Source organism: Lysinibacillus sp. NPDC093210 (assembly GCF_044753985.1).
GTDB lineage: Bacteria > Bacillota > Bacilli > Bacillales_A > Planococcaceae > Lysinibacillus.
Genome location: NZ_JBIVOE010000011.1, coordinates 1 through 52,229 on the forward strand (window position 1 = coordinate 1; position 52,229 = coordinate 52,229).

The following is a 52,229-nucleotide window of genomic DNA, read 5'->3' on the forward strand; positions in this document are numbered from 1 at the left end:
CACACCCGTTCCCATACCGAACACGGAAGTTAAGCTCTTTAGCGCCGATGGTAGTTGGGGGCTTCCCCCTGTGAGAGTAGGACGTCGCTAGGCAAATAAAAACCTGAGAATATATTCTCAGGTTTTTTTGTATTTAAAGCATTCTGTCTGAATAAGCCCCGCTGAAATCATATTGAGGCTATTCGACAGACTAGAAAATTGTCTAGTAATCATTCGTTGACAATCTGGAGCAGCTGTTTATGCAGCTGTTTTTATTTTGTCTATTAAAATTCAAGGGCGTTTCGCAAGTTATTAAGATAGGATTGGCTGACTGGTAGTTCTGTCCCGTCTTTTAACGTAACGATAAAATTGGAAGTGAGATCACGCGCCATCTTTTTTATGAAGTGAATATTAACAATATAAGATCGATGAATGCGAATAAAAAATGGTGGTAGTCGCATTTGTAGCTCCTTGAGAGTAATACTTGTTTTAAACTGTTCCTTTTCTACATAGAACCATGTTTTTTTCTGCAGGCTTTCGATATAGGATATTTTTTCAATGGCAACAGGGTTCCATTCTTCCTCTCGCTTACCAGTTAAGAATTGATACGGTTCTAATTTCTGTGCAGTAAAAGTTGAAGGTAAAATAACTACTAATGCAGCTAGGGTGTCCTGTATATGTATTGGATAGCCAATACCGTAATACGGTGTTCCGAATAAGGTATTATCTAAGATTGCGTCTGTGCGTTTTTTTGTTTGTAATACTTGCTCTGCGATGCTGCCTAGCTCGACTTGCCGCCCTGCTTCTAAGTGAATACTGTGCGATCCAGAGTGAAAATAGATATAGGAGTTTTGAACAGCAATGGCGATGGACGAATTTGTTGGAATCCAGTCTTGTAACATCGTAATAAATTGTTGTGAAATATCTTTTTGTAAAGAATCTAATTCATTATTCATTGTGATTATCCCCCTTGTTTGTAAACAGTTTACCAAATTTTGTCGCTAAAAAAGGTAGTTTTATCATTAAAATTCGGCATTTTATCTAAAAATAATGAAAATTCAGATGTACTGTTATATATTAATTTACAACAAATAAACCTGTTATGGAACAGATTTTAAAAAGTTTTTTAACAGAGTATATTTTATACAAAGGGGAAGGTGGAATTTCAATATGTCAACACGTCAAGAAAAAATCCAAGCTTTAGAAAAACAATGGGCAGAAAACCCGCGTTGGGCTGGTATTGAGCGCGCATATACAGCTGAAGAAGTAGTTAAATTACAGGGGTCTGTTGTAATTGAGCAAACTTTAGCAACTAAAGGTGCTACACGACTTTGGAAATCCCTACATGAAGAGCCATTCATTAATGCATTAGGTGCACTAACAGGTAATCAAGCGGTACAACAAGTAAAAGCAGGATTACAAGCAATCTACTTATCAGGCTGGCAAGTAGCTGCCGATGCTAACCTTTCAGGACAAATGTATCCTGACCAATCATTATACCCAGCTAACTCTGTACCAGCTGTAGTAAAACGTATTAATCAAGCACTACAACGCGCTGATCAAATCGATCATGCTGAAGGTCGTGTAGATGACTTTGATTGGTTTGCTCCTATCGTTGCAGATGCTGAAGCTGGTTTCGGTGGTCCTCTAAATGTATTTGAACTTGTAAAAGGAATGATTGAGGCTGGAGCTGCAGGTGTTCATTTAGAAGACCAATTAGCTTCTGAGAAAAAATGCGGGCATTTAGGAGGGAAAGTATTACTTCCTACACAAAATGCTGTTCGTAACTTAATTGCAGCTCGTCTAGCAACAGATGTAATGGGCGTAGATACAATTCTAATCGCACGTACGGATGCTGATGCAGCAGATATGGTAACTTCAGATATCGATCCACGTGATGCAGAATTTATAACTGGTGAACGTACACCTGAAGGCTTCTTCCGTACAAAACCAGGCATCAAACAAGCAATTGCACGCGGTTTAGCATATGCACCATACGCGGATTTAATCTGGTGTGAAACGTCTAAGCCATCACTTGAAGAAGCACGCGAATTTGCAGCAGCGATTCATGCTGAATTCCCAGGTAAAATGCTTGCTTACAACTGCTCACCTTCATTTAACTGGAAAGCAAACCTTTCAGAAGAAGAAATCGCAGAATACCAACGTGAGCTCGGAAAATTAGGATACAAATTCCAATTCGTAACATTAGCAGGCTTCCATGCATTAAACCACTCTATGTTTGAGCTAGCTCATGACTATAAAGATAACGGAATGGCGGCATACTCTAAACTACAACAAGCTGAGTTTGCTTCTGAATCTAAGGGCTATACGGCAACTCGCCACCAACGTGAAGTAGGTACAGGTTACTTCGATGATGTGTCACAAGTTATTTCAGGTGGTACTTCTTCAACAACAGCAATGGCAGGATCTACAGAAACTGAACAATTCGTTTAATTCAATTACGTTAATTCCTAAATTCATAATCATAGATAAGTTTCCCTCGCACCTCCTAAGCGGGGGGAACTTAAATCACGAGAGTGGGGGAACTACTAATGGAACAGGTAACTACAGGTAAGCTTAATATTGTTGGGGAACAAAACGAGCAAACAAAAGAAATTTTAACACCGGAAGCCCTTGAGTTTGTTCTTGCCCTGCATGAAAAGTTCGATGCTCGTCGTAAAGAGCTTTTAGAGGCTCGTCAAGAACGTCAAAAACGTCTTGATGCTGGTGAGAAACTCGACTTCCTACCAGATACAAAGCATATTCGTGAGGGAGATTGGACGATAGCGCCACTGCCAGCAGATTTACAAGATCGACGAGTAGAAATTACTGGACCAGTAGACCGCAAAATGGTTATTAATGCGTTGAACTCTGGTGCGAAAATGTTCATGGCTTGTTTTGAGGATGCATCTGCTCCGACATGGGAAAACATGATTGCTGGTCAAATCAATATGCGTGATGCCATTAATAAGACTATTGAATTTACACAAGCGTCAAATGGTAAAACATATAAATTAAACAATGAAACAGCTGTATTATTAGTACGTCCACGTGGTCTTCATTTACTGGAAAAGCATGTACTAGTGGATGGAGAACCTATATCAGGTAGTTTCTTTGATTTTGCTCTATATTTATTCCACAATGCTAAAAATGCACTAGCAAAAGGTACAGGTCCATACTTCTACCTGCCAAAGTTAGAAAGCCATTTAGAGGCTCGATTATGGAATGATGTTTTTGTCTTTGCACAGGATTACATTGGTATTCCACAAGGTACAATTAGAGCTACAGTTTTAATTGAAACAATATTGGCTGCTTTTGAAATGGATGAAATTTTATATGAGCTTCGCGACCATTCAGCAGGTCTGAACTGTGGCCGTTGGGATTATATTTTCAGCTATATTAAACGCCTGCGCAATCAACCTGACGTGATTTTACCTGATCGTGGTCAAGTAACGATGACAGTTCCATTTATGAAGGCTTATACATCTTTATGTATTCAAACATGTCATAAACGTAACGCACCAGCTATGGGCGGTATGGCGGCGCAAATTCCTGTTAAAGGGGATGACGAAGCGAATGCAGTAGCATTTGCAAAGGTTGCTGAAGACAAACGTCGGGAGGCAACTGATGGTCATGATGGAACTTGGGTAGCACACCCTGGTATGGTCGCAACGGCTATGGAGCAGTTTGATGCAATTATGGAGACACCAAATCAAATTCATAAAAAACGCGAAGATGTGAATGTTAAGGCTGAAGATTTAGTGGCTGTTCCAGAAGGTACAATTACACTTGAAGGTCTTCAAATTAACTGTAGTGTTGGAGTTCAGTACATTGCTTCTTGGTTACGAGGCAACGGTGCTGCACCAATTAACAACTTGATGGAGGATGCTGCAACAGCAGAAATCTCCCGTACACAAGTATGGCAATGGATTCGTCATCCAAAGGGTATTTTAGATGATGGAAGAGGTATTACATTAGCATTCGTGCTAGAAATTTTGGAAGAAGAGCTTGTGAAAATTAAAGAGGCTGTTGGGGAACAGGCTTATAACAGCGGTCGCTACGATGAAGCTGCTGAGCTGTTTAAATCTTTAATTGAACAAGATGAGTTCGTGGAATTCTTGACACTTCCAGGCTATGAAAAATTAAGTTAATTGATAGGAATCTACTAACGAACATATCCTACTTTTCTAAAATACAGTGGGCTGAACTCGAATGCAGCTCACGAATTCTACTAATGTAACGAGCGGGGTCTGTTCCCCTGTTCTTTACTTATACACAATGAGCATTGTTTAATAAAAGGGGTCTACTTATATTAATAGTAAGTAATGAGATTTAAAAATGGGGTGCAAGATGTCTTACGAGCTTAGATGGGGGGCTTGTAAGGCATTTTTCTATACACGGGAAGATATATTAAAGGGGGAAAAGAAATGGGTAATAAGGAAATGCTATTAATTCCTGGTCCTACACCAGTAGTTGATGAGATATATGATGCTTTGGCGAGCGAGACGCGTGGGCATACAGATCCACGATTTGTTGCGATTTATAAAAATGCATTAGCACAGACAAAAGAACTGCTCCAAACGGATGGCGAGGTGTTTGTACTAGCAGGCTCAGGAACGCTAGCAATGGAAATGGCGATTGTCAATACAGTGGGCAAGGGAGAAAAAATACTTGTCATTAGTCATGGGTATTTTGGGGATCGTTTTACACCTTTAGCAACCGCCTATGGTATTAAGGTAGAAGTGCTACAGGCAGAGTGGGGTAAACAAGTTGAACTAGCTGCTGTAAAGGCAAAATTAGCTGGGGGTAATTTTAAAGCAGTCACTATTACTCATGCAGATACATCTACAGGTGTTGTCTCAGATTTAGATGCATTAGTTCCAATTATTAAAAAAGCGGGGGCTCTTGTAATTTTAGACGGAGTTGTTGCAACAGCCGCATTGGATGAAAATATGAATAAAGTATATGGGCACTCTGACTATAAATTAGATGTTGTATTAACTGGTTCACAAAAGGCTATTGGCGTACCACCAGGATTAGCAATTATTGCGTTTAATCAATCTGCTTTAAAGGCCCGCGAAGCACTTGGAACGATACCAGCATACTACTGCGATATTGAAAACTGGATACCAGTTATGAATGATCCAGGAAAATATTTTGCAACACCACCTGTGAATTTAATTTATGCCTATGATGTTGCTATGAAGATGGTTTTAGATGAAGGGATTGCAAAGCGTGAGGCCCGCCATAACGCATATGGGCGTGCTGTGCGTTTCGCATTATCTACGTATGGCATGGTGGCACTTGCAGATGAGACTGTAGCAGCACCAACTTTAAGCTGTATGCTCTATCCTGAAGGGGTAGAGGATGCCAAGTTCCGAGCAAAGCTTGCAGAAAAAGGCGTCATAGTTGCCGGTTCTTTGGCACATTTAGCAGGTAAAGCATTCCGCATTGGACATATGGGTAATACAACACCTGCTATGCTCGAACAAGCAGTGAAACTAATCGGTGAATCACTCATTGAATTAGGACAAGTAGTTGCAGTAGAAGAAGCGGTCGCACGTTTGAGAGAAGAACTAGCGGTAGTGACTATGTAATAGTAGAGGGAGATGTCTCATGAATACATGAGACATCTCTTTTTCGTTATTTAACGATCGCTAGCACGAAACCGTCATATCCTTTAATTCCAACGGTTTGAATGGCTGTAGATTCGATACGTGGTTCTTGTTCTAATAAATCTATAAATCGACGCACACCTTGTACTCGTTCATCTTCGTTTTTATCATCGATGACTTCACCGTTTCGCACTACATTATCAGCAATGATAAGTGCTCCACTATTCGCTAATTCTAAAGCCCATTTTAAATACTGAGGATTATTTGGTTTATCTGCATCAATGAAAATAAGGTCGAATAAATGTCCTGAATTTTTAATTGTAGGCAATGAATGCAATGCATTTCCTACAATCACTTCTACTTTGCTGCTACAGCCTGCTTTTAGGATGTTTTGCTTCGCCACTTCTGCATACGTTGGTTCAATCTCTAGTGTGTAAACCTTTCCTGATTCAGGGAGCGCACGAGCAAGCCATATACTACTGTAGCCACCAAGAGTACCGATTTCTAAAATGTTTTGAGCACCTTTTATTTTTGCTAGCAGGTAAAGTAATTTCCCTTGTGTGGGTGATACATCAATTTCAGGAATGCCAGCATTTTTATTTGTTTGTAGGACATTCTCCATTGTTTCATCAAATGGAATTAGCTTATTTATAAAATATTCATCCACGTCATGCCAAACATTGTTTGTTAACATAGTATAATTCCTCGTTTCTATAGTGATTTAAACTGCAAATAAAGTGTATGATAAAATGAACTATAATAAAAATATATAATAATTACTAATTCATAACTTTAAATTATGAGTGAGGAGAGGGCATGAATAGTCACGCATTAAAATTATTTTACCAAGTAGCTAAAACAGGTAGTTTTACAAAGGCTGCTGAATTATTGCATATTAGTCAGCCAGCAGTTTCTAGCCAAATTAAAAGGTTCGAGCAGGAAATAGGCGTATCATTGTTTAAACAACAAGGCAGAGGCATAGTATTGACTGAATTCGGTGAGGCGTTAGCGGAAAAGGCGCAAAATCTTATTTCTCTTGAGCAATACATTGAGTCATTTATTGAAGACTATCGCCTTGCAAGGACAGGGTCTATTCATATTGTTGCTACTTATTTACCTGCTAATTTTTTAATTCCGAAATGGGCAGCTACTTTTAAAGGCTTAAACGAAGATGTTAATTTAGTTGTTACAACGGCCAATACAAAAGAAGCATTTGAGCAGCTTATACACTATAAAGCAGATATTGCTATTTATGGAGGTGGAATATCTGAGAGACCTGAGGAAGTATTATGGGAGGAGCTCTTTGAAGATGACCTGTGGTTTGTTGTGGCACCTGAACACCCTTATGCAAATCAAACTATTTCTATAGCGGATATGATGAAGGAACCTTTTATTATGCGCGAGGAAGGGAGCTCCATGAGAGATCACCTCTTTTCACTCTGTGAAACCCATCAAGTAAATCCTCCAAAAATTGCACTGCAATTTAGTGGAATAAATGAAACAATTCGATCGGTTATGGCTGGATATGGCGCAATTTTTATTTCATCACTTGCGGTTAAAGAGTATGTTCATAATGGGCAATTGGCAAGAGTATTTGTACAGGGGATTCATAGTAAACATAAAGTTGCTATTTGTACAAGGAAAAATGAGAAGCAAAGTTTACTTGTAAATAAGTTTATTGATACGATAAAAAATTCTTTATAGAAAAATTGAAGTCCTTACGAGATACCCCAATTTCTCTATGCATAAAACTTGAATTTTGTTATACTAATTGTATAACAAATATGGAGCTGATATAGATGTTTATTCAAATAGAGCCCTTATCGGATGTGCCTATCTATGAACAGGTTACACGGCAAATTATAGAGGGTATTGCAAGGGGAGACATGGGACCAGGAGATATGTTACCATCTGTGCGTAGTTTAGCGGCTGATTTAGGTGTTAATATGCATACTGTTAATAAGAGTTACCATGAGCTTGAGGCGAAGGGAATCATCACAATTCGTGCTAAATCAGGTGCAATTATTCGTTCAACTGAGGAGCGTGCATTAACGCCAGAACAGTTACAGCAGATTGAAAAAAACTTAAAGCCTGTTGTGGCAGAAGGAATGGTGCTCGGCGCAACAGCTGATCAAATTGAGCACATGATGAAAAAGGTATTTGCAGATTTGCAACTGCCAATAGAAGGGGTGTAGCATGCTACTAGGTATTTTTACAATTCTGTATATCATGACATTAGCTATGCAAATCTTTGTCCCTTATATTGTACGTGAAACAATCGTATTTGGAGTTACCGTACCTGAACAACATGTAAAGCATTCTGCATTAGCTATTGCGAAAAAGCGTTATGCGCAAACAGTAGGTCTTTTTGGGGCGTTAATTTTAATTATTATGCTTGTGTTTTATTGGTTACTCGCTCCTTCTGAAAGTGAACAAGGTATTCTTTTGCTTAGCTGCTTATTTGGAATGCTAGCTGTCAGTATGGTGCTATACTGGTTTAACCATCAACAAATAATGAAGTTGAAAATACGTGAGCAATGGGGCATAAATATAAAACAAGTGAGAGCAGTCGATTTAACAGCCCGTAGCCGTGATGAAATACTACCTTGGCCATTTTATGTGGTACCTATAGGTGTCACTGTTTTTCTTATCCTATTTACGTTGTTGCATTATGATCAAATACCAAATGCTGTTGCGGTACATTGGGGACCAAGCGGAGCGGCAGATGCGTGGCGAGAAAAAACATATTTTTCAGCGATTGCGCTACCACTAGTCATGTTAATGATGCAATGTATGATGTGGGGCACTGCTGATTCACTAAAGCGTTCGGCGATTCGATTGTCTATTAATCGTCAGCAGGAGTCTTTGGAAAGCGAATTAAAAACACGAAAATTTATGAGCTGGAATATAGCGTTAGTCAGCTATAGTTTAACAGGATTATTAACAATACTGCAGTTAAGTAATATCTACCCTTCAATGGCTGAAGGAAAAAAACTACTTCCATTATTTCTGGCTTTTCTTATTTTAATAATAGGCTCAGTACTTGTTTATGCATGGAAAAAGCGACAGTTACGATTGAATTATAAGGATAATGTGGTGTCAGAGTTAATGGATATTGATGAGGATCGTTATTGGAAGGGCGGTCTTATTTATATGAATCGTCAAGATCCATCTGTGTTTGTGGAGAAGCGTTTTGGTGTAGGTTGGACAATGAACTTTGCAAACCCAAGAGGCTATATCGTCATTGGCTTGCCACTACTTATATTGCTGTTGGTTTCTATATTTTCATTATAAAATAAAAAGGCTGTCAAAAAGCGTAAGTGCCAGTCACTCAAACAATTACACTGCTAGCAGTGGGTGCCAAGTAAAAATTCACGAAGACTCCTGCGGGAACGCACAGAATGTTAGACGCAACAAACCGCGTGTAGCGAGGGTTGCGACTTACACTGTGCCCGCGGAAAGCGGAGTGTATTTTTGCGCAGAAAGAAGTCAATAGCAAGTGCCAGTCACTCAAACAATTTACACTGCTAGCAGTGGGTTTTTACGTAGCAAGTCATATATTATTGTTAGACTGGCTTATAGGTCAGCCTTTTTTTCATAAAGCGTAAGTTAGGAACTGAACTCCTAGTGCAATATATTGAATGGGGGGCAAGGATAAATGAAAATTTTAGTGGTCGATGATGACGTCCATATTTTACAGTTAGTCAATATTTATTTAACGCGAGAGGGCTATCAAGTATTACAGGCAGAGAATGGCGAGCAAGCTTTGCAATTGCTTGATGGAAATATGCCCGATTTGGCAGTTGTTGATGTTATGATGCCAGGAATGGATGGCTTTACTCTAACTGAAATTTTAAGTAAGGATTACGATATACCGGTGCTGTTATTAACGGCAAAAGGAGAGCTTGAAGATAAGGAGCGTGGCTTTTTAGCTGGTTCAGATGACTATGTCGTTAAGCCGTTCGAGCCAAAGGAGTTGCTATTTCGTATTGCAGCGATTTTACGTAGGCTTGATAAAAAGAATCAAGTAACAATACAGGTTGGTAAGCTCGAAATTGATCGACGTAGCTTTGAGGTTACAATTGGTGGAGAAACACTTATTTTGCCCTTAAAGGAATTCGAGCTATTGGCGCTACTTGCATCTCGTCCAAATCAAGTATTTACACGTAGCATTATTATGGAGCAAGTATGGGGCTACGATTATGAAGGGGACGAGCAAACGTTAAATACACATGTGAAGCGGATTCGCGAGCGCTTGCATCGCTATGATACAAATGTTGAGATTACAACGGTACGTGGCGTCGGTTATAAGCTTGAGGTTAGTGCGACATGAAGACGTTATATAGTAAGTTTGTTGTCACAACTATGCTCATTATGATTGGCAGTTTATGTATTGGGTTTTTAATGACGAATACGTATTATCATCAAGTGACTAAAGGAAAAAATGATGCTAAAAATGTTGCGATTGCAGAGGATATTGTCGAATATATCGAATCAGCGAAGCAAATGGATTTAGATAGCTATTTAACAACACTTGGAGAGATTGGTTATCAAATTTATGTTACAACGGGAGAGGAACATCGCTTTTTTGGCGGCGAATACCGAGATAAAAAATTGTCGGCAGATGTTATCCAGCGTGTATTAGAAGGGGAAGTTTATCATGGGATGCGTGATTTCCCAAAAGAGACCTTTATGACAGGCTTTTTTGCGAACGAACTCATTAATACCATTGGTGTACCCTTTACGTATAATAACGAACAATATGCACTGTTTATTAGACCAGATATTCGATTGTTGTTCTCTGAGGCACATACGCTATTAGGAGGTCTTATCCTTGGAATGGCTGTGCTAAGTTTACTTGCCATGCTGCTATTTGCAAAGGCACTAATTAGACCGATTACACAGTTAACAGAAGCAACACATCAACTGGCACATGAAAAGTTTGATACGTTGCTTGAAATAGATCGAGCGGATGAAATTGGACAACTGGCAGATAGCTTTAATGTGATGACAGAAAAATTACAGGAAAATGATAGAATTCGTAAACTATTTATAAGCAATGTATCCCATGACTTTCAATCGCCTTTATTGAATATTCAGGGCTATGTAGATTTACTGAAGAACCCTACGCTTTCTGAACCTGAACGACAAGAATATGCGACAATTATAGAACTAGAAACGAAGCGCCTTTCGACATTGACGAAGCAACTGTTACTCCTAACATCACTCGATCAATCGACAAGAATGCTAAAGAGAGAACCGTACAATTTAGATGAACAATTGAAGGAAACTGTGCGCAAATATCGTTGGCAGTTAGAAGAAGCTAATGTGCAATTATCGTATCAGATTGAGCCAGTAACATATAAAGGTGATGCAGGGCTACTACAAAATGTATGGGATAATTTATTAACAAACGCCATTAAATACAATGTTAATGGGGGAGAAATTCACATACATCTTCAAGAACAATCTACTTTCATAGAAGTGTTAATAGAGGATAGTGGCATTGGTATGAATGCTGAGCAATTGCAAAAGGTATATGACCGTTTTTATCGAGCTGACGAGTCAAGAACAAAACAGGGGACAGGTCTCGGCCTTGCCATTGTAAAACAAATTGTTGAATTGCACGGTGGGGAAGTGCAAATGAAAAGTGCAATGAACGAAGGGACAAGCGTTTGTATACACCTACCAAAATTGTAATATAGAGTTCATGTAAAGTTCATGTTCAATCGATAAACTTCTATGTAAGTTAAAACTTGGAGGAGTTATCGTATGGAACAAAAATGGAGTTTACGTCTTATTCGACTCGCGGCGATTTTTGCTTTAGTGGGTACGTACTTAGGTTCGCATATGTCAGGATCAGGTAGTTATGAATTTCGACCAATTCACGCGCACGTTTTACTCGTTGGCTGGTTAAGTATGTTTGCATGGGGCATTTTTTACCGCGCATTTAAAGTGAAATCACAAAAATTAGTAGCGTTACATGGCTGGACAGCGATTATTGGAGTTTTTGGCTTAACACTTGGTATGTGGTTCTACAATATTAATCCTTTTAACTTTGGTCATACATTTACTTTAATTTTCTTTATTGTAGGTGGCACCACTTTGTTAATTAGTTTTGCATTATTTATTATTGTGACATTTATGGTAAATCAAAAAGAGGAAATGAAAAATTAATATAAAACCGCGCCAGTATTAGACGCGGTCAGTGTGTAGGCAAATTCAAAGCAATTTGAGTTTGCCTATATTTTTTTTAGAGTAACCGTTGATTTCGTTCAAGAAGAGGGCTTGCCATTGCATTTAAACTAGAGTCAGTAGTCGCCTAAGCATATATCAATTTAAATGCTCTAGTGATTTTTTAAGCCAACGTGTTGCCTCATTATAATCTTGAGCTACGCCCTGTCCTTTCTTATAAAGCATGCCGAGCTGAAACTGGGCTTTTTGGTGACCCTGATTTGCAGCAAGCCGATAAAGTTGGGCTGCCCTCGCAAAATCTTTAGGGACACCTTGTCCATTGCTATGCATTTGGGCTAACTGGTATTGGGCTTTGGCATGTCCTTTAGATGCTGCTTGTTCAATCCATCTAGCTGCCTCCGTGAAATCTTGTTTCACTCCTGTGCCCTTATCAAATAAATTACCAAGTTGATATTGAGCCCCTGAATGCCCTTGAATAGCAGCAAGTCTATAGCAACGTCTAGCCTCATCTAAGTCTTGGGAGACGCCCAATCCTTGTTCATATAATAACCCTAATTGATATTCAGCTTGAATATGAGATTGGTCTGTTGCAGCTCTCCACCATTGAACTGCTTTGTCATAATTCAATGTTACACCAACACCGTTTGCATATAACAAACCAAGTTCGAATTGGGCATCAGCATAGCCTTTTTCAGCGGCAATTGTAAAATACTGTAATGCTTTGTCAAGCTGTTGAAGCTGATAGACGAAAAGAAGGCCAAGCTCATAGCCAGCACTAATATGCCCATTGTCAGCGGCAAGCTGAAACCATCTTTCCGCACGCGTGCTATCTTTTTCTTTTTCGTAAAGCAGGCCGAGACAATATTGGGCATTGGTATGCCCTTTATGTGCCGCCAGTTTAAACCACTTTATCGCTTCGATGTGATCTTGCTGTATGCCCTGTCCTGTATTGTATAGTAAGGCCAATTGAAACTCTGCATTCGTATGGTCTTGAAGTGCGGCTAGGTGGAACCATCGCGCAGCTTCCTCAACATTTTGTGAGATGCCACGGCCTTTAAGATACATATAGCCAAGGTTATACTGTGCACTTGCATCTCCAGCAAGTGCTGCCATTTCAAAATAAGCTATAGCCTCCTCAAAGCTTTGTTGTACACCAGTTCCATTATGATAGAGAAAGCCAAGATTATTTTGTGCACTTGTGTTACCTTGATTGGCTGCTGAAATATACCATTTTGCTGCCTCTTCAAAATCAATAGCAAGGCCGAGCCCTTGATTGTAAAGTACACCAAGATTATACTGTGCGTCGGCATTTCCTAAATCTGCCGCAGACTTATAATAATGGGCGGCCTCTTGATAATTTTGCTCAACACCTTGTCCTAAATGATAAAGCACCCCTAGACTATAAAGTGCATTGGCATCAAGTTGTGCGGCTGCTTTCTCATACCACAACTTCGCTAAAGCATAGTCTTTTTGAACACCTCGACCGTGATTATAAAGGAAGCCTAAATTGTATTGTGCACTTGAATTGCCCTTTTTTGCGGAAATTTCAAACCAACTAGCAGCATGTTCATAGTCTTTAGCTGAGTACTGATCGAGCATCTTCGTATCAAGTGGTGGCAATATATCTTCAAATTTAGGAAATTTTCGAGTCGAAATAGATGCTTTCAGGCTACGATCATAACGGTGAATAAACCATTCAACGATATCGCTAACATAATCGAGGACAATTTTAGCTGCCTTCGCTTCAACGATGTCATTGTTGCTAGTACTTGTCATTTTAAATACAAGCTCCATTAATAAATAAATACGACGTGGATGAATTTTTGATATAAAGTTACGATTATTTAATAGTGTTCGGATATTTTTTAGTTTAGGTTTCGCTTGCATTTCCAGCTCGTAAAAGTCATAGACTACCTCCTCAAGGACGAGGCGTGACTTTTGTAAAGAAATTGAAGGCTGTGTAATAGCGTGGCTACTAGCATCCTGTAAGCTTTGCGCTATATGTGTAAACGATAAAATATGTAATTTTTCACATTGATCGTGAAGGATATCGTATTGTATGACGATTGTACTCACCTCTTCTTAAATAACGGTAACAGTCTTTTTTTCATATATCGGGAAATTATTAGTGTTATTGATCATTTTCCACAGAATTCCTCAGTTGAATTGTCTTCGGTATGATACTATTTGATTTAAGAGTTAGTTTATAGTCTTTGGGGGGATTGATGGATGAAAAAAATTGCAGCAATTATTCCAACATTTAATCCGCAACATTCATTTATAACATTTGTACATCAATTATTAGCCACCTCAGTTACTCAAGTCGTTATAGTTAATGATGGTAGCGATAAAAAATATGAAAATATTTTTGAAGAGTTAAAGAAAATAGATAGATGTAAAGTTCTCCAACATGAACAGAATATTGGGAAGGGTGGAGCGTTAAAAACGGCCTTCTCCTATATTCGGTTTAAACGAGAGGGTTTTCAGGGTGTTCTCACAGTAGGGGCGCACGGACAACATACGTTAGAGGATATTAAATTAGTATTGACTATGACAAAAGTGTTCTCTGAAGGCATTGTCTTAGGAATACGCAATTTCCATTCCTCTGATAGTACGTTCTTTTCGTATTGGGGGAACAGAGCAACTAGTTTATTGTTTGAATTATTGTTTCATAAAAAGCTAATGGATACACAAACAGGCTTGCGTTACATAGAGGTCAAAGAATTACCATGGCTTATAGAGGTGGAAGGTGATCGTTTTGAATACGATACAAATATGCTCGTCGCGGCCCTAAAAAGAAAATGTCCAATTTTCGAAGTAGAAATTGGGCAGCTACGCATAAAAAAGAATTCGATTATTCAATACGATGAATTAACACATACAGGTACAGTAATGGCCAAGATGCTTATAAAATATTTGAAACCGTAGTAAGAGTAATGCAACACGTGTATTTCTAATAATTTGTGCTAGGATAAGAATAATAATTACTCAACTTGACGCAGCGAGTATAAAAGAAGGGGTAATGAATGTGGAATATTCAGATCAAGTGAAAAATCGTGTGAAGCGAATGGAAGGCCAACTACGCGGTATTTTAAAAATGATGGAAGAAGAAAAGGATTGCAAAGCCGTTATTACACAATTATCCGCAGTGCGCTCAGCGGTAGATCGCACAGTAGGTGTAATTGTTAGTACAAATTTGTTAGAATGTGTACAAAATGCTGAGGGTGACGGCGAGAAAATGAATGAAGTTATTCAAGAGGCGGTAAATTTAGTTGTCAAAAGCCGTTAGTATCCAAAGTTAAAACATTTTTAAGCTCTTACCTTATATAAAAGCTTGTTAAACGACAAGTCTCGCCTCTTTTAGTTTTTGTCGGAGAATCGTAAGCCTCTTTTTTGCAGAGGCTTATTTGTCTTAGTTTCCGATAGAAGCTATCATGGCGGGGCTTGTTTCGTTATTAGTGAAAGTTAATGAATTTGCAAAAAAATACTTTTAATTATTAGATTTATGATTAAGATAGGTTTAAAAACCTAAATGCTTACTTCGATAAATGTAGAAAAAGGTCATATGTAGTGAACTTGTATGATGGATTTAAAGTAATATTCTCTTTTATAATTAGGATAAAGATATTATAAAAGAGAAGGTGAGTTATTTTGAAAAAATGGATATTAAGCAGTGCGACATTGTTGATGTTAAGCCCAACAGTAGCCCATGCACAAAGTCAGCCTTTAAACATGCAAGCACCAATTGCTTACAATGTGGTGGCAAGCGCAAAGATAGAAACGTTCGATCAACTAACAAATGAAATAGCAAAGCAACTGAACAATTTTGCTACAGAAATTAAAGTTACATATAGTGGTTCAATGACAAGCTTCGATAAAAAGTTAATGGAAGCATTTGAAACGGCACAGCAAAAGGCTACTTATGCCAGTGGTCATCTTCAAGGAATAACTATGACTGCTGATTCCACAGGAAACGTGACCTATAAAGTGAAATACTTTACGACTCCAGCACAAGAATCTGCAGTTCAGAATAAAATTGATGGCATATTAAAAACAATTATTAAGCCATCCATGACACAATTTCAAAAAGTAAAGGCAGTAAATGATTATATAGTGTCAAATACTACTTATGGTACAAAAACGAAGGCGAGTCCACATAGCGCATACGCATTATTATTTGAAGGACAGGCTGTATGTCAAGGTTATGCTTTATCTGCATATAAAATGTTAGAGCAAGCAGGGATTGAAACAAAATATGTAGTAGGCTATGTGAATGGTAATGAAGCACATGCTTGGAATATGGTGAAGGTTGATGGCAAGTGGTATCACCTTGATACAACATGGAATGATCCGTTGCCAAATCGGATAGGGGCTTCTTCGTACGATTATTTCCTTGTAACTGATGCTCAGCTAAAGAAAGACCATAATTGGATTACTTCAAATTATCCTGCAGCAACAAGTACAGCATATAATTTTATGCAAAATGTACATTTTGCACACCAAATCAATAATACTTTATTCTTTAGTAACACAGCAGATAATGATAAATTGTATAAACTCGATTTGGTAAGTGGTAAGAAGACTAAGGTAATTGATACGCGAGCACTTTATATTACAGGTGTTGGAGACAATCTTTATTATAGCGATTATAGTAATAGCGGTTACTTAACAAAACTAAATTTGAAAACATTAAAATCGGGTGTAGTTGTTAAGCAATCAGTATCTGATTTAATGATTAACAGCGGATATTTAGTATATAAAGTTAATGGTAAAGAGCAAAAGCTGAAAATTAACTAATTTATAGTGTGCTAAACAGAAAGCTTCTATATCACATGTTCAATGCATATATATTTATAAGCACAAAAGGGCTCCTAATTGAGTTCTTTGTGTTTTTTTTGTATATAATGAAAGTAGTGAAACTGTGTGAGGTGAAGATTTTTGTGGAAAAAGCTAGCTATTATTGCAATACTTATCATTTTCTTGGAACCAATTTATACAGCGGGTAAAGCGACAGTAAAACAGGTCATTACTTGGGCAAATAATGATGACATTGAAACGGTGCTATTAGCAACAAAGGAGAAAATTGTTGATGTTACCACTAAATTTTCAGAAGATGCCTCAATACAAACAGCAAACCCTGAAGATGTGAAGGAACAAACGCTAGCCGTTACTTCTCCGGTCGTACAGCAGCCTGAGACAAAGCTTGTTGTTACAAATGCCAAGGAAATGGCGGATGCGATGTATGCCTATTATAGTAGCTTTTCACCAACCTATGAGATTCAATATAAGGGAAGTACAGAGCGAATCGAGAAGATTGTAGAAGAGGCCTATGACAGCGCAATAAAAAGAGATGATTTCGTGTATGGGCATATTAGTAAGCATTCCATACGCTTTGAATATGGGAGAAAAACAGCCAAAATTTTTGGGGAGCAAAGCTATTTAATGACGCCAGAGCAAGCAGCTTATGTTGAGATGAACGCTCAAGAAATAGTAGCCACAATTGAAAAAAGCGCGAAAACAGATGTGGAGAAGGTCAGAGCCGTTAATGATTATATAGTAGCAAATACGGCTTATACAGAACAAACGAAGTCAAGCCCACATAGTGCCTATACCGTGCTTGCTGAGCATGGCGGTGTTTGTCAGGGCTATGCGTTATTAGCACATACATTGTTACAAAAACTTGGCTTGGAGACTCAATATATTGTTGGATATGTCGGTAAAGAAGGGCATGCTTGGAATTTAGTGAAACTTGACGGTCAATGGTATCATCTTGATACAACGTGGAATGATCCTGTGCCTGATCGGAACGGTGCCATAAGGTATCAATATTTTTTAGTAGATGATCGCACAATGGCGCGTGATCATACATGGATAGCAAATGATTATCCAAAAGCAACAAGTACCATTTATAGCTACTATCAAGATATCGATTTTCCGGCACAAGTAGGAAATCAGTTGTTTTATAGCAGTATTTCTGATGACAATAAGTTGTACGTGCTTGATATGACTACAGGAAAAGCGCAGCGTGTCACTAAAACGCGTGCGCAATATATTGTTTATGCAGATGGATGGCTATACTTTAGTAATTATTCGCATGGCGCTTATTTAACAAAAATTCGCCCTGATGGAAGCGGTGAACAAGTGTTAAATAGAGAAGACACAAAGGATTTATTTATTAAGGACGGCTATTTATATTTCATGACAGATGAGCTAAAGAAAATGCAACTATAATTTATCGATTGAATGTAAGGGCGTATGACATTAAACATTGTCATACGCCCTTTTTGTCCGATTAATAATGTAATGTATAGGCTGCTGCTGACACAAAAAAACTTGAATTTGTGGGTACATTGAGGTCATTTTCTGGGAAAATGTTTTTAAAATTAGCGGGTTATGCTTTATAGCGCCACCATTACAATAGAAGTGAAATGGCTCGCCTTGATAACCAATTTTCTTTAATACCGCACAAGCGAGAAGCACTAACTCATGAGCAGCCTGTAAAGAAATATGAGTAGCGCAAGCATCTTTCTTAGCAACTGCATCGGCTAAAAATGCACCCATTTTTGCTAATTGTGCATTCGTATAAGATGGGCGGAATAGCCATACGGCTAGCTCCGTGACATCTTGAATACGTAAATAGTTATAGACGGCATCTTTTAATATCGTTTCCTCTCCTCGTCCATCCTCCATGCGAAAAATGGCTCGTAAAACTTCCTGCCCTAGCCAATAGCCACTACCTTCATCCCCTGCACGATGGCCCCAGCCACCAGAACGTGCGATATGGACACCATCGAATGCGTATGCAATTGCACCAGTTCCAGCTATGAGTAGTGCACCAGCCTGTCCAGCAGTGACACCTAATAAGGTGGCTTCAGCATCATTTTCGATGATAAGCGTCTGAATGTGTAGCTGTGCCGCCGTAATTGCATTATGGACAATTCCCATAACATTTTTATGATCATTTGGAGAATCAATCCCAGCCATAGCAAACGTGGCGACAGCGATTTTTGAGTTAGCTTGCGCTTGTAAAAATACACGAGCTTTTGCTAATAATGTTCGTAATATATCCGTAGCAGGCTCCACTCCTATAGCCTGGTAATTGGATCCTCCTAATGATGTTGTATATTTAATTTCACCTGACTCGGCATGTACGATTGCACATGCCGTTTTAGTTGCACCACCATCAATAATTAACAGCCATTCATTCATTGATCCCATTCCTCTATAAACAAAATTAATTGTTTTTCTGCCTCCGTAATGGCAGATTCCTTTTGTTGAACCCAGTCAAATAAGGTGTCTGCCTTTACCTTTGCTCGTTCAATTGATGCTCGCATTGTTTCAGGCGAAGGACCACCTAATAATGTTCGTACACTTACAAAAAACTCTGGTTTTAAGGTGTGATAAAAATCATCTTCAGAAATAATTAAAGGTTTGCCAGTAACCAACTTGGATTGTGTATTAGCTAGCCCCCATGTCAGACTAGCGAGCGATTCTTCACCGTGAGCAAGCAATACTTTAATGCACTTACTGACGATACTATGGGCTTGGCGGAATGAAATACCTTCGGAGCGGACTAAAGTATCAGCCAGTTCTGTTACATTTGCAAAACTGTTTTCTGCGCGGTTTCGGAGCTTCTTCTTGTTTACATCCATTGTGACAACGAGTGAGCCAAATAATTTGTAAATACCTATTAATCGATCTATAGCTCGCCATAAATATGGTTGCATATCGTCCTCTGTGTCCACGATATCACCAAACGGTGTATTATGTACCATTTGTAGAACTGTGCTAGCGTCTCCGACTACTGCAGATAGTAATGAGCGTGTATGTTCAATGGACACAGGGTTACGTTTTTGCGGCATAATCGAGCTAATTTGAACGTATGGGCTAGCTAGTGTAAATGCGTTAAATTCCTGTGTAGCCCATAATAAAAAGTCCTGAGATGTACGACCGAGGTTAAGGGCGGCAAGCTGTACAATACTTGCTGCTTCAGAGATATAGTCAGCACCAGCAACCGCATCCCAGGCATTTTCGATAATTTCATCGAAAGCTAATAAGTCTCGCATGCGCTCACGGCTAATGTTAAAGCCTGTAGTCGTTAAGGCTGCTGCTCCCATGCTACTACGATTAACTGTTTGATAGCAATGCTGCATGCGCTCAAAATCTCGATCGAGTTGATCGATTACGGCTTTTAAATAATGTGCAAAAGTGGTTGGTTGTGCTTGTTGCGTATGTGTATAGCCAATCATAATTGTATCGATATGCTCTTCAGCTGAAGCAATTAAATCACCTCGTAATTTAAGTAATTCCCCCATAAGCATTAATAACTTCTTGCGCAATGTCATTCGGTAAATGGCGATACCCATATCATTACGACTTCTACCAATATGGAGATTTCCAGCAACGTCACCAGCAAGTTCTATTAGTTTATTTTCAATGCGGAAAAATAAATCCTCGTATTGCGGGCTATAATCTTCTATTCGATAATAGTTCAAGTCTAGTTTTTTTAGCGCCATAGCAATTTGTTTCGCTTCTTCTTTTTTTACTAGTCCTTGTTCTTCTAACATTTTTAAGTGAGCAATATTAATTTGAAGCATAATCGTTAAAAAGTTTTTCTTCGCTTCGTCATAAGCTGGTTGCAAAACAATTTTCCGATAAATATTTGAAGGGAAAGTCATTCCATCCTCCTGCTGGATTTTGTTGCGGAAATCTTCAAACATATGAATGGCCTCCTATAGGATGACAGTTAGATGGCTGTGCCAGCACTGCCCTTTGATAGCTTTTCGGAAATAATGAGCACAATTAAAATTAAGAAAATCTGTAAAACGCCATAAGCACATGCAGTTCCAAATTTAAAGGCATATAATTTTTGAAATATAGCAACAGAAAGCGGGATTGTAGAAGTACTGTAAATAAGAATAGAGGCTACGAACTCACCTAAACTTTGAACAAGTGCTAGCAGAGTTCCAGCTAATATTCCCGAAAAAGTAAGCGGTAGTACGATACGTCTAAACGTATACCACCAATTTGCACCTAGACTTCGCGATGCCTCCTCGATAGACTGATCTAATTGTACGAGGGAAGCTGATGTTGAACGAAAAACGAGTGGTAAATGTCTAATAAAATAAGCTAATGGTAAAATCCAAAATGTACCGATAAGTACTTGGTTAAAGGCGAAAATATTTTCAGTACTAAAGGCTGCAATTAAATTGACAGCAACTACAGTCCCAGGCAATGCCCAAGGAACCATAATTAAAATATCAAGCAATGTTTTACCTTTAAAATTTAGGCGAACCATCGCATAGGCAGCTGCAACCCCAAAAATTACATTACCGAACGTTGCGACGATGCCCATTTGTATAGAGTTCCAAATAGGTCTCCATGTTCGTTCGTCAGTAAATAGCGCTATATAATGGTCGAGTGTGTAGTCGGTGGGGAGAATTTGAGTTTTCCAGGCACCATCTACTGAAAAGGAAATTAAAATAAGCACTAATATTGGTAAAATTAAAATAAGCGTACCGCCAAAGGAAGCAATTGTAGCAATCATTTTCATCCATTTTGAGGATACTTCAGAGCGATGAACGCTAATTCCTTTACTCAAATTTTGATAGTTTCTACGATTTTGGTACCAGCGCATAATGATTAAAAATGAAATGGACACAAAAGATAAAATCATTGACTGTGTAGCGGCCATCCCCAAATTACCATTTGTTCGTGATAAGTATATTTGCATGGTCATTGTTCGTTCTACACCAAACATTAACGGCGCAGTATAGGATGCCATAGATATCATAAATACAAGTAATGCAGATGCAATGATAGAAGGTGTTAGCATCGGTAATATAACCTTTGTCCATACACGAATACGCCCTGCGCCTAAACTAGTTGCTGCTTCCTCTAATGATGGATCCAATCCTTTAATAGCAGCCGAAGCGGTTAAATAGAAGTATGTGTACATCGTAAATGTATGTACAACGATTACACCCCATATGCCTTTTAAAGAAAAGGGTACTTGTTGTAGTCCGAATAAATGTTGGATTGCACGTGGGAAAATTCCACTTTCTCCGTAAAGAAAAGTAAATGAAAGTACGCCAACAAGCGGTGGAAGAGCCATTGGCACTAATACTAAAATGGATAGTATACGTCTCCCAGGGAAATTATAGCGTTCCAATAAAAAGGCCATTGTAACGCCAACAATTGCACAGCAAATAACACTAATAATAGATATATATAAACTAGTCCAGAGCGCCTCGAGATTCGCAGGGCTAGCAAGACTAAAAAACTTTTGATAATGAGTAAGTGCATTATCCTCTGGAAAGCTCTGAAGAAATGTTTGATAGAAAGGATAAATTACATAGGCAAACAACACTAAAAACAATGGTGAAATTAAAATATAAACAAACCATTTCGATTGTGTTAGCCGTGTCCAAGCATTATTTTGATAAGATTGTACAGGTGGTTTTTCCATATGGTATGCCTCCTATTCTCCTAAAAAATAAAGTGATTCACGGGCTATATTTAATGTAATGTCTTCGCCAATATTTTTTAACTGAGCGTTTGTATTAATTATCATGACTTTCAACGAGAAATCGATAAAATCGACAATATAATTCACGCTTATTCCTGTAAATTCAACAAAAGAAATGGTTCCTGTTAATGTGTTTTCACCAGGGCCTTGATTAACGGTCTCTGGACGAATCGAAATAAACACGTTGTCTCCAATCATATGCGTTAAATTAGGGGAGCTGTGTTGCTTTCGCCCAGTTAGAACAAGTCCGCTCTTCGTTTTTACTTGTATTTCATCATCATGAATAGCAATTGTTGTCGCTTCAATTAAATTCGTTTCCCCAATAAAATCGGCAACAAAGCGGTTTAATGGACGATTATAAATCTCCTGAGGTGTGCCAATTTGTTTCACATATCCATTATCCATCACCATAATGCGGTCCGACATAGCCATCGCCTCCATTTGATCGTGCGTTACATAAATTGTTGTGACGCCTAGCTCAGATTGAATTCTTTTGATTTCAATGCGCGTTTCCTCTCGTAATTTCGCGTCTAAATTCGACAAGGGCTCATCAAGTAATAAAATATCGGGCTCAATGACAAGTGCTCTTGCCAATGCTACGCGTTGCTGCTGACCGCCAGATAATTCATTTATTTTTCTATTTCCGTATTGTGCAAGATGCACGAGTCCTCTAATACGATCGACTTTTTGTTTTATCTCAAATTTTGAGAACTTTCGTACTTGTAAACCAAAGGCAATATTTTCATCTACTGTCATATGCGGAAAAAGGGCGTAATTTTGAAACACCATACCGATATTTCGTTTGTTTGGCTGAAGCAATGTCACATCACGATCATCGAAATAAATTTTCCCTTCAGTAGGGTAATAAAATCCTGCAATCATTCGTAATGTGGTTGTTTTCCCGCAACCACTAGGACCGAGGAAAGTGAAAAATTCACCTGTTTTAATATCGAGATTTAAATCTTTCACGCCATGTACTTTCCCAAATTGCTTAGAGACATTTTCGATTTTGACATTTTTCAAATGAAATGCTCCTTTCTATTTTGAAAAGATGGGGATGCTATTGCAATCAACTTTTCGCATAAATGTCTAAGTAGAATACTTATTAGCCTGTAATTGATACAATTCTGAAAAATATCCCTTTTCATTCAATAACTCTTGCATTGAACCTTCTTCAATTATTTGCCCATGTTGCAATACAAGGATTCGATTAACCATTTTTAAAGCAGATAATTTATGCGTTATTAATAATAATGTTTTTGTTGCTGAAAGGTCAGTTAATGTTTCAATCATATGGTGCTCACTCCTTGCATCAAGAGCTGCCGAAGGTTCATCTAAAATGAGAAATGCTGCATTTCGGAAGTAAGCTCTTGCAATAGCTACCTTTTGCCATTCACCGCCTGATAGTTCTGTGCCGTTATCAAAATTTTTACTTAAAATTTGCTCATACCCTTGCTCGAAACTTGCAACTAAATCATTAAGAGCGCTTTGCTCGGACACGCTAGCTAACCTTTCATAATCATTAGTACTTTCCGTATGACTAATCATAATATTTTCTTTAAAGGATAACTGATAACGGGAAAAGTCTTGAAACACAATACCGATTATTTGACGATAAGAATCAATATTATATTCTGCGATATCAATGCCGTTTAATTCTATTTTTCCTTCAGTTGGTTCATAAAATCTTGAAATCAGCTTAACGATGGTAGATTTCCCAGCGCCATTTTCTCCGACAAGTGCGATTTTTTCTCCCATGTTGATAGTAAAATTAACTTGATGAAGTATCAATTTAGAAGAATTGGGGTATTTAAAAGATACATTTTTAAAAACTAATGTAAAATTATTTTTTTCTAAGGACAAAATCTCTTTGCCTGATTTTATATCTGATTGTAACGATGTGAATTTAAAATATTTTTCCATATAAAGTAATGTGTCATATAGTAAGCTCGAATTTTCGATAAAACCCGCCAAACTTTGCCGTGCAAGTAAAACAGAAGAAGAGAAAATTAGTATATCTCCTGCAGTAAATGTGTTATTTAGTACGCCTTTGACTACCCACCAAAAACTTAGGCCAATCCCTGTAATTCCAATTCCTACAAATACAACAGAGAAGATAGCTTGTTTATATCTGATTTTTTTTACTTCTGTATGAATTTTATTGAATGTCACCATATATTTATTAATAAAAAAGGCGACCGTGTTATATATTTTCACTTCTTTGATGTGTTCTTTTGAAAGCATTACTGAGCTATAATATTGCATCTTTCTAGATTCTGGACTATTCATTACAAGAGTTTCAAATGCATCTTTTTGTAATTTATATGTAACGATAGCCTGTGGAACTATGGCAACAAAAATAATGAAAGCAATCAAGATATTAAAGTTCGTCAATAGCACCAACATAGAAATGCCAGTTATGACACTACTAATCATGCCAGAAGTAAAAACGATGAGGTTTACTGGCCTCCATGCAGCCTCTTGCTCAAGTATTTGTATATCATCATAAAATGCTGGATTTTCGAAGTAGAATAATCCCTTTATATCTGAAGATTTCTCCATTAAAGATTTGTTTAAGTTGGCAATTAATTTATCAGTCATTAAGCCTTGAAAAGTCATTTCAATGGGGCCTAATATAGCATTCATAAATGATACTATTATCCAAGATAGTACAAAGAAAATGATGATAGAATAAACGATAGTGTTGGTAGTAGAAATGGCATCAATTAATCCTTTTGAAAACCAAATAGTTAGAGAGGGTAGTATTGCTTGAAAAGGAATTATAATTAACAAAATAATAGAATATAACTTTGAAGCTCCCCAAAAAAGAGGGAAGGTTTTTAGGGTAAGTTTGAAATAAGAGTAGATTGTATTCATGATTCTTCACCTAATTATATAGTATATATTTTATTTATATTCCAATTTGTTTTACGCGTTTTTAATCAATTGTCAACGGACTGCAAAGAATAAACACAGGTTTCTAAAGTTACATCAATGAAATGCGTCTCATTAAAGGAGGGAGTGTATATAAAAGATAAAATAAAAAATCCCCTTTAAGAAATTATAAAAAATAATGTAATATTTACATTTATAAGTTCTAAAAGAGGATATTAAATTACTTGGTTTAGGATTCATATAATTCATTGTGATATACCTTATGAATTCCTCCTTTACTTTAAGTTAAATTATAATAATTATAAACTGAATAATCAGAAAAGACAAATTGTTATAAAATTAGACAAGGATAAAATTTTAATAATAGATAAACACTGCTGTTGATTCCCGTAGTGTGCGGCGTTTTTTGGCGGGCATACCGTAAGCCGCAATCCTCGCTATTTCACGGTTCGTTGCGGCTCACGTTGCGTGCGCTCCCGCAGGTGGTGTCGCCCTCCAATTCAATCAGCTGAAAAGGTAATAATAATCGTCTTCAAATTGTTTGAGAATTGTTTGAGTGCCTGGCACTACTTATTCCCTCTACCTTTAATATTCGTATCCCAATGCTCCATCCATTCTGCCTCTTTTTCTGACATTAGCTGCCAATCAATATCAAAAGTTTTTAAATCTAATTCCTGATACCATTCTGGCATTGTCGCGTGATCGATGTCGGAGCGTGTTGGAATTTGGTAGTAATCATTCGCTAATTTCGTCACCATTTCCTTTTCAAATAAAAACTCTACGAACAATTTTGCATTCTCCAAGTTTTTAGCATTGTTAACAACGGCAACACCATCAACTAAAATTGGTGCACCGCTCTTCGGATAAATGTAATCGAACGGATAATCAGTTGTATATTTCTTTAATAAAATATCTTGCAAATTCCATAAGGAAACACTGCCTTCTTGACGTGTGAGCTTTAAATAAAGTGCATTTGGGTCTTGTGTATATTCTTTCGTGTTGGCATCTAATTTCAATAGCCAATCGTAGCCCTTATCAGGTGTAGTGGCATCTTGACGAACAATCATTGAGGAATAAATAGTTCGCATTGTTCCCGAAGCTAATACACCGCGAATTAAAATTTGATCTTTCCACTTTGGATCTAATAAATCATCCCAATCTTGTGGGCCGGTCTCTTTTGTTAGTAAGTCGCTGTTAATCATTATTACTTCAGGTAAAAGCATTTCACCGAACCAGCGACCATCTTTATCTTTATAGTTTGCATCAATTGTCTCGATAAAGCTCGGTTGCCACGTATGCAGTAAATCTTCGTTAGCGCCAACCATTAATGCAGATTGTGTACCACCCCACCAGAAATCCGCCTGAGGATTTGCTTTTTCACCGCGTAGACGCTCTAATATTTGCTGAGCACCCATTGTTAAAAACTCCACTTCAATGTCCGGGTACTTCTCATTAAACTGATCGATTACGCCTTGCACCATTTCCTCATCACGTCCTGTGTAAATGACCAGTTTGCCCGATGGAGATGTGCTTTCATCTACTTTTTCTGAATCAGATGCTTTGTCGCCGTTTGTGGCATCTTTTGACGAATTTTTATCGTCGGTGTTGCTACAAGCAGCTAAAACGATAAGCATCAGCACAAGAAAAAATCCGAAAATACGTGTTTTTTTCATAATCATCTTCCCCTTCCTTTAGTGAGTTGCTTACATAGTGCAGTATAATACTTAAATAAAGTATTAATGTTAGAATAATTAAAATATTCTAACGTTATTATTATCATAATCCAAAAAAATGACGATTATCAACGATATATATGTGAAAAATAAAAACTCCTTAAAAATGGCTAAACCCATTTTTAAGGAGCTGTTATTTTTCGGTTAGCAAGCATATTAGGCAGCAACATGCCTAGTATAACGAGAATTATGCCAACAACTTGTAATAAAGTAAGTGATTCGTGCAATACAATAACGGAAACAGTTACAGCAACAGGTAGTTCGATGGCGCTTAATATAGACGCCAGTGCACCACCAACCTTTGGTACTGCAATTGAAAATAAATAAATCGGTAAGATAATACCGAAAAGTCCAAGTGCTAGTCCGAATTTCCATAGCCCTTCAGTGAACAATTTGCCGTTCCAAGCAATTTCAGGGCTTAAGAAAATACTGATCATAATAAGTGCAACAAAGGAAACGATTAGAACTCTTGATGTCGTTGTAATCCCTTCAACGGGGCGAGAGTTAAATTGGATAAAGCATGCAAAGGTAAATGCAGCAGCAAACCCAAATAGCCAGCCTTGTATTGCAATGCCACTTAAATCGACATTCAGTACACCAGCTGCCAAAATAGTACCAGCAAATAAAACGAAAATCGAAATTACTTCTGGTCTACTTGGCAGTCGTTTATGGAATATACAGTCTAACAATAAACCAATCCATGTAAATTGAAAGAGCATGACGACGGCAAGAGATGCAGGTAAATATTTTAATGATTCCCCGTAGACAATACCAGTAATGCCTGTGAAAATCCCTGCACTGACTAAAATAAGCAAGCCATTCTTCGAAAGTTTTGGTAGTTGTCTTTGCGTTATGATAAAGATTGTTGCAACTAGCATAAAGCCAATAATATATTGGCTTGATACTGCCTCTGATGTTGTAAAGCCATGCTGCATAGCTACTTTGACAATTGTAGATAAAATCCCATAGCTACTTGAAGCGATGACTATCAATAGAGGGTAAATTAAATTTGTTTTCATGCTTATTTATTCCACATCCTAAATCTGTTTCACCATATGATGAAAGGGTTCGTCTATGATGGACCATGGTTCAGTAATGACAAAGCCCATACGTTCATATAAGCGACGAGCATCTTCTTTCTGTGTTTCTACATTTAATGATAATTTTGTAAATCCTCGTTTTTGCGTTTGCTCGATAGCGAATTGAATTAACATTGTACCAATTCCTTTACCACGAGCCTCTGGCGAAACACAAACTGTATCGATATAGTATTCATCCTCATGAGCCTCTTTATCGATGGTAATAGAAGGGGCATTTTTCTCTTCAAGCCATTTTACGAGATTAGCATCCATTTGAATTGCCTGTGCACCATTGTAGTAAACAAGTGTGCCTAATATTTGTTCACCTTCAACCGCCACAAAAGTATTTAAATATGAGTGTCTGTTATCTTCACGTTTGAAGAGCACTGTCAGTTCCTGTTCAACCTTTGACGATGTTTGTTCTCCTGTTAAACGGTTGGCAATATCACCAATCGCATCAATAATTAGTGGAATAACGGCATAAGCATCCTGAGGTTGCGCTTGTCGAATTGTTATACTCATTGTCAAAATCCCTACCTTTCTATAGGCAAGTATAACAAAGATAGATGATGTCTCAAGCTTTTGAAATATTCACTACTTTACTTTTTTAGAATAAGTATAGAGACTATTGCGGTTAATTTCCGCTACGGGTAGTGGCCTTCTGCTCAGCACTCTGTAAGCTGCAACCACGTTAGCGCGCGTTTTGCCCCTTCTAAGCAGTAGTCGCCACCTTCCATTCCAATTAACTACACACACTTTTTTAGAAAATAATATTAGAGGACTAATGCTGTTGATTCGTAGTGTGCAGTCGCTTTCTTTGTGGCACTCCTTAGGATGACCATTTCATAAAGCGATATGAATAATAATTGTTCAACAAAATTTGGCGATTAAGGTCGAAAAATAACGCGTGTGCTAATACTTTTGTTATTTTTCCGAAAGTTTAAAACTTTATAGGAAATCAACTTTCATGTTAATCTATAATGAATAGATTTTCGGGGGGACAACAATGACAAAGGAAGATAAGGATTTTATTTTAGTCTACGGAGATGCTTTTATTGACTATATTGCTGATGATGTAACGAATACATCTTTTACTAAATATATGGGTGGCGCAACGGTAAATGTAGCTGCTGGCATTAGTCGTATTGGTGCTCCATCTGCACTAATTACGATTACTGGAGATGACGAAGGTTCGCAATTTGTTCGAGACGGTCTTGCACAAGAAGGTGTGAACCTTGACTTTGCTGTATTTGACCCTGTAAAACGGGTAAGTGGCGTTTACGTGCATTTAACGGAAGCTTGCGAGCGAATTTTCAAGGATTATGTCGATGAGACACCAGATTTACAAGTTGATGCAACTCAATTAGATGAAGCTGCCTTTAAACATGCTTCTGCATTAATTGTGTGCTCAGGTACAATGTTCCATCCAACTGCATTAGCAACTACGAGAGCTGCTGTCGAAAAGGCAAAGGAAAAAGGTGCAATTATCGCAATGGATGCCAATATTCGCCCATTACGTTGGAGCAGTGAAGAAGTTTGTAGGGAGACCATTACTTCATTTTTTGAGAATGTAGATATTTTGAAAGTAACTGATGATGAATTATTTTTCTTAACAGAGACAACTAATTTAGAAGATGGCATTGAGCAGTTAAACAGTTACTTAGTACCAATCATTTTAGTAACAGTTGGTGAAGAGGGCACATATGCCGTATTAAACGGGGAAGTTATCCATGTACCAACTGAAAAGGTTGTCCCAGTAGACACTACGGGTGCAGGAGATGCATTTATGGCCGGTGTATTACGTGATGTCCATTACAACGGTTTACCGACAACTGTAGAAGAGCTAGTACGCTGTGTGAGCTTTGGCAATCGATTAGGTGCCCTTGCAGCGACGAAGGCAGGAGCACTAACAGCGCTACCTTATTATGATGATATCAAACATTTATTAGAGAAATAAAAGTTCGGAGCGTGCATATGATGGAAAAAAACTATGATGTGTTAGTAAAAGATCGATTATTTTTTGGCGGTGCGCAAGATGCAGATGCTGCTTATGTAAATGAGCAGGTAGATGTTGTAATTGATGTACGAGTGAATGGATTAACAGCACAAGAACAGCAAGCAGCACACTATAACTACAACCATATGCCTATCGCTGATGAAGAAGCAGAAGTAGCTCTTTCTATTGACAAAGTAGTGAAAGAAATAGTCTCTGCATATGAATCAGGGCAGAAGGTTTATTTCCACTGTGGTAGTGGTGGTGGACGAGCTGGAGTAGCAGCGACTGCTGTGTTAATGGAACTTGGCTTAGCAGATTCGCTAGAGTCAGCAGAATCAGCCGTTAAAAAAGCACGCTCAAAAGTAACAATTCGTCCAAATATGGCAAGTGCTTTAAAGAAGTTGTACGAAAAGTAATGCTATTACTAACATGTTACCTCGGTATGTAAATAAGTCTTTATGAAACAATTCTATATGAAGTAAGTAGCCTGCCATGTCCTATGGCGGGCTTTTTTGAATTTATGGAAAAGAGTATGGACAGTTTCTTGGCGTTGCCTAGTACATACTATGCAGCAGCTATACAAGGTGGTTTTTGAAGAAATTGAGAACTCCTACAGGAACAGCACGAGTAAAAAGGTTGTGCCGTGACTGCTAAAAGGAGAGCGACTTGAACGAACTAAAAGATTTGTTATGACTTACCCTTTAAATTTTGTTCTATACATATTAGAACAAAATTGTTATAGTAAAGTTAGAACAAAAAGGCGAGGTGTTTTAAATGGAGGAGTTAGCAAAAATCCCTTGGGCGGTTATAGCGCCAATAATCGGAGTACAAATTATTTTAATGATTATTGCTTTAATTGATCTTCGAAAAATCCATGCAACGAATGGACCGAAAATTTTATGGGTATTTATTATATTATTTATTAATCTACTTGGACCTGTTGCATATTTTATCGCTGGGAGAAAACAATCATGACAACATTACTTCAAGTAACGGGTTTGACGAAGCGTTTTGCCGACAAAACAGTAGTGGATGCAATTGATTTTACGTTAGAAGAACACACGTCCACTGCATTAATTGGACCAAATGGTGCAGGGAAGACAACGACCTTATCGATGTTAACTGGCTTATTAAAGCCATCTTTAGGTAGCGTTAAAATGTTGGGTGGAGATTTACGAACAAATATTGGATTTTTACCACAATATCCGCAGTTTCAGCCTTGGCTAAGTGCGCTAGAGTTTACTGAAATGGCCGCAAAGTTAAGCGGTGTACCTGCTAAAAAGGCGAGACAAGAGGCTCAAAAGACATTAGAATTTGTAGGCTTAGGAAATGATCTTCATAAAAAGATTGCAACGTTTTCAGGTGGGATGAAGCAACGTCTTGGTATTTCCCAGGCAATTGTTCATAAGCCTAAATTACTGCTGTTAGATGAACCTGTATCTGCTTTAGATCCTGTTGGACGTAGAGAAGTACTTGATTTACTGAAAGGTTTACAGCAGGAGACGACAATTTTGTATTCAACACATATTTTAAATGATGCTGAGGAAATGACTGACCAGTTATTATTTTTGCGGAATGGTCAACTTGTGGAACAGGGAACATTACGAGAAGTGCGCCAACGTTTTGATGAGCCAGCTTATGTCGTAGAATTTAGCACGGTGGAAGAAGCGCAGCATTTTATTAGTCAGTCTACATTTAAGTGTACAGTTAACGGTTGCTATGTTTACGTCGCCATTCAAGATGAAGAACCGAACATGCAACAAGTACTTGAACGCCTTACTGCTTATCCATATTTAGTACGAAACGTAGCACGTCAAACCGCGTCGCTAGAGGATATTTTCATGAAGGTGGCGAAAAGAGCATGAATGGATTTAACGTACTACTTCAAAAAGAATTTCGTGACGCGTGGCGCAGTAGAAAGTTTTTATGGATTCCGCTTGTTTTCGCACTTTTAGGTATGAGTGAACCGCTAACTAATTATTATATAAAGGATATTCTAGAGGCTGTTGGCAATATGCCTGAAGGTTTTGAAATGTTGATGCCAGAATTAGTACCTGCAGATCTAATATTAGCTACAATTAGTCAGTTTCAATTAATTGGGTTACTCGTGCTTATGGCTTCTTTTGTAGGCTCTATTAGCAAGGAGCGCTCAAGTGGTTTGGCTACCTTATTGTATGTACGACCTATTTCATTTGTAGCATTTTTTATAAGTAAGTTTTTAGTTGTCAGTACAGTAGGCTTTGTAAGTATAGTAGCAGGGTTTACGGCAAGTGTTTATTATACGGTTGTGTTGTATGGAACATTTGAGGTAGGGACTCTTTTAGCAAGTATTTGTACGTATTTTATATGGGTATTATTTGTTTTAGCAGTAACTCTCATGATGAGTGCGATGTTTAAAACAGTAGTTGCAACAACATGCGCATTTATTTTAATTTTTGTAGGTCAAATTATTGATGGGCTTGTAGGTACATTTTGGACAATTTCACCGTGGAAGTTACCACTATATGGAGTTCAACTAATACGCGGGACAATGGAGATGTCTGATTATTGGTGGAGCCTAGTTATTACAGTAGTTCTTATAAGTGTTTGTATTACTATCGGCGTTTTTTCAATGAAGAAAAACGCTTCAATGGCTAAAATATAACAAGAAAAATCCACTTAGACTTCTGCGGACCCTGTGCCCACAGAAAGCGAAGTGGATTTTTCCGCTATAGGAAGCCGATATTATGCATAAGAGCGACATATAGAAATGCCCTTGTGTCCAAATGGCACAGCTAAATATCCAGTAAAAATCCACGAAGACTCCTGCGGGAACGCACGTAGTGTAAGTCTCAACAAACCGTGCGCAGGCGAGGGCTGCGGCTTACAACGTGCCCCGGAAAGCGAAATGGATTTTTACAATATAGAAAGTCAGATATTTTGAGGCAACAGCTTATTATATTTTGTATGATGAACCATTGTACGAACTTTTCTTGGAATATCCATAACTTAGGAATATAATGTAGCTATAACTTCTGATTTATCTAATAACTCAAAAAATATAAAATCTTGCTTTAAGAGTAGGTGATAAGATTGGCTACACAAAATTCCGATCGCTTTCTCACGGCCTTTAATCGAATTGACCATCGGCTAAGGGATATTATCAGTGCGAAAGATTTTATGCCTTTTTACCGTCTCGTGGACCAGGCGAAAAAAAAGGACGTTTTAGTACGTAAATATGAGGATGATTTACGCTCCTATGCAGACTTACGCAATGCGATCGTCCATCATCGTACATCTATGGAGTATGTAATTGCAGAACCACACGTAGATGTAGTAGAGCGCATTGAATATATGGACGCTACTCTTGCAAAGCCCACACTAGTGGGACAAATGTTTCGAAAAAGGGTGCTTGTATTCCAAGAAAATGATTCGTTAAAGCAAGTATTAAAGGTTATTCGTCAACGCAAGTTTACACAGTTTCCTGTTTATAATAAAGATCAATTTAAAGGTCTAGTGACGACTGTCGGTATTACAAATTGGCTTGCATCTGTAATGGGAGGCAACCATGTACCAAAAAACGTTCCTACATTGCATGATATATTATTGCACGAAAAAAATAGAGTGAATTACAAATTTGTGAGTAGATACATAACGATTTATGAGGCGGAAGAAATATTTAAACAGGGCGTGGAAAGTGGAAAGCGTTTTGAGGCGTTATTGATTACGGAGCATGGGAAAACACATCAAAAGCTGATTGGCATAATTACACCATTAGATATTATGAAAATAGAATAGGCAAGACGATACAAGCTGTTAAGGGCTTGATCGTCTTGCTTTATCTTTTAAGCTAATGTATAAGGAGCCATTCGTTTGAACTTGGGCAAAGTAGACATCTTCATAAGATTGGACATTTTGTTTTTTCAGCTTTTTCATTACCCAATCTTCAGTCAATTCAAGTTCCACAATATTTTCTTTAATAAGCTGACCATCAGATATTACTTCTGTTGGTAAATAAGTAGGAGGAGTGACATCGGCTTTTATATCTTGTTTCGTTGAGGGCTGTTCTGTTGGCTTCAGCAATACGCTTAAATTGCCGGTTGTTTCTAATAAAGCGTATTGGACATCCTGAACGGAAAATACTGATTGTTCGCGTAACATCATCGTTAACTCATCCATGTGCAAACGGTTTTTCTTTAGTCCTGATTCTAAAATAAGGCCATTCTGAATGACAATGGTTGGTTTATCGTCAATCAGTACACGTGCTTTTTTTGATTTAATGGTAATAACGGTCATGAGATACGTTAAAACGCTCCACCATATTAATGCAATAAGTCCTTCTAAAAAAGGTGTCTCAGATTGTGCTGCAATTTCTGAAGCGATAGATCCAAATGTAATACCTGTTGTATAGTGGAAAAATGTAAGCTGACCTAGCTGTTTTTTTCCTAGTAATCGTGTAACAATGAGTAATGCAAAAAAGGAAAGGGAGGCTCTAACTATCATTTCCAAAACATTGGCGTGAAAAAATTCATCTACAGTCATACAAAAATCAACTCCTTAGAACTGCTATCGAGAAATAGCTTGTGCAAAAAGAGGAATTGTATGCGACAATCATTTATAAATTAGGATTTTGAAAAAATTAAGGAAGTGTGGTGGTAGCATGAACAAACAAATAGAGAACTCTAACAACCCTGTCTTTCCAATTATGATTGCTATTGCCGTTGCCCATCTTATCAATGATACGATGCAATCTGTTATACCTGCGATGTTTCCAATATTGAAGAGTGAGCTCGGTTTGACCTTTACGCAAATCGGGCTTATTTCATTTGTATTAAACATGTTTGCCTCAGCTCTGCAACCTGTTGTAGGCTATGTCAGTGATAAAAAGCCAATGCCATATGCCTTACCTATAGGAATGATTAGCTCATTTATAGGCATTGCCATTTTAGCATTCACAACGCAATACTGGGTAATTATTATAGCCGTATTATTTTTAGGTCTTGGTTCAGCGATATTTCACCCGGAAGGTTCACGCGTTTCATTTATGGCAGCAGGTTCTAAAAGAGGGCTTTCACAATCAATTTACCAAGTTGGCGGGAACTCTGGACAAGCGCTTGCGCCATTAATCAGTGCTTACATTTTGGACATTTTTGGACAGCGTGGAGCAGCTTTTGTGCTAATTGCGACAACGATAGGAATTATATTGTTGAGTAAGATTGCCGGATGGTATAAAAAGCAATTGGAGCTAGAACGTCTATCAAAGAAAAAACGTACTTTAGTATCATCTTTGCCACCACTGACAAAGAAACAAGTGGGAATCGCTTTAACATTATTATTTACTATTATTTTTGCACGATCATTTTATACAACGAATATAACAAGTTTTTATGTTTTTTATTTAATGGATCATTATAATGTTAGTCTGCGACTTGGACAAATTTTGATTTTTACTTTTATGGCTTTTGGTGTTGTTGGCACGTTTTTTGGGGGATCATTATCAGATCGTATCGGTAGAAAAAATGTAATTTTACTTTCAGTTGTTGTGCCAATGCCATTCTGTTTAGCATTACCATATGTACCGTTATGGACAGCAGCAATATTTTTAGTGATTATCGGGACATTAATTATGATTAGCTTCTCTGTAACAGTTGTTTATGCACAAGAACTTGTACCAACTAAAATTGGTACAATGGCAGGGTTAACGACTGGCTTTGCATTTGGTATGGGGGCAATTGGAGCAATTGTAATTGGTGTATTAATGGATCATAAAGGTATTGATTTCACAATGTTGATTGTTTCATTACTGCCATTATTATTACTAGTAGCATTTTTCTTACCGAAAGATAAACCTGCATCTGCTTTATAAGAAAAAAACACGCCTCTACACTGGAGGCGTGTCAGCTAGATGTATAATTAAAAAGGGAAGAATGCTGTTTAACGGCTTCCTGCCTTCACATCAATCGAGTCACCGCTGTAATAGAATCAATATTGCTCAAAAGGTAATTAGTTATTTTAAATGCGTGATTACAAACTATTGACGTAATGGAGATGTAAATTCAGCCGGTAACTTTTCTATATCATTCACCAAGCCCTCAGTAATATGGATCTCATGCATTTTATCATTGTAAGTAAATTTAAATATCCCATTATCAAAATCAGTACCAATTTCTTTGAAGAAAATGCCTTCAATTGAAACATACCTTGGACAAGTAAAGGCTATTTTAAAATTGTCCTGGTCTTTAATCAAATAGGCACGTACACCTTTTTCGTATGTATCATAGGTGTCATCTTCAGTTGGACGTTGGACAGCTACAATGTGGAAATCCACAAAAGGAACCTCTTTTAATAGGACATTCAGGAATGATCCCTTTGTTATTTCCTCCCAACGGCTTTGTGCACTTTGACCGACGATGATTTGAGAAATGCCGTAATTTTTTGCTACTTCAGCAATGACCTTTTGGATTGGACGTTTTTCGTTATCTAGTAAAATGAATTTTTCAACATCAAGTTCTTCGGCTAGGTCTTTCCACTGTTCGATGTAACCAGATTTCTCAGCATCAAAGGCATCGAGGGGTTGTGAATCGACCGAAAGAATATAGAGTGGGCAATCGAGCATCATGGCCATTTTATGACCTCGACGAATTAAGCGTTCCCCATTTAGCCCATAGTAGACACAAACTAAAATACTTTCGTCTAATCTCCCTTTAACATGCTTCATTAAAAAAATACACCTCTTTATCCTATTGTTATTTTGTTATTTGTACTGCAAATTATGAAAAAATTATCCTAAAACAGCTAAAATGAAGGCTGTTACAGTGCATTATGCTTATTTATATTGTATACTTTAAAGTGAATAAAAGTTAATGACGATATACGGGAAACCCTTAAGGAATTCGGCTTATTGCCATGTTCTAAGATTGTTTTGTTTATGCATAATGTGCATTTAAATGGATAGCTTCCATATGCCACATTATTATGCAGTGAGTTAAATAGATAGTCAAGTGTTGATGCAATTAAACATTTATCCAGTGTCTAAGGTCCGATACATGTTCGCTATCCACATCGATTAGTACAGGTAAACATCCAAATTTAGAAGAGTTCTGATATATTCATTCAACTTTTTGTCTACTATGTACCTTCTTTAAGAAGGGGTATAGCAGGCTTGTATTTTACAGTAGTTATTCAAACGCTGCTGAATAACGTTAAAGCACCGGCGGATGTCAAAGGTTTTGTAAGGAATAATTTAGGAGATAGTTTATAGTATGCATTTATGTACTAACAGCTAACTGATCTGTATCATGCAGGCCTAAAAATACAAAATCTCGGGCGCAAATTTGCTGGACGAATTTGATTGTAGGAGGTTTTCATTTGGTTACAGTTCTCATTGCGATACTTTTACCATTTGTATGTGCCGCTCTAATCCCTTTGCTTTATAGGCGACTAAGGCGTGTTATACATTTAGGCTGGTTTGTTTTATCCGTTCCAATTATATTGTTTATTTTACTCGCACGGTACATTCCTCAAATTGCCGAGGGTAAAACATTTATTCATACATATGAGTGGATTCCCTCTTTTGATATAAACTTCACGACATATCTCGACGGGCTCAGCATCATTTTTGGTTTGCTGATTACAGGTGTAGGTAGTTTAGTTATTTTATATTCAATTTTTTATTTATCAACGAAAGAATCTCTTCATCATTTTTACTGCTACTTATTACTATTCATGGGCGCTATGCTTGGCGTCGTCTTTTCAGATAATTTAATGGTGCTGTATACATTTTGGGAATTAACAAGTGTGTCTTCATTTTTGTTAATTGCATTCTGGCATCATCGTAAAGCTTCACGTGCTGGTGCACGAAAAGCAATGACTATTACTGTTTTCGGTGGTCTTTCCATGCTTGCGGGTTTCCTAATGCTATATGTAGCTTCGGGAACATTTAGTATTCGCGACATAGTAGCGAACGTAGAGGTCATACGAGAACATTCACTATTTGTTCCAGCGCTATTGTTAATTTTAGTAGGTGCTTTTACTAAATCCGCACAATTTCCTTTTCATATTTGGTTGCCAGATGCGATGGAGGCCCCAACTCCTGTTAGTGCCTATCTCCACTCGGCTACTATGGTGAAAGCTGGGATTTATTTAGTTGCGCGTTTTTCTCCAGTATTTGGTGGTGAGGCTATTTGGTTCTGGTTAGTTAGTGGGATTGGACTATTAACATTGTTCTGGGGCTCGTTCAATGCAGTACGACAAACAGACTTAAAGGCATTACTAGCGTTTTCAACCGTTAGTCAGCTTGGGTTAATTATGAGTTTATTTGGCCTTGGCTCCGTAGGGCATTATTTTGGATATGCTGAAAGTTCAATCATATATACACAAGCGAGTTTTGCGGCATTGTTCCACCTTATTAATCACTCCACATTTAAAGGTGCGTTATTCATGATGGTAGGTATTGTTGACCATGAAGTTGGAACACGTGATATACGTCGTCTCGGTGGTTTAATGGCGTTAATGCCGGTGACATTTACGATTGCTGTAATAGGCGGATTATCAATGGCGGGATTACCTCCATTTAATGGTTTCTTAAGTAAGGAGATGTTCTTTACTGCAGTGTTACAAATTCGTGAGGTCAATATCTTTTCTATGGATAGTTGGGGTGTTTTATTCCCTATTGTGGCATGGGTCGCAAGTATTTTTACGTTTGTTTACAGCATGATTTTAATTGCTCATACATTTTTCGGTAAATTGCAACCTGCTAAGTTGGATAAAAAACCCCATGAAGCCCCGTTTGGCATGCTCATTTCGCCAATAGTACTTTGTTTATTAGTAGTGGCAATTTTCTTCTTTCCAAACGTCCTTGGCCATTATATTTTAGAGCCTGCAATGGCTAGTATTTACCCAACATTTCCATCTGCTAGTGAATTAACACCACATATTTATGCATGGCACGGTGTTAATCCTGAATTGTTAATGACCATTGGCGTAATAATTATCGGCATTATTTTATTTAAAACATTAAAAAGCTGGAAGCCACTATATCGTGTTTTTTCACAAAACTATACGTTTAATACCTACTATAATCGCCTTATAGAGTTTAGTGAAAAAGGCTCTATGAAGTTCACTAATCGTTATATGTCAGGCAATTTAACACATTATTTTGTCTATATCTATGTTTTTTTTGTCGCGCTCATTGCAGGATATTTTATATGGTCTGATGCCATGGCATTTGATTTTGCAAAGGATGCACCAGTAGAGTCCTATGAGCTCATTTTAGTGTTTGTTATGATGTTTGCTGCAATATGGATGATTTTCGCAAAGGGACGAATTACGGCTATGCTATTGAACGGCGTTCTTGGCTATTCAATCGCATTCTTCTTCGTAATTTTCCGAGCACCTGATTTGGCTCTTACCCAACTAGTTGTTGAATCCGTGACAACAGCATTGTTCCTGTTGTGTTTTAAATATTTACCGGATTTAATGCCTGAAACCTCACGCAAAAGAGTGAAGTTGTCAAATGCTGTTATTGCCATTTTTGTAGGTGCAACGGTGACATTAGTTGGTTTAGCTGTCGTGCACTATGACCGCTTTGAGACGGTCGCACTGTACTTTAATGATGCATATGACTTAGCAGGCGGATCAAATATTGTTAACACTATTTTAGGGGATTTTCGTGCGTTTGATACGATGTTAGAGGTTGTCGTTCTTTTAATTGCTGGCTTAGGCGTGTACACGCTGACAAAACTCAAGCCACGAAAGAAGGAGGCAGACCATGAAAATTAATGACGTTATTTTACGTACTATTACAAAGGCTATCGTATTCACTATTTTAACGCTTGGTATTTACTTATTTTTTGCAGGACACCATGCTCCTGGTGGAGGCTTTATAGGTGGTCTCGTGCTTGCTTCCGCCATAGTACTGCTTTATTTAGCTTACGATATTGAAACAGTGCACAAAGGGATGCCGTTTGATTTTAAAAAGGTAGCAGCACTGGGAGTATTATTAGCGACAAGTACGGCCATCGGTTCACTGTTTTTTGATGTACCATTTTTATCACAAACATATACGTATATCGATGTGCCGATTTTTGGAAAAATGGGGTTCTCGACAGTTACTATTTTTGAAGCTGGTGTGGCGTTAACAGTTGTTGGTGTTGTTGTGACAATTATATTAAGTATAAGTGAGGATGAATAGCCAATGGAGTCTTTAATTCTAATATTAGTTGGTGTGTTAGTTGCTGTAGCGACGTACCTAATCCTCTCAAAGCAATTATTACGTGTGATTCTAGGAACAGCAGTACTTTCACATGCTGCGCATTTACTTATTTTAACGATGGGGGGCCTGAAAAAAGGGGATGTGCCACTCATTGGTGAATCGCCAGGTCCATACGCAGATGCGCTTCCACAAGCATTAATTTTAACGGCTATCGTGATTAGCTTTGCAGTGACAGCATTTGTGCTAGTTCTCGGCTATCGTGCCTATAAAACAAATGGCACCGGGGAATTTGATGAATTGAGAGGTACGTCTGATGAGTAATATGATCGTTTTACCATTAATCGTGCCGGTTATTACGGCTATTTTGCTAGTGTTTTTAAGAGAAAATGTGTTGTTACAACGCATTCTGAGCCTTTGTACGTTTGGCTTCGTTGTAATCATAAGTGTCGTACTTTTGTTAGAGGTTCATCAACAAGGTGTGATGCGTATTGATTTTAGTGGCTGGTTACCGCCATTCGGAATATTATTTGTTGCCGATTCTTTTGCAGTACTACTTGTTTTAGTAGCGAATATTGTCGCAGCAATTTGTTTATTATACGCTATCTTCACAATTGGCGAGCACTACGAAAAAATGTATTTTTATCCTTTTGTGCTCTTGATGGTAGCGGGGGTAAATGGGTCGTTTCTAACAGGAGATATTTTTAATTTATTTGTATGCTTTGAAGTGATGCTACTTGCCTCTTATGCACTTATTAGCTTAGGTGGTGGGAAGATACAGCTGCGAGAAGCGCTGAAATATGTACTTATTAATATTGTTGCTTCATGGATCTTTTTAGTGGCATTAGCATTTTTATATGGAACGATTGGGACTTTAAATATGGCCCATATTTCCTTGCGTGTTATGGAAGCTGGAGCTGACCCACTTATTACAACAGTAGGACTTGTGTTCCTGATTGTTTTTAGCTTAAAAGCTGGTTTACTTCTATTCTTCTGGTTACCAGGTTCATATAGTGTGCCACCAACAGCTATTGCTGCATTATTTGCCGCTCTATTAACTAAAGTTGGTATCTATGCACTTGTTCGTACATTTACATTATTATTTACAACAAATACCGAGGTAACACATACTGTCCTCAGTGTAATGGCAGGATTAACTATAATTGCTGGTTGCATGGGTGCACTTGCTGGAAGAGATGTAAGGACAATTGCTTCATACAATGTCTTAATTGGTGTAGGTTTTATTGTTGCTGGGCTTGCTATCGGTACGGAATCTGCCCTGCAAGGTGTAACGTACTATTTAATGCATGATATGGTAGTAAAAGCTATGCTGTTTTTAGCGGTAGGGATGATGATTTACGTAACTGGTGAAACCATTATAGATAAAATGAGTGGACTTATTCGAAATTATCCCTTTTTCGGATGGCTATTCTTTATAATGATGTGTTCGCTCGCTGGAATTCCACCATTAAGTGGATTTTTAGGCAAAGTGTTAATTGGACAAGGGGCTATTGAAGGAGGGAATTTTGTGCTACTAGGATTAGGTTTCCTATCTAGCTTAATAGTTCTCTACTCTCTACTACGCATTTTCCTTTCTTCCTTTTTTGGTGAAACCATTATTAGTATTGAGGATGAAAAACCACTACCGAAGCGGGTAGTGTTACCATTGACTTTACTAACTGTTTGCACACTCGTTTTAGGCATTGGTGCTGAGTGGATGGCACCGTATGTTAAGGATGCGGCTGAAACGCTTCACACACCCTCTATTTATATTGACGCAGTGTTGAACGGCGAACAATGGCAAGGAGAGGTGAATAAGTAATGGCTATGCAGTTTATATTAAATTTATTTATTGCCGCTTTATGGTTATTGCTTCAGGATGAAATCACGCCCCAGTTTTCCACATTTTTAATGGGCTTTATCGTTGGTATTGGAATTTTGTATGCAATGCATCGTTTTTACGGTACTCAATTTTATTTGCGCCGTGTTTTCTCTATTATTAAACTACTATGGCTTTTTAACTGGGAGCTATTACTCTCGAGCTACAATGTGTTAAAACAAATAACAACACCTAAGTTGAATATTACACCAGGCATTTTCACATATAAAACGGAACTTAATGGAGATTGGGAAATTACAGCTCTTGCACTATTGTTAACGTTGACACCTGGTTCAGTTGTGATGGAGGTTTCTGAGGATGGAGATATGTTCTATATCCATGCGATGGATATTGAGCAGTCAAAAGATGCCGTAGTTCGCTCCATAGGAAAATTTGAAAAAGCGATTATGGAGGTGACACGCTAATGATAGAAAAAGTTTTACTAGTAGCACTTGCGTTATTTAGTGTGTCGATTGCGTTGTCGCTATATCGTGTCATAAAAGGCCCATCTATGCCTGATCGTGCGATAGCGCTCGATACGATAGGTATCAATCTACTCTCTGCAATAGCTATCGTATCAATCGTTTTAAAAACAAAGGCATATTTAGAAGCAATTTTAATATTGGGTATATTGGCGTTTATCGGTACAATCGCCTTTACTAAATATATTGAAAGAGGTGTGATTGTTGAACGTAAATCAAATGATTGAGTGGGCGGCAGTCATCCTAATACTTGTCGGTTCTATCGTTAGTGTTATTAGTGCGTTTGGTATGATTCGCTTGCCTGATGTCTATACACGGTCACATGCAGCGACGAAAAGCTCAACATTGTCTGTATTAAGCTGCTTGTTAGGTGCATTTATCTATTTTTGGATACATGACGGCTATGTGAGCGTTCGATTAATTTTAGGGATTCTCTTTGTATTTGTAACAGCACCAGTAGCAGGGCATTTAATATGTCGTGCTGCATATCGATCTCGTGTGCCTTTAGCAGAAGGGTCGGGAGAAGATGAATTAAAAGCAAAACTTTTTATGGACAAAGACGAATAAATAGCGAAGTTTTTCGTATGGCCACTGAGGCATTACTTTAGGAATGGGTAATTTTTTCAATTGTTATGAAGAATAACTTAGCTATTCTTTCTTTTGCAATAGATAAATGAAGATGACGACATTTGGTGATGGTAGTGAAGCCGCTGACTCCAACGGAAAGCATCCATCGCAGACTAAAAAATGGAAAAGAGTTAGATTGATTGTAATCAATCTAACTCTTTTTTATGTTGTCCAGTGTCTTTTTCAATATGCATTCATTTTGACAGATGTCCTATGTTTTACAGGCATAAATGATGACAAGAATGAAAATAGTAAAGTAACACGTTTGAGCAAGTAAAAAAATAACGAAAAAATATAAAAACATTGATTTATTAGAAAATTCTGTGTAAAATATTTTGTTAAAAAATTTCGTGTTTAGCTTGAAAATTATTTTGAAAGAGTATATCTTAATTAGCAGATAGATTTTTTATTCTGCTCTATGAATAAATATCCAATCGCTATTTTCGGGACGTTAATGTCTCATATACAATAAAAAATGAAAAAAAGGAGAAATTAGAATATGAAGAACAAAATTTTCATGCTTATGCTCGTTCTAGTAATCGGTGTACTTGCAGCATGTGGCACTAAAGATGATAATGCATCAAATTCAAATACTGGTTCAGATACAGCAGAGAAACAAGTACTAAAAGTAGGTACATCAGCAGACTACGCACCATTTGAATATGTTGACGCTGCTAAAGGTGAAGAAATTATTGGTTTTGATATTGATTTAATTAAACTAGTTGGTGAAAAACTTGGCGTAGAAATGCAAGTTCAAGATATGGACTTTAACAGCTTAGTTCCTGCTTTACAAGCAGGTAAAGTAGACGTTGTTATTTCTGGGATGACACCAAATGAAGAGCGAGAAAAAGTCGTAGATTTCTCAGACAAATACAATCAAACAGAGCAAGTTATCGTAGTTAAAAAAGATAGCGGTATTAAAAAAGAAGCAGACTTAGCTGGTAAAAAAGTCGGTGTACAAACTGCTTCAATTCAAGAAAATTTAGGTAAAGCTATTGCTGAAAAAGTAGATGTATCTATTGAAGGGCGTACACGTATACCTGAAATTGTCCAAGATATGATGTCTAAACGCTTGGACGGAGCAATCATGGAAGGTGGCGTAGCTAAAGGTTATCTAAAAACAAACGATAAATTAGCGGCGTTCCCAGTAGAAGTACAACCAGAAGACCATAAAGCAATCGCTGTTCAAAAAGGTAGCGATTTAAAAGATAAAATTAACAAAGCATTAAAAGAACTAGCTGATGAAGGCAAAATTCAACAGCTTGAAGAAAAATGGTTAGAAAAAGCTGAATAATTCAATTGAAATGCGATAGCTCTATTTAGGGCTATCGCTTGTCCATTTCACAAAAAGGAAAAGAGAAAGGAGGGGACGCTGTGAATCTAGATTTTACAGCAATCATTCCCTCTATTCCTTATATATTAAAAGGAATAGGTGTTACACTTCAAATTGCAATCGGTGCATCCATCATAGGTTTTATCGTTGGTATATTATTAGCATTATGTAAAATTGGGAAAGTAAAAATTCTACGATGGCTTGCGGATTTCTACACGTCCATTTTCCGCGGTACACCACTTGTACTACAATTATTAATTATTTACTACGCAGTTCCACAATTATTAGATATTCAAATTGAGCCAATTCCAACAGCAATCATTGCATTCGGGTTAAACTCAGGTGCTTATATTTCAGAAATTATCCGTGCAGGAATCAACGCCGTGGATAAAGGTCAAATGGAAGCAGCTCAAGCATTAGGTATACCGTATTCAAAAATGATGAAAGATATTATTATTCCACAAGCAGTAAAAAATATTTTACCTTCTTTAGTAAATGAATTTATTACTTTAAATAAAGAAACAGCTGTTGTAACGGTTATTAGTGCACTTGATATTATGCGCCGTGCCTATATTGTGGGTGGTTCAACGTATCGTTACCTTGAACCTTTACTATTTGCAGGGGTAATCTACTATATTATGACGCTTGTCTTGACGTTCCTTGGTAAACGAATCGAGAAAGGAATGAGAAAAAGTGATTAAAATTGAAGATTTACACAAATCATTTGGGCAAAATGAAGTACTAAAAGGTATTTCAACTGAAATAAAGGAAAAAGAAGTAATTGCTATTATTGGACCATCAGGCTCTGGTAAGTCTACATTCTTACGTTGCTTAAATTTATTAGAAGAGCCGACGAGTGGGAAGATTACAATCGCTGGAGATAACCTTACTGATAAAGGTACAAATATTATGAAGATACGTGAAGAAGTCGGTATGGTATTTCAGCATTTTCACCTTTTCCCACATAAAACAGTTTTAGAAAACTTAACTTATGCACCCATCAATGTTAAGGGGATGGACAAGGCAACAGCAATTAAAAATGCTGAAGATTTACTAACGAAAGTGGGCCTTTTTGAGAAGCGTAATGAGTATCCAAGTCGACTTTCAGGTGGACAAAAGCAACGTGTAGCAATTGCTAGAGCACTTGCGATGGACCCAAAGGTGATACTTTTTGATGAGCCTACTTCTGCACTTGACCCAGAAATGGTTAAAGAGGTATTAGCAGTTATGAAAAACTTAGCAGATTCAGGGATGACGATGTTAATCGTAACGCATGAAATGGGCTTCGCGCGTGAAGTGGCAGATCGTATTCTATTCCTTGACGGTGGAAAGCTTATAGAAGATGCACCGCCTGAAGAGTTTTTCTCTTCACCTTCTACACAACGTGCAAAAGACTTTTTAGAAAAAGTTTTATAAATTATGAAATGCATTTAGTCTCGTTTATATTAGAGGCTAAGTGCGTTTTTTGTTTTAAATGAAAGAAGAATCATCAAATTGTTCTATAAATGCATCAAGCTTGAATAACTCCTCTCTATGATAGGTTCCTAATGGATGCTCTTATTCTAAAAGCTCAGAAGCGACGGCTGCAGCAATATTCGCTGTAACTAATGATTCATCATTATCAACATAGGATAATGATATGTATCGTAATGAATTAATATGGAAGATATTAACTATTTTAATTAAATAAAATATCCATATAATCTGTTTATGTTCATCTATGTGAGCATGAGCAGATTTTTTTTGCATTATTACAAGATAGTAGGCAGAAAGGTTAAGAAAACTTAACTTAAATTTCGTAGAGGAAAATAGGGGATTTATAATATAATGAAAAACAGTAAGAGAGTCCTAAGAAAATACAATATTCGACACTCTTTTTTAGGTAGTAAGAGATAGCAATTAAATATAAATATGTATTTATTGTTCGGAAAATTCTGATATTAGGAGGAGTAGCGATGGCATGGACTTTTTATTTAAATGTCACAAATGATACAGATCGAGATTTAGAGCTAGTAGAATCGCAATTACATTGGGGCTATTGGAATACAGATGGTGAAGAGGATAAAAAACCTCAAACTATTAAAGCGGGGCAAACAATTCAAGCTGTTGGCGCCAAATCAGCATTTGGACCAAATGGTTATGAATTTTCTTGCTCTTGGAAAGATAAAAATAGTGAAACGCAAGCACCGTACGGGGTAATAAGTCTTTATGTGAATGTTCCTTATAATGATCCTAATGAAGCTAAATGTCGAGCAAATGGATATTTTGAAGTAGCTGAGTGGAAAGACATTACACATGATGGCCATAGCTTTGTTCGAAATATCCGAATTTCTAACAAGCTAGATAAATTGAAACAAAATGAAATAAGAAACAATCTAGAAACAGATTGGTCCAAAATTAACGCATTAGTTGAAATTGAAGATGTGAGAGATATTGATTTAAATCAATATATTCCTAGTGGTGTTCATTTTGAAAAGATGTCGTTATTCAAAACACCTATCTTTACTATTTCAAAAAGATTATTTGATGGGGTCAATGATTTAACGTTTGATAGTCTTTATTTAAAGCAACGGGAAGTGCAACAGTATTATTCCGTAGAAGTGACTAGTTTAAGAGCAGATGCGTCTAAAATCGAAACTGTTACGAAAAAAGGGAAAATTACAGTAAAAGATGAGTTTGGATTATCTACTACAAGTAAAGTGGTGGAAGAGAAAGTCAGTACCATTGAAACGGCCTTTAAATTTACAGAAAAGATCTCTGTTTCTGATGAAAAAGTGGTAAAGGCAAGTGTGGCACAGGAACTACAGGCGGAATTAAAAGCGAAGTTTAATATATTAAATGCTGTTACAACAGAGCAACAGCAAACTGAGAAAAAATCGAAAGAAAGAGTTTTTGAAGCCCCGAGTGATAAAGATATGGATGTTGTACCTTGGATTTTTAGTAAAATGATTCTTCTTTATCGAACGGATAACAATAATGTAACAACGTTAATTGGTGCTTCTGAATGGGATTATGCCGTATTACATCGTACGCATCTATACGATGTAATGAATAATACGAGAAATAAAGTAACGACAGGAGGAGCGCACTAAAATGGCGACTTGGACATTTTCACTAATGATTACAAATGCAACAGACCGTGAGCTTGAAGTTTTTCAATCGCAGCTAGCGTGGGGTATCTGGAATACCGATGATATTGAAGACAAGAAGCCGGTAAATATTCCTCCAAACACAACATTACAGGCATTGGGAATAAAAGCATCCACAGGTCCCAATGGATATGAATGCTCTTGCTCATGGCGAGATATAGTCCCACAAGGCGAAAAATCATATGGCACAATCTCGATAGCGCTAGACGTTCCACAAAAGAGCAAAAATCGAGCTGAATGCTTAGCTGATCATCAATTGCACGTCGATAGTTGGGAAGACTTGCCTGACAAAGGACATAACTTTGTACGATCTATCATTGTGACCAATAAGAATGCCTAAAAGAAAGTGGAACATATTTGATGAAAATAAAGCTTAAATCTATCACAAAGGAAGATGAAGCATTTCTCTACGAAATCTATACTTCTACAAGAAATCAAGAAGTAGATTCATGGGGATGGTCAGCTGAACAAAAAGAAGATTTTTTAGCAATGCAATGGCGCGCACAACAAGTTTCGTATAATCAGCAATTTCCAAGGGCAAATCATTGGATTATTGTGAAAGATGCTGAATGTGTCGGCAGGATTCTCACTGAAGAACTCCCTGAATATCACCGTCTGATTGATATAGCTATATTGCCAAAATATCAGGGAAGAGGCATTGGTACCTATATTATTGTTCAACTTCAGAAAAAGGCAAAAGTACAAAGAAAAGCAGTTGTATTACACGTTCATAAAACTAACATAGCAAGATATCTCTATGAAAGATTAGGGTTTCAAGTTATTCAAGAAGACGAGATTTATATGAAAATGTTATGGAAATAAAAGTTAGGGAGAGTGTTGATATGTCAGAAGCGTATTTAGGTGAGATTCGGATGTTTAGTGGGAAGTATGCCCCGATGAATTGGGCCCTTTGTAACGGTCAACTGTTATCGGTTAATGAGTACCAGGCTCTTTTTTCGTTAATAGGAACTAAATATGGTGGCGATGGGGTAACAAATTTTGCGTTACCTGATTTACGTGGAAGAATCCCGATACATAAAAGTCCCGAATATCCTTTTGCAAGTAATGGAGGGACGGAAAAAGTAACATTAACAGAGGGCGATTTACCAGCCCATACGCATATTGTTACAGCAAATAATGTAAAAACGGAAACAACAGAAAGCTCACCAGCTAATACTGTATGGGGAGTAGCTGATTTAAAGAATTATCAAACAAGTATAGCGAGTGATGTTGTCCAGATGAATAGTAATTTAATGTCATCAGTTGGTGGCAATCAGCCACATGAAAATGTCATGCCTTCATTGGTTATTAATTTTATTATTGCAACACAAGGTCTGTACCCATATTTTTCTTAAAAGGGAGGAAGTACATTGGCAGAACCGTTTGTAGGAGAAGTACGACTTTTTAGTTTCGACAGAATACCTCAAAATTGGTTACCGTGTGATGGACGCCTATTGTCGGTAAATCAATACATAGCACTTTATTCTTTGATAGGAAATAAATACGGAGGAGATGGTAAAACAACATTTGCCTTACCCAATTTGCAAGGTAGAGTACCGTTACATAAAAGTGACGAAATTGCCTATGCATCAACAGGTGGTGAAGCAACACACGCATTAACGATAAATGAAATGCCTAATCATACTCATGAAGTTTATGCTAATGAGGATGAAACAAATAAAGCAACACCAAAGAGTAACGTATGGGGAAAAGTGAATGGTAATAATATGTTTGCTAGTAATCCAAATACTGCAATGAATGCAATAGCGATGACAGTCACTGGCCAAAATCAGGCCCATAATAATATGCAGCCTTATCTAGTCGTATCGTTTTGTATTGCAACAATGGGGATTTTTCCACCACGAGGTTAGGGAGGAACGAAAATGGCAGAAGCCTATACAGGAGAGATTAGAATATTCGCTGGCAATTATGCACCAATTGATTGGGCTTTTTGTGATGGGAGTACATTACTTGTTAATCAGCATCCAGTGTTATTTTCAATTATTGGTAATAGATTTGGTGGCGATGGCAAAACAGACTTTAAGTTGCCAGATTTAAGAGGTAAAGCACCAATGCATTACGGAACTGGTACAGGACTTACAACAAGGGAATTTGCCACAGAAGTAGGTGAAGTAAGTGTGTCATTAAGTAGTGAGCAAATGCCTGCCCATAAGCATGAATTACAAGGGAGCACAAAAACAACGGGTGGAGCTAGTAGTCCCGAAGGTGCCGTTTGGGGCGCTCTAGGAGGATTGAATCCAAAGAAGTTATATAAAGAATTTACACCAACTACAAAAGTAAATATTCATCAGCAAGCGATTGAAACAACTGGAGGAAATATGGCACACAATAACATGCAACCATATGTAGCATTAAACTTTATTATTTGTTTGTATGGTGAATACCCAGTAAATGAAGGGTGATTAGATGAGAAACTATAAACGGATAAATGTTGTACTTATGTTGGTTGCAATGTTGCTCAGCATTTTACAACCATTTTTGGATATACAAGTTGCGAGGGCAGCAATTCCAGCTATTGAACCTATTAAACCTATTGATATTGTAACGGGGACTTTTTATCAAGGTACACCAAATAGCGTTGATATTGTAGAAGGACTTGCTGGGGCAGGTGGTTATGATTCAGGCGATCAGACAAACACGGCTTATCTTAAATTTTATTTACCATCTGGCACTGACTATTCGAATGCAAAGTTAAGCCTTACGCCAATGGATTCGGGTGTTACGGGGGATATTTCTAACTTGAGAATTAATATAGGCAGCTCAGATAATTGGGTAGTTAATGAAGGTTTTGATCAACCTTTATCTATTTTACCGACTAAACATATAGGGATTGAAAAAGATTTTTCTAAACCTTCCTATATATTTAATCAATTCGATACCCCTATTTCTTTACCCATCGGTGATTTACTTACTAACCAGAATATAAATGATATTGGTAGTGAAAATATTATTACACTAATTCTTTCTTCGCCAACTATGATGGATGACTATGCAGTTTTTGGGAACATTTCAATAGTTGATTATGATACATCACCACCTGTAGAAGTGAAGCATAAAGTCAGCTTTGATGTAGATGGGGGAAGTCTAGTACCAGAACAATCCATCACACACGGAGAAAAAGCAAGTGAACCACCGGCCCCAACAAAAGCGGGCTACACATTTGAAGGCTGGTATACAGATGATGAGCGTACAAATCAATATGATTTTACCAACAATGTCATTACAGCGAATACGACACTTTATGCGAAGTGGAAACCAGTTGGTTACACAGTGAATTTTGAAGTAAATGGCGGAAGTCTAGTACCAAATCAAACGGTAGCACATGGTGAAAAAGTAAGTAAACCAACGCCAGCGCCAACGAAAGCGGGCTATACATTTGGAGGTTGGTACACAGATGTAACGCTTACAGAAACTTATGATTTTAACAATGAAATCACAGCCAATACGACACTTTATGCGAAATGGAAACCGGTTACTTACACGGTTAATTTTGAAGTAAATGGCGGAAGTCTCGTACCAAGTCAATCGGTAGCACATGGTGAAAAAGTAAGTAAACCAACGTCAGCTCCAACGAAAGCAGGTTACACATTTGAAGGCTGGTATACAGATGATGAGGGAACAGAACAATATGATTTCACCAACCATGTCATTACAGCCAATACGACACTTTACGCGAAGTGGGAACCACTGAAGTATACAGTTAGCTTTGAAGTGAGCGGTGGAAGTGCAGTCCCAAGTCAAACCGTAGCACATGGCGAAAAGGTAACAGTGCCACCAGCCCCAACAAAAGCGGGTTACACATTTGAAGGCTGGTATACAGATGATGAGCGTACGAATCAATATGATTTTACCAACAATGTCATTACAGCGAATACGACACTTTACGCGAAGTGGGAACCAGTTGGTTACACAGTGAATTTTGAAGTGGGCGGTGGAAGTGTAGTACCAAGTCAATCCGTAGCACATGGCAAAAAAGCAACAGTGCCACCAGCCCCAACAAAAGCGGGTTACACATTTGAAGGCTGGTATACAGATGATGAGCGTACAAATCAATATGATTTCACCAATGTCATTACAGCGAATACAACTATTTATGCGAAGTGGAAACCACTGAAGTATACAGTTAGCTTTGAAGTGAGCGGTGGAAGTGCAGTCCCAAATCAAACGGTAGCACATGGCGAAAAGGTAACAGTGCCACCAATACCAACAAAAGCGGGCTACACATTTGAAGGCTGGTATACAGATGATGAGCGAACAAATCAATATGATTTTACCAACAATGTCATTACAGCGAATAAGACAATTTACGCGAAGTGGGAACCACTGAAGTATACAGTTAGCTTTGAAGTGAGCGGTGGAAGTGCAGTCCCAAGTCAAACCGTAGCACATGGTGAAAAGGTAACAGTGCCACCAATACCAACAAAAGCGGGTTACACATTTGAAGGCTGGTATACAGATGATGAGGGTACAAATCAATATGATTTCACCAACAATGTCATTACAGCGAATAAGACACTTTACGCGAAGTG

The 52,229-nt window shown here is 37.7% G+C and carries 50 protein-coding genes and 1 rRNA gene; 38 read left to right on the forward strand and 13 right to left on the reverse strand.

The window, feature by feature from the left end; all coding sequences use genetic code 11:
- Window positions 1-93 (forward strand): 5S ribosomal RNA (gene rrf, locus ACIP9C_RS20360); the annotation flags it as partial.
- 170 nt (window positions 94-263) lie between these two features.
- On the opposite strand, the gene ACIP9C_RS20365 is transcribed toward rrf, so the two are convergent.
- Window positions 264-935, reverse strand: a complete 672-nt coding sequence (locus tag ACIP9C_RS20365; RefSeq protein WP_401013822.1) for a LytTR family DNA-binding domain-containing protein — start codon at window positions 933-935, stop codon at window positions 264-266.
- Between the two features lie 214 nt (window positions 936-1,149).
- Between ACIP9C_RS20365 and aceA the strand changes: the two genes are divergently transcribed.
- The 3 genes from aceA (at window position 1,150) to ACIP9C_RS20380 (ending at window position 5,576) form a co-directional block, all read left to right on the forward strand.
- A complete protein-coding gene (aceA, locus tag ACIP9C_RS20370) occupies window positions 1,150-2,433 on the forward strand; it encodes an isocitrate lyase (protein WP_340821414.1) in 1,284 nt (427 codons plus the stop codon).
- A gap of 98 nt (window positions 2,434-2,531) precedes the next feature.
- Window positions 2,532-4,130, forward strand: coding sequence for a malate synthase A (gene aceB, locus ACIP9C_RS20375; protein ID WP_401013825.1), 1,599 nt, complete (start codon window positions 2,532-2,534; stop codon window positions 4,128-4,130).
- A 276-nt stretch (window positions 4,131-4,406) separates the two neighbouring features.
- Window positions 4,407-5,576: a pyridoxal-phosphate-dependent aminotransferase family protein gene (locus ACIP9C_RS20380; protein WP_401013828.1), complete on the forward strand. Its 1,170-nt coding sequence runs from the start codon at window positions 4,407-4,409 to the stop codon at window positions 5,574-5,576.
- A gap of 46 nt (window positions 5,577-5,622) precedes the next feature.
- On the opposite strand, the gene ACIP9C_RS20385 is transcribed toward ACIP9C_RS20380, so the two are convergent.
- Window positions 5,623-6,288: an O-methyltransferase gene (locus tag ACIP9C_RS20385; protein WP_401013831.1), complete on the reverse strand. Its 666-nt coding sequence runs from the start codon at window positions 6,286-6,288 to the stop codon at window positions 5,623-5,625.
- A gap of 122 nt (window positions 6,289-6,410) precedes the next feature.
- Here ACIP9C_RS20385 and ACIP9C_RS20390 point away from each other — a divergent pair, with 122 nt between their 5' ends.
- The 6 genes from ACIP9C_RS20390 to ACIP9C_RS20415 all read left to right on the forward strand — a co-directional run bounded on the left by ACIP9C_RS20390 (window position 6,411) and on the right by ACIP9C_RS20415 (window position 11,771).
- Window positions 6,411-7,298 carry a LysR family transcriptional regulator gene (locus ACIP9C_RS20390; RefSeq protein WP_401013834.1) on the forward strand — a complete coding sequence of 296 codons (888 nt, stop codon included), beginning with the start codon at window positions 6,411-6,413 and terminating at the stop codon, window positions 7,296-7,298.
- A 95-nt stretch (window positions 7,299-7,393) separates the two neighbouring features.
- The gene (locus ACIP9C_RS20395) at window positions 7,394-7,789 is read left to right on the forward strand and encodes a GntR family transcriptional regulator (protein ID WP_401013837.1); all 396 of its coding nucleotides are present in this window, start codon (window positions 7,394-7,396) and stop codon (window positions 7,787-7,789) included.
- Window position 7,790: 1 nt separating this feature from the next.
- On the forward strand, window positions 7,791-8,888 hold the full coding sequence (locus ACIP9C_RS20400) for a DUF1648 domain-containing protein (protein WP_401013840.1): 1,098 nt from the start codon (window positions 7,791-7,793) through the stop codon (window positions 8,886-8,888).
- 364 nt (window positions 8,889-9,252) lie between these two features.
- Window positions 9,253-9,927, forward strand: a complete 675-nt coding sequence (locus ACIP9C_RS20405) for a response regulator transcription factor (RefSeq protein ID WP_401013843.1) — start codon at window positions 9,253-9,255, stop codon at window positions 9,925-9,927.
- Window positions 9,924-11,294, forward strand: coding sequence for a HAMP domain-containing sensor histidine kinase (locus ACIP9C_RS20410; RefSeq protein ID WP_401013846.1), 1,371 nt, complete (start codon window positions 9,924-9,926; stop codon window positions 11,292-11,294). The genes ACIP9C_RS20405 and ACIP9C_RS20410 overlap by 4 nt, the downstream gene beginning before the upstream one ends.
- 72 nt (window positions 11,295-11,366) lie before the next feature.
- Window positions 11,367-11,771 (forward strand): hypothetical protein, encoded by a 405-nt coding sequence (locus ACIP9C_RS20415; protein ID WP_401013848.1) that lies wholly within the window; start codon window positions 11,367-11,369, stop codon window positions 11,769-11,771.
- 156 nt (window positions 11,772-11,927) lie between these two features.
- Here the strand turns inward: ACIP9C_RS20415 and ACIP9C_RS20420 are convergent, their stop codons facing one another.
- On the reverse strand, window positions 11,928-13,865 hold the full coding sequence (locus ACIP9C_RS20420) for an SEL1-like repeat protein (protein ID WP_401013850.1): 1,938 nt from the start codon (window positions 13,863-13,865) through the stop codon (window positions 11,928-11,930).
- Between the two features lie 153 nt (window positions 13,866-14,018).
- Here ACIP9C_RS20420 and ACIP9C_RS20425 point away from each other — a divergent pair, with 153 nt between their 5' ends.
- The 4 genes from ACIP9C_RS20425 to ACIP9C_RS20440 all read left to right on the forward strand — a co-directional run bounded on the left by ACIP9C_RS20425 (window position 14,019) and on the right by ACIP9C_RS20440 (window position 18,020).
- The gene (locus tag ACIP9C_RS20425; RefSeq protein WP_401013853.1) at window positions 14,019-14,717 is read left to right on the forward strand and encodes a glycosyltransferase family 2 protein; all 699 of its coding nucleotides are present in this window, start codon (window positions 14,019-14,021) and stop codon (window positions 14,715-14,717) included.
- Window positions 14,718-14,817: 100 nt separating this feature from the next.
- Entirely contained in the window at window positions 14,818-15,078 is a 261-nt protein-coding gene (locus tag ACIP9C_RS20430) for a metal-sensitive transcriptional regulator (RefSeq protein ID WP_010857552.1), read from the forward strand.
- 362 nt (window positions 15,079-15,440) lie between these two features.
- Window positions 15,441-16,586, forward strand: coding sequence for a transglutaminase domain-containing protein (locus ACIP9C_RS20435; RefSeq protein ID WP_401013857.1), 1,146 nt, complete (start codon window positions 15,441-15,443; stop codon window positions 16,584-16,586).
- Window positions 16,587-16,727: 141 nt separating this feature from the next.
- Window positions 16,728-18,020: a transglutaminase domain-containing protein gene (locus tag ACIP9C_RS20440; protein WP_401013860.1), complete on the forward strand. Its 1,293-nt coding sequence runs from the start codon at window positions 16,728-16,730 to the stop codon at window positions 18,018-18,020.
- 30 nt (window positions 18,021-18,050) lie between these two features.
- On the opposite strand, the gene ACIP9C_RS20445 is transcribed toward ACIP9C_RS20440, so the two are convergent.
- The 8 genes from ACIP9C_RS20445 to ACIP9C_RS20480 all read right to left on the reverse strand — a co-directional run bounded on the left by ACIP9C_RS20445 (window position 18,051) and on the right by ACIP9C_RS20480 (window position 28,546).
- On the reverse strand, window positions 18,051-18,998 hold the full coding sequence (locus tag ACIP9C_RS20445) for an N-acetylglucosamine kinase (protein ID WP_401013863.1): 948 nt from the start codon (window positions 18,996-18,998) through the stop codon (window positions 18,051-18,053).
- On the reverse strand, window positions 18,995-20,509 hold the full coding sequence (gene argH, locus ACIP9C_RS20450; RefSeq protein WP_401013866.1) for an argininosuccinate lyase: 1,515 nt from the start codon (window positions 20,507-20,509) through the stop codon (window positions 18,995-18,997). Before argH ends, ACIP9C_RS20445 begins: the two co-directional genes overlap by 4 nt.
- 26 nt (window positions 20,510-20,535) lie before the next feature.
- Window positions 20,536-22,257 carry an ABC transporter permease gene (locus tag ACIP9C_RS20455; protein ID WP_401013869.1) on the reverse strand — a complete coding sequence of 574 codons (1,722 nt, stop codon included), beginning with the start codon at window positions 22,255-22,257 and terminating at the stop codon, window positions 20,536-20,538.
- A gap of 12 nt (window positions 22,258-22,269) precedes the next feature.
- Window positions 22,270-23,340, reverse strand: coding sequence for an ABC transporter ATP-binding protein (locus tag ACIP9C_RS20460; RefSeq protein ID WP_340821392.1), 1,071 nt, complete (start codon window positions 23,338-23,340; stop codon window positions 22,270-22,272).
- Between the two features lie 66 nt (window positions 23,341-23,406).
- On the reverse strand, window positions 23,407-25,194 hold the full coding sequence (locus ACIP9C_RS20465) for an ABC transporter ATP-binding protein (RefSeq protein ID WP_401013873.1): 1,788 nt from the start codon (window positions 25,192-25,194) through the stop codon (window positions 23,407-23,409).
- A gap of 584 nt (window positions 25,195-25,778) precedes the next feature.
- Window positions 25,779-26,885: an extracellular solute-binding protein gene (locus ACIP9C_RS20470; RefSeq protein ID WP_401013876.1), complete on the reverse strand. Its 1,107-nt coding sequence runs from the start codon at window positions 26,883-26,885 to the stop codon at window positions 25,779-25,781.
- A 182-nt stretch (window positions 26,886-27,067) separates the two neighbouring features.
- The gene (locus tag ACIP9C_RS20475; RefSeq protein WP_401013879.1) at window positions 27,068-27,964 is read right to left on the reverse strand and encodes an EamA family transporter; all 897 of its coding nucleotides are present in this window, start codon (window positions 27,962-27,964) and stop codon (window positions 27,068-27,070) included.
- Between the two features lie 18 nt (window positions 27,965-27,982).
- Window positions 27,983-28,546, reverse strand: coding sequence for a GNAT family N-acetyltransferase (locus ACIP9C_RS20480; protein WP_401013882.1), 564 nt, complete (start codon window positions 28,544-28,546; stop codon window positions 27,983-27,985).
- A 484-nt stretch (window positions 28,547-29,030) separates the two neighbouring features.
- On the opposite strand from ACIP9C_RS20480, the gene ACIP9C_RS20485 reads away from it, so the two are divergent.
- The 6 genes from ACIP9C_RS20485 (at window position 29,031) to ACIP9C_RS20510 (ending at window position 33,797) form a co-directional block, all read left to right on the forward strand.
- Complete coding sequence (locus ACIP9C_RS20485; protein ID WP_401013885.1) at window positions 29,031-29,981, forward strand: carbohydrate kinase family protein; 951 nt, start codon at window positions 29,031-29,033, stop codon at window positions 29,979-29,981.
- 17 nt (window positions 29,982-29,998) lie between these two features.
- Window positions 29,999-30,436: a protein-tyrosine phosphatase family protein gene (locus ACIP9C_RS20490; protein ID WP_401013888.1), complete on the forward strand. Its 438-nt coding sequence runs from the start codon at window positions 29,999-30,001 to the stop codon at window positions 30,434-30,436.
- Window positions 30,437-30,794: 358 nt separating this feature from the next.
- Window positions 30,795-30,995, forward strand: coding sequence for a PLDc N-terminal domain-containing protein (locus tag ACIP9C_RS20495; RefSeq protein WP_228134301.1), 201 nt, complete (start codon window positions 30,795-30,797; stop codon window positions 30,993-30,995).
- Complete coding sequence (locus tag ACIP9C_RS20500; protein WP_401013892.1) at window positions 30,992-31,885, forward strand: ABC transporter ATP-binding protein; 894 nt, start codon at window positions 30,992-30,994, stop codon at window positions 31,883-31,885. The genes ACIP9C_RS20495 and ACIP9C_RS20500 overlap by 4 nt, the downstream gene beginning before the upstream one ends.
- Entirely contained in the window at window positions 31,882-32,664 is a 783-nt protein-coding gene (locus ACIP9C_RS20505) for an ABC transporter permease (RefSeq protein ID WP_401013894.1), read from the forward strand. The genes ACIP9C_RS20500 and ACIP9C_RS20505 overlap by 4 nt, the downstream gene beginning before the upstream one ends.
- Before the next feature lie 419 nt (window positions 32,665-33,083).
- Window positions 33,084-33,797, forward strand: coding sequence for a CBS domain-containing protein (locus ACIP9C_RS20510; RefSeq protein WP_401013897.1), 714 nt, complete (start codon window positions 33,084-33,086; stop codon window positions 33,795-33,797).
- An 18-nt stretch (window positions 33,798-33,815) separates the two neighbouring features.
- Here the strand turns inward: ACIP9C_RS20510 and ACIP9C_RS20515 are convergent, their stop codons facing one another.
- On the reverse strand, window positions 33,816-34,541 hold the full coding sequence (locus ACIP9C_RS20515) for a DUF421 domain-containing protein (RefSeq protein WP_401013899.1): 726 nt from the start codon (window positions 34,539-34,541) through the stop codon (window positions 33,816-33,818).
- 118 nt (window positions 34,542-34,659) lie between these two features.
- On the opposite strand from ACIP9C_RS20515, the gene ACIP9C_RS20520 reads away from it, so the two are divergent.
- Window positions 34,660-35,865, forward strand: coding sequence for an MFS transporter (locus ACIP9C_RS20520; RefSeq protein WP_401013902.1), 1,206 nt, complete (start codon window positions 34,660-34,662; stop codon window positions 35,863-35,865).
- Between the two features lie 165 nt (window positions 35,866-36,030).
- Here ACIP9C_RS20520 and ACIP9C_RS20525 read toward each other — a convergent pair whose 3' ends face one another.
- A complete protein-coding gene (locus tag ACIP9C_RS20525; protein WP_401013904.1) occupies window positions 36,031-36,717 on the reverse strand; it encodes a histidine kinase in 687 nt (228 codons plus the stop codon).
- 650 nt (window positions 36,718-37,367) lie between these two features.
- Between ACIP9C_RS20525 and ACIP9C_RS20530 the strand changes: the two genes are divergently transcribed.
- From ACIP9C_RS20530 to ACIP9C_RS20610, 17 genes are all read left to right on the forward strand, one after another.
- Entirely contained in the window at window positions 37,368-39,779 is a 2,412-nt protein-coding gene (locus ACIP9C_RS20530) for a Na+/H+ antiporter subunit A (protein ID WP_401013906.1), read from the forward strand.
- Window positions 39,769-40,191, forward strand: a complete 423-nt coding sequence (locus ACIP9C_RS20535) for a Na(+)/H(+) antiporter subunit B (RefSeq protein WP_401013908.1) — start codon at window positions 39,769-39,771, stop codon at window positions 40,189-40,191. The genes ACIP9C_RS20530 and ACIP9C_RS20535 overlap by 11 nt, the downstream gene beginning before the upstream one ends.
- A 3-nt stretch (window positions 40,192-40,194) precedes the next feature.
- Window positions 40,195-40,533, forward strand: a complete 339-nt coding sequence (locus tag ACIP9C_RS20540; protein WP_401013911.1) for a Na(+)/H(+) antiporter subunit C — start codon at window positions 40,195-40,197, stop codon at window positions 40,531-40,533.
- Window positions 40,526-42,031: a Na+/H+ antiporter subunit D gene (locus tag ACIP9C_RS20545; protein ID WP_401013913.1), complete on the forward strand. Its 1,506-nt coding sequence runs from the start codon at window positions 40,526-40,528 to the stop codon at window positions 42,029-42,031. Before ACIP9C_RS20540 ends, ACIP9C_RS20545 begins: the two co-directional genes overlap by 8 nt.
- A complete protein-coding gene (locus tag ACIP9C_RS20550; RefSeq protein ID WP_401013916.1) occupies window positions 42,031-42,513 on the forward strand; it encodes a Na+/H+ antiporter subunit E in 483 nt (160 codons plus the stop codon). The genes ACIP9C_RS20545 and ACIP9C_RS20550 overlap by 1 nt, the downstream gene beginning before the upstream one ends.
- Window positions 42,513-42,797, forward strand: coding sequence for a Na(+)/H(+) antiporter subunit F1 (locus ACIP9C_RS20555; RefSeq protein ID WP_401013918.1), 285 nt, complete (start codon window positions 42,513-42,515; stop codon window positions 42,795-42,797). The genes ACIP9C_RS20550 and ACIP9C_RS20555 overlap by 1 nt, the downstream gene beginning before the upstream one ends.
- Entirely contained in the window at window positions 42,775-43,137 is a 363-nt protein-coding gene (locus tag ACIP9C_RS20560) for a Na+/H+ antiporter subunit G (protein ID WP_401013921.1), read from the forward strand. Before ACIP9C_RS20555 ends, ACIP9C_RS20560 begins: the two co-directional genes overlap by 23 nt.
- Window positions 43,138-43,696: 559 nt before the next feature.
- The gene (locus ACIP9C_RS20565) at window positions 43,697-44,491 is read left to right on the forward strand and encodes a transporter substrate-binding domain-containing protein (RefSeq protein ID WP_401013924.1); all 795 of its coding nucleotides are present in this window, start codon (window positions 43,697-43,699) and stop codon (window positions 44,489-44,491) included.
- 80 nt (window positions 44,492-44,571) lie between these two features.
- Window positions 44,572-45,231, forward strand: a complete 660-nt coding sequence (locus tag ACIP9C_RS20570) for an amino acid ABC transporter permease (protein WP_340821369.1) — start codon at window positions 44,572-44,574, stop codon at window positions 45,229-45,231.
- Complete coding sequence (locus ACIP9C_RS20575) at window positions 45,224-45,946, forward strand: amino acid ABC transporter ATP-binding protein (RefSeq protein WP_401013928.1); 723 nt, start codon at window positions 45,224-45,226, stop codon at window positions 45,944-45,946. Before ACIP9C_RS20570 ends, ACIP9C_RS20575 begins: the two co-directional genes overlap by 8 nt.
- A 539-nt stretch (window positions 45,947-46,485) precedes the next feature.
- Window positions 46,486-47,622, forward strand: coding sequence for a hypothetical protein (locus ACIP9C_RS20580; RefSeq protein WP_401013931.1), 1,137 nt, complete (start codon window positions 46,486-46,488; stop codon window positions 47,620-47,622).
- A gap of 1 nt (window position 47,623) precedes the next feature.
- Complete coding sequence (locus ACIP9C_RS20585; protein WP_401013933.1) at window positions 47,624-48,019, forward strand: hypothetical protein; 396 nt, start codon at window positions 47,624-47,626, stop codon at window positions 48,017-48,019.
- 20 nt (window positions 48,020-48,039) lie between these two features.
- Complete coding sequence (locus tag ACIP9C_RS20590; protein WP_401014039.1) at window positions 48,040-48,501, forward strand: GNAT family N-acetyltransferase; 462 nt, start codon at window positions 48,040-48,042, stop codon at window positions 48,499-48,501.
- Window positions 48,502-48,521: 20 nt separating this feature from the next.
- The gene (locus ACIP9C_RS20595; RefSeq protein WP_401013936.1) at window positions 48,522-49,034 is read left to right on the forward strand and encodes a phage tail protein; all 513 of its coding nucleotides are present in this window, start codon (window positions 48,522-48,524) and stop codon (window positions 49,032-49,034) included.
- Between the two features lie 15 nt (window positions 49,035-49,049).
- Window positions 49,050-49,550, forward strand: a complete 501-nt coding sequence (locus ACIP9C_RS20600) for a phage tail protein (protein WP_401013939.1) — start codon at window positions 49,050-49,052, stop codon at window positions 49,548-49,550.
- 12 nt (window positions 49,551-49,562) lie between these two features.
- The gene (locus ACIP9C_RS20605) at window positions 49,563-50,102 is read left to right on the forward strand and encodes a phage tail protein (protein WP_401013941.1); all 540 of its coding nucleotides are present in this window, start codon (window positions 49,563-49,565) and stop codon (window positions 50,100-50,102) included.
- A 4-nt stretch (window positions 50,103-50,106) separates the two neighbouring features.
- A partial coding sequence (locus tag ACIP9C_RS20610) for an InlB B-repeat-containing protein (RefSeq protein ID WP_401013944.1) occupies window positions 50,107-52,229 on the forward strand: 2,123 nt, incomplete at its 3' end.

Coding starts and splice junctions, on each gene's coding strand:
- ACIP9C_RS20365 (WP_401013822.1), bottom strand. CDS start 935: ATGAATAATGAATTAGATTCTTTACAAAAAGATATTTCACAACAATTT.
- aceA (WP_340821414.1), top strand. CDS start 1,150: ATGTCAACACGTCAAGAAAAAATCCAAGCTTTAGAAAAACAATGGGCA.
- aceB (WP_401013825.1), top strand. CDS start 2,532: ATGGAACAGGTAACTACAGGTAAGCTTAATATTGTTGGGGAACAAAAC.
- ACIP9C_RS20380 (WP_401013828.1), top strand. CDS start 4,407: ATGGGTAATAAGGAAATGCTATTAATTCCTGGTCCTACACCAGTAGTT.
- ACIP9C_RS20385 (WP_401013831.1), bottom strand. CDS start 6,288: ATGTTAACAAACAATGTTTGGCATGACGTGGATGAATATTTTATAAAT.
- ACIP9C_RS20390 (WP_401013834.1), top strand. CDS start 6,411: ATGAATAGTCACGCATTAAAATTATTTTACCAAGTAGCTAAAACAGGT.
- ACIP9C_RS20395 (WP_401013837.1), top strand. CDS start 7,394: ATGTTTATTCAAATAGAGCCCTTATCGGATGTGCCTATCTATGAACAG.
- ACIP9C_RS20400 (WP_401013840.1), top strand. CDS start 7,791: ATGCTACTAGGTATTTTTACAATTCTGTATATCATGACATTAGCTATG.
- ACIP9C_RS20405 (WP_401013843.1), top strand. CDS start 9,253: ATGAAAATTTTAGTGGTCGATGATGACGTCCATATTTTACAGTTAGTC.
- ACIP9C_RS20410 (WP_401013846.1), top strand. CDS start 9,924: ATGAAGACGTTATATAGTAAGTTTGTTGTCACAACTATGCTCATTATG.
- ACIP9C_RS20415 (WP_401013848.1), top strand. CDS start 11,367: ATGGAACAAAAATGGAGTTTACGTCTTATTCGACTCGCGGCGATTTTT.
- ACIP9C_RS20425 (WP_401013853.1), top strand. CDS start 14,019: ATGAAAAAAATTGCAGCAATTATTCCAACATTTAATCCGCAACATTCA.
- ACIP9C_RS20445 (WP_401013863.1), bottom strand. CDS start 18,998: ATGAATGAATGGCTGTTAATTATTGATGGTGGTGCAACTAAAACGGCA.
- argH (WP_401013866.1), bottom strand. CDS start 20,509: ATGTTTGAAGATTTCCGCAACAAAATCCAGCAGGAGGATGGAATGACT.
- ACIP9C_RS20455 (WP_401013869.1), bottom strand. CDS start 22,257: ATGGAAAAACCACCTGTACAATCTTATCAAAATAATGCTTGGACACGG.
- ACIP9C_RS20465 (WP_401013873.1), bottom strand. CDS start 25,194: ATGAATACAATCTACTCTTATTTCAAACTTACCCTAAAAACCTTCCCT.
- ACIP9C_RS20470 (WP_401013876.1), bottom strand. CDS start 26,885: ATGAAAAAAACACGTATTTTCGGATTTTTTCTTGTGCTGATGCTTATC.
- ACIP9C_RS20475 (WP_401013879.1), bottom strand. CDS start 27,964: ATGAAAACAAATTTAATTTACCCTCTATTGATAGTCATCGCTTCAAGT.
- ACIP9C_RS20480 (WP_401013882.1), bottom strand. CDS start 28,546: ATGAGTATAACAATTCGACAAGCGCAACCTCAGGATGCTTATGCCGTT.
- ACIP9C_RS20485 (WP_401013885.1), top strand. CDS start 29,031: ATGACAAAGGAAGATAAGGATTTTATTTTAGTCTACGGAGATGCTTTT.
- ACIP9C_RS20490 (WP_401013888.1), top strand. CDS start 29,999: ATGATGGAAAAAAACTATGATGTGTTAGTAAAAGATCGATTATTTTTT.
- ACIP9C_RS20495 (WP_228134301.1), top strand. CDS start 30,795: ATGGAGGAGTTAGCAAAAATCCCTTGGGCGGTTATAGCGCCAATAATC.
- ACIP9C_RS20500 (WP_401013892.1), top strand. CDS start 30,992: ATGACAACATTACTTCAAGTAACGGGTTTGACGAAGCGTTTTGCCGAC.
- ACIP9C_RS20505 (WP_401013894.1), top strand. CDS start 31,882: ATGAATGGATTTAACGTACTACTTCAAAAAGAATTTCGTGACGCGTGG.
- ACIP9C_RS20515 (WP_401013899.1), bottom strand. CDS start 34,541: ATGACTGTAGATGAATTTTTTCACGCCAATGTTTTGGAAATGATAGTT.
- ACIP9C_RS20520 (WP_401013902.1), top strand. CDS start 34,660: ATGAACAAACAAATAGAGAACTCTAACAACCCTGTCTTTCCAATTATG.
- ACIP9C_RS20525 (WP_401013904.1), bottom strand. CDS start 36,717: ATGAAGCATGTTAAAGGGAGATTAGACGAAAGTATTTTAGTTTGTGTC.
- ACIP9C_RS20535 (WP_401013908.1), top strand. CDS start 39,769: ATGAAAATTAATGACGTTATTTTACGTACTATTACAAAGGCTATCGTA.
- ACIP9C_RS20540 (WP_401013911.1), top strand. CDS start 40,195: ATGGAGTCTTTAATTCTAATATTAGTTGGTGTGTTAGTTGCTGTAGCG.
- ACIP9C_RS20545 (WP_401013913.1), top strand. CDS start 40,526: ATGAGTAATATGATCGTTTTACCATTAATCGTGCCGGTTATTACGGCT.
- ACIP9C_RS20550 (WP_401013916.1), top strand. CDS start 42,031: ATGGCTATGCAGTTTATATTAAATTTATTTATTGCCGCTTTATGGTTA.
- ACIP9C_RS20555 (WP_401013918.1), top strand. CDS start 42,513: ATGATAGAAAAAGTTTTACTAGTAGCACTTGCGTTATTTAGTGTGTCG.
- ACIP9C_RS20565 (WP_401013924.1), top strand. CDS start 43,697: ATGAAGAACAAAATTTTCATGCTTATGCTCGTTCTAGTAATCGGTGTA.
- ACIP9C_RS20580 (WP_401013931.1), top strand. CDS start 46,486: ATGGCATGGACTTTTTATTTAAATGTCACAAATGATACAGATCGAGAT.
- ACIP9C_RS20585 (WP_401013933.1), top strand. CDS start 47,624: ATGGCGACTTGGACATTTTCACTAATGATTACAAATGCAACAGACCGT.
- ACIP9C_RS20590 (WP_401014039.1), top strand. CDS start 48,040: ATGAAAATAAAGCTTAAATCTATCACAAAGGAAGATGAAGCATTTCTC.
- ACIP9C_RS20595 (WP_401013936.1), top strand. CDS start 48,522: ATGTCAGAAGCGTATTTAGGTGAGATTCGGATGTTTAGTGGGAAGTAT.
- ACIP9C_RS20605 (WP_401013941.1), top strand. CDS start 49,563: ATGGCAGAAGCCTATACAGGAGAGATTAGAATATTCGCTGGCAATTAT.